The 57671-nt window shown below is 35.2% G+C and carries 62 protein-coding genes and 1 other annotated feature (1 of these 63 cut by a window edge); of the genes, 41 read left to right on the top strand and 21 right to left on the bottom strand.

Features of this window, described 5'->3' with window-relative positions; translation table 11 throughout:
- The 10 genes from trpE to JOC86_RS03330 form a co-directional block, all read left to right on the top strand.
- Positions 1-991, top strand: partial view of an anthranilate synthase component I gene (trpE, locus tag JOC86_RS03375; protein ID WP_205168353.1) — the 3' portion only. The gene continues 440 nt to the left of window position 1, outside the view; the window shows 991 of its 1431 coding nt (coding positions 441-1431); its start codon lies beyond the left edge, outside the window; its stop codon occupies positions 989-991.
- Positions 992-1603 (top strand): anthranilate synthase component II, encoded by a 612-nt coding sequence (locus tag JOC86_RS03370; RefSeq protein WP_205168352.1) that lies wholly within the window; start codon positions 992-994, stop codon positions 1601-1603. It begins immediately after the preceding gene.
- Positions 1575-2600, top strand: coding sequence for an anthranilate phosphoribosyltransferase (gene trpD / locus JOC86_RS03365; RefSeq protein WP_205168351.1), 1026 nt, complete (start codon positions 1575-1577; stop codon positions 2598-2600). The genes JOC86_RS03370 and trpD overlap by 29 nt, the downstream gene beginning before the upstream one ends.
- A 2-nt stretch (positions 2601-2602) precedes the next feature.
- Positions 2603-3382: an indole-3-glycerol phosphate synthase TrpC gene (trpC, locus tag JOC86_RS03360; RefSeq protein WP_205168350.1), complete on the top strand. Its 780-nt coding sequence runs from the start codon at positions 2603-2605 to the stop codon at positions 3380-3382.
- Positions 3383-3386: 4 nt separating this feature from the next.
- Positions 3387-3998 carry a phosphoribosylanthranilate isomerase gene (locus JOC86_RS03355; protein WP_205168349.1) on the top strand — a complete coding sequence of 204 codons (612 nt, stop codon included), beginning with the start codon at positions 3387-3389 and terminating at the stop codon, positions 3996-3998.
- Between the two features lie 16 nt (positions 3999-4014).
- Complete coding sequence (trpB, locus tag JOC86_RS03350) at positions 4015-5217, top strand: tryptophan synthase subunit beta (protein WP_205168348.1); 1203 nt, start codon at positions 4015-4017, stop codon at positions 5215-5217.
- A complete protein-coding gene (gene trpA / locus JOC86_RS03345; RefSeq protein WP_205168347.1) occupies positions 5210-6013 on the top strand; it encodes a tryptophan synthase subunit alpha in 804 nt (267 codons plus the stop codon). The genes trpB and trpA overlap by 8 nt, the downstream gene beginning before the upstream one ends.
- 222 nt (positions 6014-6235) lie before the next feature.
- Positions 6236-6439 (top strand): hypothetical protein, encoded by a 204-nt coding sequence (locus JOC86_RS03340; RefSeq protein ID WP_205168346.1) that lies wholly within the window; start codon positions 6236-6238, stop codon positions 6437-6439.
- A 503-nt stretch (positions 6440-6942) separates the two neighbouring features.
- Positions 6943-7209: a binding site (T-box leader), on the top strand.
- A 54-nt stretch (positions 7210-7263) separates the two neighbouring features.
- Positions 7264-8901, top strand: coding sequence for a methionine--tRNA ligase (gene metG, locus JOC86_RS03335; RefSeq protein ID WP_205168345.1), 1638 nt, complete (start codon positions 7264-7266; stop codon positions 8899-8901).
- Positions 8902-8980: 79 nt separating this feature from the next.
- Positions 8981-9469: a metallophosphoesterase family protein gene (locus JOC86_RS03330; protein ID WP_205170013.1), complete on the top strand. Its 489-nt coding sequence runs from the start codon at positions 8981-8983 to the stop codon at positions 9467-9469.
- Positions 9470-9593: 124 nt separating this feature from the next.
- Here JOC86_RS03330 and JOC86_RS03325 read toward each other — a convergent pair whose 3' ends face one another.
- Positions 9594-10421, bottom strand: coding sequence for a GNAT family N-acetyltransferase (locus tag JOC86_RS03325; protein ID WP_205168344.1), 828 nt, complete (start codon positions 10419-10421; stop codon positions 9594-9596).
- A 137-nt stretch (positions 10422-10558) separates the two neighbouring features.
- Between JOC86_RS03325 and JOC86_RS03320 the strand changes: the two genes are divergently transcribed.
- Positions 10559-11149, top strand: a complete 591-nt coding sequence (locus JOC86_RS03320; protein WP_205168343.1) for a histidine phosphatase family protein — start codon at positions 10559-10561, stop codon at positions 11147-11149.
- Positions 11150-11274: 125 nt separating this feature from the next.
- Here the strand turns inward: JOC86_RS03320 and JOC86_RS03315 are convergent, their stop codons facing one another.
- On the bottom strand, positions 11275-12333 hold the full coding sequence (locus JOC86_RS03315) for a DUF3900 domain-containing protein (RefSeq protein WP_205170011.1): 1059 nt from the start codon (positions 12331-12333) through the stop codon (positions 11275-11277).
- Between the two features lie 895 nt (positions 12334-13228).
- On the opposite strand from JOC86_RS03315, the gene JOC86_RS03310 reads away from it, so the two are divergent.
- Together JOC86_RS03310 and JOC86_RS03305 are read left to right on the top strand one after the other, a co-directional pair.
- The gene (locus JOC86_RS03310; protein ID WP_205168342.1) at positions 13229-13801 is read left to right on the top strand and encodes a histidine phosphatase family protein; all 573 of its coding nucleotides are present in this window, start codon (positions 13229-13231) and stop codon (positions 13799-13801) included.
- Between the two features lie 58 nt (positions 13802-13859).
- Positions 13860-14315, top strand: a complete 456-nt coding sequence (locus tag JOC86_RS03305; protein ID WP_205168341.1) for a hypothetical protein — start codon at positions 13860-13862, stop codon at positions 14313-14315.
- Between the two features lie 73 nt (positions 14316-14388).
- Here JOC86_RS03305 and JOC86_RS03300 read toward each other — a convergent pair whose 3' ends face one another.
- Positions 14389-14634, bottom strand: coding sequence for a DUF2164 domain-containing protein (locus JOC86_RS03300; protein WP_205168340.1), 246 nt, complete (start codon positions 14632-14634; stop codon positions 14389-14391).
- 276 nt (positions 14635-14910) lie between these two features.
- Here JOC86_RS03300 and JOC86_RS03295 point away from each other — a divergent pair, with 276 nt between their 5' ends.
- From JOC86_RS03295 to JOC86_RS03280, 4 genes are all read left to right on the top strand, one after another.
- Positions 14911-15447 (top strand): DinB family protein, encoded by a 537-nt coding sequence (locus JOC86_RS03295; protein WP_239587362.1) that lies wholly within the window; start codon positions 14911-14913, stop codon positions 15445-15447.
- A gap of 175 nt (positions 15448-15622) precedes the next feature.
- A complete protein-coding gene (locus JOC86_RS03290) occupies positions 15623-15958 on the top strand; it encodes a hypothetical protein (protein WP_205168339.1) in 336 nt (111 codons plus the stop codon).
- Between the two features lie 332 nt (positions 15959-16290).
- Positions 16291-17883 carry a ribosomal protection-like ABC-F family protein gene (gene abc-f / locus JOC86_RS03285; RefSeq protein ID WP_205168338.1) on the top strand — a complete coding sequence of 531 codons (1593 nt, stop codon included), beginning with the start codon at positions 16291-16293 and terminating at the stop codon, positions 17881-17883.
- Entirely contained in the window at positions 17876-18637 is a 762-nt protein-coding gene (locus JOC86_RS03280; protein ID WP_205168337.1) for an SDR family oxidoreductase, read from the top strand. Before abc-f ends, JOC86_RS03280 begins: the two co-directional genes overlap by 8 nt.
- A 179-nt stretch (positions 18638-18816) precedes the next feature.
- Here the strand turns inward: JOC86_RS03280 and JOC86_RS24915 are convergent, their stop codons facing one another.
- A complete protein-coding gene (locus JOC86_RS24915; protein ID WP_275583362.1) occupies positions 18817-18948 on the bottom strand; it encodes a hypothetical protein in 132 nt (43 codons plus the stop codon).
- A 187-nt stretch (positions 18949-19135) separates the two neighbouring features.
- Between JOC86_RS24915 and JOC86_RS03275 the strand changes: the two genes are divergently transcribed.
- Positions 19136-19402 (top strand): hypothetical protein, encoded by a 267-nt coding sequence (locus JOC86_RS03275; protein WP_205168336.1) that lies wholly within the window; start codon positions 19136-19138, stop codon positions 19400-19402.
- Positions 19403-19958: 556 nt separating this feature from the next.
- On the opposite strand, the gene JOC86_RS03270 is transcribed toward JOC86_RS03275, so the two are convergent.
- Positions 19959-21395, bottom strand: a complete 1437-nt coding sequence (locus JOC86_RS03270; protein WP_205168335.1) for a carbon starvation CstA family protein — start codon at positions 21393-21395, stop codon at positions 19959-19961.
- 1031 nt (positions 21396-22426) lie between these two features.
- On the opposite strand from JOC86_RS03270, the gene shc reads away from it, so the two are divergent.
- The 4 genes from shc to JOC86_RS03255 all read left to right on the top strand — a co-directional run bounded on the left by shc (position 22427) and on the right by JOC86_RS03255 (position 26855).
- Complete coding sequence (shc, locus tag JOC86_RS03265; RefSeq protein ID WP_239587447.1) at positions 22427-24298, top strand: squalene--hopene cyclase; 1872 nt, start codon at positions 22427-22429, stop codon at positions 24296-24298.
- Positions 24299-24606: 308 nt separating this feature from the next.
- The gene (locus tag JOC86_RS24910; RefSeq protein ID WP_275583384.1) at positions 24607-24735 is read left to right on the top strand and encodes a hypothetical protein; all 129 of its coding nucleotides are present in this window, start codon (positions 24607-24609) and stop codon (positions 24733-24735) included.
- 33 nt (positions 24736-24768) lie between these two features.
- Positions 24769-25449: a response regulator transcription factor gene (locus JOC86_RS03260; RefSeq protein WP_205168333.1), complete on the top strand. Its 681-nt coding sequence runs from the start codon at positions 24769-24771 to the stop codon at positions 25447-25449.
- Complete coding sequence (locus tag JOC86_RS03255) at positions 25446-26855, top strand: HAMP domain-containing sensor histidine kinase (protein ID WP_205168332.1); 1410 nt, start codon at positions 25446-25448, stop codon at positions 26853-26855. The genes JOC86_RS03260 and JOC86_RS03255 overlap by 4 nt, the downstream gene beginning before the upstream one ends.
- Positions 26856-26871: 16 nt before the next feature.
- Here JOC86_RS03255 and JOC86_RS03250 read toward each other — a convergent pair whose 3' ends face one another.
- Positions 26872-27384, bottom strand: coding sequence for an Hsp20/alpha crystallin family protein (locus JOC86_RS03250; RefSeq protein ID WP_205168331.1), 513 nt, complete (start codon positions 27382-27384; stop codon positions 26872-26874).
- 139 nt (positions 27385-27523) lie between these two features.
- Between JOC86_RS03250 and JOC86_RS03245 the strand changes: the two genes are divergently transcribed.
- Complete coding sequence (locus JOC86_RS03245; RefSeq protein ID WP_205168330.1) at positions 27524-27769, top strand: hypothetical protein; 246 nt, start codon at positions 27524-27526, stop codon at positions 27767-27769.
- Positions 27770-27783: 14 nt separating this feature from the next.
- Positions 27784-28008 (top strand): hypothetical protein, encoded by a 225-nt coding sequence (locus JOC86_RS03240; RefSeq protein WP_205168329.1) that lies wholly within the window; start codon positions 27784-27786, stop codon positions 28006-28008.
- On the opposite strand, the gene JOC86_RS03235 is transcribed toward JOC86_RS03240, so the two are convergent.
- The 4 genes from JOC86_RS03235 to JOC86_RS03220 are packed head-to-tail and all read right to left on the bottom strand — an operon-like array spanning position 28009 to position 29285.
- Entirely contained in the window at positions 28009-28308 is a 300-nt protein-coding gene (locus tag JOC86_RS03235; RefSeq protein WP_205168328.1) for a hypothetical protein, read from the bottom strand. It lies immediately after the preceding gene.
- Positions 28308-28643 (bottom strand): hypothetical protein, encoded by a 336-nt coding sequence (locus tag JOC86_RS03230; RefSeq protein ID WP_205168327.1) that lies wholly within the window; start codon positions 28641-28643, stop codon positions 28308-28310. The genes JOC86_RS03235 and JOC86_RS03230 overlap by 1 nt, the downstream gene beginning before the upstream one ends.
- A 5-nt stretch (positions 28644-28648) precedes the next feature.
- Complete coding sequence (locus JOC86_RS03225) at positions 28649-28855, bottom strand: hypothetical protein (RefSeq protein ID WP_205168326.1); 207 nt, start codon at positions 28853-28855, stop codon at positions 28649-28651.
- Positions 28856-28859: 4 nt separating this feature from the next.
- On the bottom strand, positions 28860-29285 hold the full coding sequence (locus JOC86_RS03220; protein ID WP_205168325.1) for an Hsp20/alpha crystallin family protein: 426 nt from the start codon (positions 29283-29285) through the stop codon (positions 28860-28862).
- A gap of 481 nt (positions 29286-29766) precedes the next feature.
- On the opposite strand from JOC86_RS03220, the gene JOC86_RS03215 reads away from it, so the two are divergent.
- The gene (locus tag JOC86_RS03215) at positions 29767-32601 is read left to right on the top strand and encodes a 2-oxoglutarate dehydrogenase E1 component (protein WP_205168324.1); all 2835 of its coding nucleotides are present in this window, start codon (positions 29767-29769) and stop codon (positions 32599-32601) included.
- 19 nt (positions 32602-32620) lie between these two features.
- Complete coding sequence (gene odhB / locus JOC86_RS03210) at positions 32621-33841, top strand: 2-oxoglutarate dehydrogenase complex dihydrolipoyllysine-residue succinyltransferase (protein ID WP_205168323.1); 1221 nt, start codon at positions 32621-32623, stop codon at positions 33839-33841.
- A 432-nt stretch (positions 33842-34273) separates the two neighbouring features.
- Here odhB and sda read toward each other — a convergent pair whose 3' ends face one another.
- On the bottom strand, positions 34274-34408 hold the full coding sequence (gene sda / locus JOC86_RS03205; protein WP_205168322.1) for a sporulation histidine kinase inhibitor Sda: 135 nt from the start codon (positions 34406-34408) through the stop codon (positions 34274-34276).
- A 254-nt stretch (positions 34409-34662) separates the two neighbouring features.
- On the bottom strand, positions 34663-35418 hold the full coding sequence (locus tag JOC86_RS03200) for a YpoC family protein (protein WP_205168321.1): 756 nt from the start codon (positions 35416-35418) through the stop codon (positions 34663-34665).
- Between the two features lie 218 nt (positions 35419-35636).
- Here JOC86_RS03200 and JOC86_RS03195 point away from each other — a divergent pair, with 218 nt between their 5' ends.
- From JOC86_RS03195 to JOC86_RS03175, 5 genes are all read left to right on the top strand, one after another.
- A complete protein-coding gene (locus JOC86_RS03195) occupies positions 35637-37280 on the top strand; it encodes an AMP-binding protein (protein ID WP_205168320.1) in 1644 nt (547 codons plus the stop codon).
- Between the two features lie 176 nt (positions 37281-37456).
- The gene (locus JOC86_RS03190; RefSeq protein ID WP_205168319.1) at positions 37457-38338 is read left to right on the top strand and encodes a gamma-glutamylcyclotransferase family protein; all 882 of its coding nucleotides are present in this window, start codon (positions 37457-37459) and stop codon (positions 38336-38338) included.
- A 167-nt stretch (positions 38339-38505) separates the two neighbouring features.
- On the top strand, positions 38506-41403 hold the full coding sequence (gene pulA / locus JOC86_RS03185) for a type I pullulanase (RefSeq protein WP_239587361.1): 2898 nt from the start codon (positions 38506-38508) through the stop codon (positions 41401-41403).
- 138 nt (positions 41404-41541) lie between these two features.
- Complete coding sequence (locus JOC86_RS03180; RefSeq protein WP_205168318.1) at positions 41542-42327, top strand: GNAT family N-acetyltransferase; 786 nt, start codon at positions 41542-41544, stop codon at positions 42325-42327.
- A gap of 30 nt (positions 42328-42357) precedes the next feature.
- On the top strand, positions 42358-42840 hold the full coding sequence (locus tag JOC86_RS03175) for a DedA family protein (protein ID WP_205168317.1): 483 nt from the start codon (positions 42358-42360) through the stop codon (positions 42838-42840).
- A gap of 159 nt (positions 42841-42999) precedes the next feature.
- Here JOC86_RS03175 and JOC86_RS03170 read toward each other — a convergent pair whose 3' ends face one another.
- On the bottom strand, positions 43000-43269 hold the full coding sequence (locus JOC86_RS03170) for a hypothetical protein (RefSeq protein WP_205168316.1): 270 nt from the start codon (positions 43267-43269) through the stop codon (positions 43000-43002).
- Between the two features lie 466 nt (positions 43270-43735).
- Here JOC86_RS03170 and JOC86_RS03165 point away from each other — a divergent pair, with 466 nt between their 5' ends.
- The 6 genes from JOC86_RS03165 (at position 43736) to JOC86_RS03140 (ending at position 48438) form a co-directional block, all read left to right on the top strand.
- Entirely contained in the window at positions 43736-43879 is a 144-nt protein-coding gene (locus JOC86_RS03165; RefSeq protein ID WP_205168315.1) for a hypothetical protein, read from the top strand.
- A gap of 93 nt (positions 43880-43972) precedes the next feature.
- A complete protein-coding gene (locus JOC86_RS03160) occupies positions 43973-44182 on the top strand; it encodes a DUF6501 family protein (RefSeq protein ID WP_205168314.1) in 210 nt (69 codons plus the stop codon).
- Between the two features lie 243 nt (positions 44183-44425).
- Positions 44426-44839, top strand: coding sequence for a Rok-like winged helix domain-containing protein (locus JOC86_RS03155; protein ID WP_205168313.1), 414 nt, complete (start codon positions 44426-44428; stop codon positions 44837-44839).
- Positions 44840-45326: 487 nt separating this feature from the next.
- Positions 45327-46202, top strand: a complete 876-nt coding sequence (locus JOC86_RS03150) for an ATP-binding protein (protein ID WP_205168312.1) — start codon at positions 45327-45329, stop codon at positions 46200-46202.
- Between the two features lie 9 nt (positions 46203-46211).
- Entirely contained in the window at positions 46212-48131 is a 1920-nt protein-coding gene (locus JOC86_RS03145) for a vWA domain-containing protein (protein ID WP_205168311.1), read from the top strand.
- 133 nt (positions 48132-48264) lie between these two features.
- Positions 48265-48438 (top strand): hypothetical protein, encoded by a 174-nt coding sequence (locus JOC86_RS03140; RefSeq protein ID WP_205168310.1) that lies wholly within the window; start codon positions 48265-48267, stop codon positions 48436-48438.
- 185 nt (positions 48439-48623) lie between these two features.
- Here the strand turns inward: JOC86_RS03140 and JOC86_RS03135 are convergent, their stop codons facing one another.
- Positions 48624-49772: a toxic anion resistance protein gene (locus JOC86_RS03135; RefSeq protein WP_205168309.1), complete on the bottom strand. Its 1149-nt coding sequence runs from the start codon at positions 49770-49772 to the stop codon at positions 48624-48626.
- A gap of 15 nt (positions 49773-49787) precedes the next feature.
- The gene (locus JOC86_RS03130) at positions 49788-50414 is read right to left on the bottom strand and encodes a 5-bromo-4-chloroindolyl phosphate hydrolysis family protein (protein ID WP_205168308.1); all 627 of its coding nucleotides are present in this window, start codon (positions 50412-50414) and stop codon (positions 49788-49790) included.
- A 235-nt stretch (positions 50415-50649) separates the two neighbouring features.
- Here JOC86_RS03130 and JOC86_RS03125 point away from each other — a divergent pair, with 235 nt between their 5' ends.
- Positions 50650-51822: a D-alanyl-D-alanine carboxypeptidase family protein gene (locus tag JOC86_RS03125; RefSeq protein WP_205168307.1), complete on the top strand. Its 1173-nt coding sequence runs from the start codon at positions 50650-50652 to the stop codon at positions 51820-51822.
- A gap of 39 nt (positions 51823-51861) precedes the next feature.
- Here the strand turns inward: JOC86_RS03125 and yidC are convergent, their stop codons facing one another.
- Entirely contained in the window at positions 51862-52638 is a 777-nt protein-coding gene (gene yidC, locus JOC86_RS03120; RefSeq protein WP_205168306.1) for a membrane protein insertase YidC, read from the bottom strand.
- 26 nt (positions 52639-52664) lie between these two features.
- Entirely contained in the window at positions 52665-52961 is a 297-nt protein-coding gene (locus JOC86_RS03115) for a hypothetical protein (RefSeq protein ID WP_205168305.1), read from the bottom strand.
- Positions 52962-53080: 119 nt separating this feature from the next.
- On the opposite strand from JOC86_RS03115, the gene crcB (JOC86_RS03110) reads away from it, so the two are divergent.
- Positions 53081-53467: a fluoride efflux transporter CrcB gene (gene crcB, locus JOC86_RS03110; RefSeq protein ID WP_205168304.1), complete on the top strand. Its 387-nt coding sequence runs from the start codon at positions 53081-53083 to the stop codon at positions 53465-53467.
- Complete coding sequence (gene crcB / locus JOC86_RS03105) at positions 53464-53820, top strand: fluoride efflux transporter CrcB (protein WP_205168303.1); 357 nt, start codon at positions 53464-53466, stop codon at positions 53818-53820. Before crcB (JOC86_RS03110) ends, crcB (JOC86_RS03105) begins: the two co-directional genes overlap by 4 nt.
- A gap of 239 nt (positions 53821-54059) precedes the next feature.
- Here crcB (JOC86_RS03105) and JOC86_RS03100 read toward each other — a convergent pair whose 3' ends face one another.
- The gene (locus JOC86_RS03100) at positions 54060-54512 is read right to left on the bottom strand and encodes a cupredoxin domain-containing protein (RefSeq protein WP_205168302.1); all 453 of its coding nucleotides are present in this window, start codon (positions 54510-54512) and stop codon (positions 54060-54062) included.
- 158 nt (positions 54513-54670) lie between these two features.
- Between JOC86_RS03100 and JOC86_RS03095 the strand changes: the two genes are divergently transcribed.
- On the top strand, positions 54671-55003 hold the full coding sequence (locus tag JOC86_RS03095; RefSeq protein ID WP_205168301.1) for a DUF1033 family protein: 333 nt from the start codon (positions 54671-54673) through the stop codon (positions 55001-55003).
- 129 nt (positions 55004-55132) lie between these two features.
- On the opposite strand, the gene modB is transcribed toward JOC86_RS03095, so the two are convergent.
- The 3 genes from modB to JOC86_RS03080 are packed head-to-tail and all read right to left on the bottom strand — an operon-like array spanning position 55133 to position 57649.
- Positions 55133-55798, bottom strand: coding sequence for a molybdate ABC transporter permease subunit (gene modB, locus JOC86_RS03090; protein WP_205168300.1), 666 nt, complete (start codon positions 55796-55798; stop codon positions 55133-55135).
- Positions 55799-56527: a molybdate ABC transporter substrate-binding protein gene (modA, locus tag JOC86_RS03085; RefSeq protein WP_205168299.1), complete on the bottom strand. Its 729-nt coding sequence runs from the start codon at positions 56525-56527 to the stop codon at positions 55799-55801.
- Between the two features lie 36 nt (positions 56528-56563).
- On the bottom strand, positions 56564-57649 hold the full coding sequence (locus JOC86_RS03080) for an AI-2E family transporter (RefSeq protein ID WP_205168298.1): 1086 nt from the start codon (positions 57647-57649) through the stop codon (positions 56564-56566).
- Between the last annotated feature and the right edge of the window lie 22 nt (positions 57650-57671).

Below are 57671 nucleotides of genomic sequence, written 5' to 3'. Positions count from 1 at the left end.
TATTCACCTTATGTTTTATGAAAAACTTATCGTTTATGATCATTTACTACAAAAAATTTATTGCATCGCTATTGACCGCTGGATTACAGGCGAAGAAGTCAACAGAAAGAAGTTATTGGACGATTTGGAACAAGAAATCACTAAGGGAATAGTAGAATTTGAGGAAGATTTTACTCTAAGTCATTTTCAATCTAGAACGGCCAAATCTTCATTTGAACAAAAAGTTAAAGAAGCAAAAGAGTATATCAATGAAGGAGAAATTTTTCAAGTTGTTTTATCTCAACGGTTACACGCAGATTTTACCGGTCAGCCTTTTCAATATTACCGGAAATTAAGAAGAAGTAACCCTTCTCCTTATATGTTTTTCCTAGACTTTGAAAATTACATTGTATTGGGAACTTCTCCTGAAAGCTTGATCAAAGTAACGGATCGAACGGTGACAACAAATCCAATCGCCGGAACCAGAAGAAGAGGGCATTCAGACGAAGAAGATAAAAAATTGGAAGAAGAGATGCTGCTAGATGAAAAGGAAGTGGCTGAACATCAAATGCTTGTAGATTTAGGGAGAAATGATCTTGGAAGAGTTTGCAAGCCAGGTAGTATAAAGCTCAGTAAATATATGATGGTTGAACGATATAAATATGTAATGCACATTGTATCTGAAGTAACTGGGACTCTAAAGGGTCATGAAACCTCTCTTAGTGCATTAAAAGCATGTCTACCTGCCGGTACTGTAAGTGGTGCACCGAAAATTAGGGCAATGCAAATAATTAGTGAATTAGAGAACCTGAAAAGAGGTGTTTACTCAGGGGCAGTAGGATACATCAGTGCAAATGGAAATCTTGATTTTGCCCTTGCAATCAGAACGATGATATTGAAGGATACCAAAGCATATGTCCAGGCAGGAGCTGGAGTGGTTTACGATTCCATCCCAGCTGGTGAATATGAAGAAACATTAAATAAAGCGAAAGCATTACTCGAGGTGAAATAAATGATTCTATTAATCGATAACTACGACTCGTTTACATTTAATTTATTTCAATATTTTGAAGAGTTAGGGAAAAAAGTGGTGGTTAAACGAAATGATGAGATCACGATTACAGATATTGAAGCGATTCAACCTGAAGCTATTGTCATTTCCCCAGGACCTGGAAAACCGTCAGCTGCAGGAAACTGCATTGCCATCATTCAATACTTTTATAAAAAAACCCCAATCTTGGGTGTTTGCTTAGGTCATCAAGCTATAGCTGAGGCATTTGGTGCAAACATAATCAGAGCAAAAGAGATTAAACATGGTAAGCAATCGTTTATAAAACATAAAGGAACAGGAATGTTTGAATATTTATCACAGCCATTAAAGGTGATGAGATACCATTCTTTAGTCATTGAAAAATCAACTCTTCCGCCATTCTTTGAAACGACTGCTATTAGTATGGATGATAGTGAAATTATGGCACTGAAACATTCTCAATATCCTGTATATGGTCTTCAATTTCATCCTGAGTCAATAGGGACTCATTCAGGGAAAACGATTCTAAATCAATTTTTTAAAGAAATCGAGAGGGGAAAGATCAATGAAAACGATACTAAAAAAGTTATCTAATGGTGATCAATTAAATCGCGAGGAAATGGTAGGGGCAGCAAGGTCTTTATTTTATGAAGAAACAACGGACAGTGAAATTGCCGCATTATTAATGGCATTAAAAATTCGTGGTGAATCAGTCGAGGAAATTACAGGAATTGTAGAAGTATTAAGGGAAAAAGCAATGCCGATTCAAAGTAAAATGGCTGGGATTATGGATAACTGTGGAACAGGGGGAGATGGCTCTCAAAGCTTCAATATTAGTACTACTTCTGCATTTGTTCTAGCTGGGGCAGGGGCAAAAGTCGCGAAACACGGGAATCGAAGTATCTCAAGTAAAACAGGAAGCGCAGATGTTTTAGAGCATCTGGGGATATCATTGGACTTTCATAGTGATGAAGTTGAAGAGTTATTAGATGAAAATGGAATTGCTTTTTTATTTGCTCCACATGTTCATTATCAACTTAAACGAATTATGAAAGTAAGAAAAGAATTAGGAGTACCGACCATTTTTAATTTAATTGGTCCATTAACAAATCCTATTGCGCTAGAAAATCAATTTGTAGGAGTATATCGACGAGATATGTTAATGAAAATGTCTTCTGTTTTGCATCAATTAGGTAGAAAACGTAGTGTGGTTATAAATGGGGCAGGGTTTATGGATGAAGCATCGTTATCAGGAGAGAATCATCTTGTTCTCCTTGATAAGGGAGAGACGATTCCCTTCACACTATACGGAGAAGAGGTCGGATTACCTCAATATCACAACTCAGATATTCTTGGTGGAGATGCCAAGCACAACGCAGAGATTCTAATGAATGTTCTAAGAGGAAAAAAAGGAGCATATTTAGACACTGTTTTACTAAATGCAGGGCTGGGACTATTTGCATCAGGTATAGCAGCTACTCCTAAAGAGGGAGTAGAAAAGGCGAAAGAAAGTATTGATTCTGGAGCAGCACTTCAAAAACTCCATTATTTAATAGAATATAGTCAAAAACGAGAAAAGCAGGTGATTTAAGAATGACTGAAACGATTTTAGACAGAATATTAGAAAAAAAGAAAGAGGAAGTAGCTGATTTTTATTTAAATGGATTTGATTTAAGCAATCTTCCAAAAAGAAAATATGCTTCATTATATAACACATTTATCAATTCAAATGAACTAAATGTCATTGCAGAGATAAAACGTGCATCACCATCAAAAGGAGATATCAATATTGGAGTTGAACCGAGGGAGCAAGCTCGACTATATGCAGATAATGGTGCAAATGCCATTTCTGTTCTCACTGATACACCTTTTTTTAAAGGGACGATGAACGATTTAATATCGGTTAGAAAAGAGGTCGATATACCGATTCTTTGTAAAGACTTTATTATTGATAAAATTCAAATTGATCGAGCAAAATCTGCGGGAGCAAATGTGATTTTATTAATTGCGGCAGCACTTTCTTATAGCAAGATCTCAGAATTATACTTATATGCAAAAGAACAAGAATTTGAGGTATTATTTGAGGTTCATAATGAAGAAGAATTGGATACAGCCCATAAGGTTGGTGCCAACATTATAGGAATCAATAATCGAAACTTAAATTCATTTGAGGTCGATCTTGCAAATACAGAATTACTGGCAAAGAAAATAGACAGATCAAATATAGTGATTATCAGTGAAAGTGGGATACGTAACAAGGAAGATGCCACACGTCTGGCAGCAGCAGGAGTACATGGCATCTTAGTGGGAGAAACCCTAATGAAGAGCTCAACATTAAATCAAACTCTTACTTCTCTAAAAGTTAGGAGATGATAAGATGACACATGTGAAGGTTTGTGGTATTAGAGAATATGAGCATGCAATCGCTGCTGCTGATGCAGGGGTAGATGCATTAGGATTTGTGTTTGCAGAAAGTAAAAGAAAAGTATCCCTTAAACAAGCTCAAAGCATTTCCAAACGACTACCTGATCATGTGAAAAAGATCGGTGTATTCGTAAATGCTTCTCGGGAAGAATTAGCAGAATCTTATGAATTTGCAGGCTTGGATTTTGTACAACTTCATGGAAACGAGAGCCCGCTATTTTGTGAACAGCTTAATCTTCCATTTATAAAAGCCTTTCGAATCAAAGGCGAAGACGATATTGATAGAATAAAAGAGTTTGAAAATGCTTCATATTATTTACTCGATAGTGCTTCCGGTCCTTATCAGGGAGGAAATGGGACACAGTTTAATTGGGAATTTTTAAATGAAAAAGAGGTTGACCATAATAAGCTTATTTTAGCGGGAGGGTTGAATCAAGATAACCTTCAAAAAGCTATAGAAATCGTACAACCAACAATGGTAGATGTTTCAAGTGGGGTGGAAACAAATGGTATAAAAGATATCCATAAAATAAAAAGATTTATCGGATTAGCTAAACAATTTTAAAAAAGGAGTGGGGACGATGAATTACGTACAACCTGATAGATTAGGACACTTTGGTCAATTCGGTGGAAGGTTTATCCCTGAAACGTTAATGGGAGCCGTAACAGAACTGGAAGAGGCATATGAAGAAGCAATGCAAGACCCTGACTTTATCATTAGAATGAATGATTATTTAAAGGATTATGTTGGTCGTGAAAATCCTTTATACTTTGCAAAGAATTTAACAGAGAAAATCGGGGGGGCTAAGATCTATCTAAAAAGGGAAGATTTAAACCACACAGGTGCTCATAAAATCAATAACACAATCGGGCAAGCATTACTTGCAGAGAGAATGGGGAAAAAGAAAGTGGTAGCAGAGACAGGTGCAGGACAGCATGGTGTTGCTACTGCAACGGTTTGTGCTCTATTAAATTTAGAATGTGTCATTTTCATGGGAGAAGAAGATATTAAAAGACAGAAGCTAAATGTCTTCCGAATGGAACTTCTTGGAGCAAAAGTATTTGGTGTGAGGCAAGGGAGTGCTACTTTAAAAGACGCAGTCAACGAAGCTTTGAGGTACTGGGTTACGAATGTGGAAGACACCCATTATATTATGGGATCGGTGCTAGGACCGCACCCATTCCCGAAAATGGTAAGAGATTTTCAAAGTGTAATAGGAATCGAGACGAAAAGACAGATTTTAGATAAGGAAGGTAGATTGCCAACTGCTGTGGTAGCTTGTGTTGGTGGCGGAAGTAATGCAATGGGAATGTTTTACCCATTTATTGAGGATGAAGAAGTTGCGTTATATGGTGTAGAAGCTGCCGGGGCAGGAGTGAAAACAGAACAACATGCCGCAACTCTAACGGAGGGCTCTGTCGGTATATTACATGGCTCACTGATGTATTTACTTCAGGATGAAAACGGACAAATTCAAGAAGCACATTCGATTTCAGCAGGTCTTGATTACCCGGGAGTTGGTCCAGAACATAGCTTTTTGAAAGATATAAAGAGAGTTGAGTATTCATCTGTGACAGATCAAGAAGCCCTTGAATCTTTTCAACAAATGTCACGAACAGAAGGAATTATCCCGGCGTTAGAAAGTTCACATGCGATTGCTTATGGAGTGAAATTAGCTAAAAATATGGCTGAAGAAGAGACATTGGTTATATGTTTATCAGGTCGTGGGGACAAAGATGTTGAAGCGGTAAAATCCGTATTAGGAGGTTCTCAACATGGGTAAAAAATTTTTAGAAAAGACTTTAATAGAGGAACTGGAACAAGGAGGCAAAAACTTTATTCCTTATGTGATGGCAGGGGATGGAGGCTTAGAGAAATTGATCCCAACTTTAAAATCACTTGCAGAGTCAGGGGCTTCTGCTATAGAGTTAGGGATTCCTTTCTCTGACCCAGTAGCAGATGGGCCGACGATTCAGGAAGCAGGTAAAAGGGCATTGGCCAATGGTACATCATTAAGAAATGTCATTCAAGTTTTAATAGAAAGTAGAAAAGAAGTTTCAGTTCCTTTGATTTTTATGACGTATATTAACCCAATCTATAAATATGGGGTAGAAGAATTTGTTCGAGATATTTCAGAAGCTGGTGTTGATGGAGTAATCATTCCAGATCTTCCACTTGAACAGTCAAGTATGGTTTCCCCTTATTTCGAAAAGGCAGATATAGCCCTTATTCAACTTGTTTCATTAACAAGCTCAGAAAAAAGAATGGAAGAAATCGCGAATGCATCACAAGGGTTTTTGTATGCAGTTACAGTAAATGGGATAACAGGTGCACGCAGTGAATTTACAGTAAACCTAGAAAAACATTTACAAAAACTGAAAGAGGTTAGTCAGGTGCCAGTACTCGCTGGATTTGGAATTTCTACACCAGCTCACGTCATTAGCATGTCCGCTTTGTGTGACGGAGTAATCGTTGGAAGTAAAATCATCGAACACCTTCAAGAAAATAATCACAAAGCAATCAAAGAACTTATACAAGCCAAAAACGTGGAACCAAGCTTTAATAAAGTACCCCGTTAAAGCACTCGGGGACGGTTCTCGAGAAATGCAATGTATTAACGTGAACGAGAACCGTCCCCAAAAGGGAACGAACTATAAATTACAAATGTTAAGATAATTTATTGGATTGTTAATCGGTTTTTAATTATTGTTAAAGAATGGTAAATGGTCTTCTATTATTCTGAATTTCGAGTAAGATAGAGTTGTAGTTCTCAAATGCAGCATATTAAGGAGGCCATTAACATGAAAAAAAGATTATTAATGTTATTAACTGCTTTATCCGTAGTAGGCTTTGCAACAGGTTGTGCTGAACAAAATGAAGAAGACACAGGTACTGAAACAGAAGAAAATGTGACGGAAGAAGAAGGTACAGAAGAGGGAACAACAACTGAAGAAGAAACAACTACTGAAGAAGAGGGAACTGAAGAAGAAAAATCAGAAGAATAAGGGTTACATAGCTGCTGTCCGAAATGGACGGCAGCTTTTATAGTTTTCTACTTTATTCTTCCCTTTCCGGACTCTCCAATGAACTGAAAAAAATAACTAGATTATAAGATAATGTTTAATAATTTAAATTATTTGATTTAATTGAAGGAACAGGAAATACATAATTAAAAAACCACAGCCTTAACGAATGGGGGACACAATCGGTACTTGTTCTCCTTATTCCTCTAAAAATAAATGGATTGGATGTTGGAAGGTTTCACGAAAAAGTAGGATTTACAGAAGGGCAATTAGAGGGAATTATTCAACGAGCGACACGCGGGTATGACTTTCCGATTTAGACTTTGGACAGACAGATCCAATGTTTATTTTACAGAACGGAATGAATGCAAAAATCAGAGTAACTCACAACAGTATCTTTCCTTTTCGTTTATCAGAGACCCCTGTTGAAATATAAAACATTCAAAATAAATGTTGCAATTTTTGTAAAGTTTGGCATAATATATTCAAATGCATGGAAGAGAAGAGTAAGTCGGTTAGTATCCTTTAACAGAGAGCTTCGGAAGCTGAAAAGAAGCAAGGAAAACCCCACTGAAGATGATCTCGGGAGCAGTTCATTCGAACCATTTATGGTGGTGTAGGGTGAAACGGGGAGGGGCATCCGTTACCAATGCCACAGTATAAGGAAAGTTTTTTCCCGTACTTGCAGAGTCTAGTTGTGTGAACAACTAGAAATTTAAGGTGGTAACGCGAGCTAACCCCTCGTCCTTATGAAAGGACGAGGGGTTTTTTGTGATTAAATTTATTATTAATAGGAGGTATTGACGATGGCAGTCTTTATAGGAGGAGCTTGGCCGTATGCAAATGGATCCCTACATTTAGGTCATCTAGCAGCTTTATTACCAGGTGATATTATTGCACGTTATTACAGATTAAAAGGAGAAGACGTATTGTATGTTTCAGGAAGTGATTGTAATGGAACACCCATTTCTATAAGGGCCAAACAGGAAAATAAATCAGTCAAAGAAATTGCTGATTTATATCATGAAGAGTTTCAAGAATGCTTTCATTCCCTAGGGTTCACATATGATCATTATACGAGAACCGATTCAACTTATCATCATCAAGTTGTAAGGGCTACCTTTCTTGAATTATTGAAAAACGATTGGCTATACAAAAGAATTGTCAAACAAGCGTTTTGTATATCTTGTGATCAATTTTTACCGGATCGGTTTGTGGTTGGGGTTTGTCCAAACTGTGAATCAAATTGTCGTGGTGATCAATGTGAGAACTGTTCCACTATTTTAGATCCGATTGACTTAAAGGAGAGAAGCTGCAAGTTTTGTCAGGAAGAACCAATTTTTAAAGAAACAGAACATTTTTATTTAGCACTATCAAAAATACAGACACAATTAGAAATATATATTCATCAAAATAAGAACTTTTGGAGGGGAAATGCTATACAGATGACGAACCGATACCTCACTGAAGGTCTTCTAGATAGGGCTGTAACTCGTGACATAGAAGTAGGTGTGACCGTACCTGTTGAGGGTTATGAAAATAAAAAAGTTTACGTCTGGATCGATGCTGTTAGTGGTTATTTATCAGCAGCACAGGAATGGGCACAGATTAATAAAAGAGAGTGGCACCCTTTTTGGCAAGAAAACACTGTATCGTATTATATTCATGGAAAGGATAATATTCCTTTTCACACGATCATTTGGCCTTCAATATTACTTGGTTCTGGTATCTTGAGTTTGCCCAAACATATTATTTCAAGTGAATATCTAACGATTGAAAAAAAGAAACTCTCTACTAGTGGTAATTGGGCCATTTGGATAAAGGATTTATTGAGTCGTTACAATCCCGATACGATTCGTTATTTTCTTACAATTAATGGTCCAGAAAAGCGCGATGCAGATTTCTCATGGAGGGAATTTATTTATCGTCATAATGGAGAATTATTGGGGTCACTTGGAAATCTCGTTCAAAGGACAATAAAGTTTTATCAAAAAGAATTTGGTCCTATATTTGAATTAACCAATATAAATCAAAATATAAAAGAGAAAATAGAAAGAATTTTTGATGAATCAGGTGCAATGCTTGAAAGAGGAGATTGTAAAAAAAGCTTAGATTCTATTTTTGAGTTTGTTCGTTGGGGGAATAAATATTTTGATGAACAGAAGCCATGGGCAGTATTGAAAGAAAATCGTGAGGAAGCTAGAGAGGTTTTACATGATTGTTTATACGTGATTATTAATTTAGGTGTACTCTTACAACCATTTCTACCATTTACAACTGAGAAAATTGTAAAAGGACTTAGCCTCGAACAATTAGAATTATTTTGGCAACCAGTGGAGACACCTGTTCAGTTGAAAATAACGTTGAATGAGCCATTATTTAAAAGAATAGATATTGAACAAATTGATAAGGAACGGGAAAAGCTAGGTAATACAACTTATTGATGGGGAATGTCTTTTGTCATAAAATGCATAAAGATTTATATTAGACAAATGCATAATGGAGAAAAGGAGTGGGTAAAAACTGAAAATTGTTTGCTTGGCAGATACACATTTAAAGAAATATAGTGGACTCCCTCAAATACTTGAACATCATTTGAATAGTGCAGATCTTATCCTTCATGCAGGAGATTGGCAGTCAATTGATGTATATGAAGCCTTATGTTCATTTGGAATTGTGGAAGGTGTTTATGGGAATGTAGATGGTGATGAAATCAAGAATCTAGTACCTAAGAAAAAAATCATTGAAAGTGAAGGGAAAAGGATTGGGCTTGTTCATGGGGATGGTAAAGGAAAAACGACAGAAAAAAGAGCTCAAGATTCTTTTATTGAAGGAGAAGTTGACCTAATCATTTTTGGACATTCACACATTCCTTATTCTCGTTATTCAAAAGGCACTCTTCTCTTTAATCCAGGGTCCCCAACGGCCAAACGAAAATTACCATATTACTCATTCGGGATCATCACCATACAAAACCACCGAATCGAAACCCAGCACATATATTTTAGCTGAATCGGAAATCGTACTTTAATACGTTAAATTAAGGAGGGACGGTTCTCGGTCACTTTAAAGCGACCAAGAACCGTCCCCGAATGCTTTAACGCGTTCTCTTAGTCAAGGACCTTCCCTCACTGCACTAAAGTGGTTTGTGAAGGTAGTAGTCTTGGGTTTGGTAGGTTTGGAATCCAATCGAGTGGTAGAGTCCAAGTGCATTCTCGTTTTTAGTTGCTACTTCTAGGAATATTTTTTGCTCTTTTTGTGCTTCATTGAGAACGATTTGAGCTAATGCATTTCGACCAATCCCTTTACCCTGAAATTCTGGAAAAACAGCAAAGCCATAGATATAGCTTGTCTTATCATCGGTGTGGACATTGATTTTCCCAACGGTTTCCGATTTATATTCAATCATATAATAGCGATGTCCTTCTTCGTTGTTTAATACTCTTTGAAATGAATGTGCATCTTTTTCAGAGACATTGAAGCATTTCACATCAAGATCGATGATCGTTCTTTTGTCATTAGTAGAAGCTCTACGTAACAGGATTTCTGAGTGATCAACCTCAACATTCATGCTTTTCCATTCCATCTGATATTCCGAAAAAGAATATTCCGCGTTAATGGAACGAATAAAGCCCTTGGCAGATTGTGATTTAGAAGGGGCATTAATCAGCAGTTTTTCACACTCTCTTACTTGAAGTGATTTATATGCTTTATTAAAAAGATCTGTGAAAATGCCCCTTTGGCGGTAATCTGGATGGACCATCCCGCATAGCTCATAGGACTCCCCAAACCCATACAAAGCTAGAAATCCAATTAAATGTTCACCCTCATAATAAAGGTAGTCATCTATGCTCGATTCTCTTGTTTTTAACATTTCCCAGTTTAATTTCAATGAAAAATCCTCTGCATTTTCACAGAGTTTTTGCAATTCTTGTATATCTAGTATATTTTTCTCCGTAAGCATTAAAATCCCCCTTTGTTTTCCTAACGAATATTATAAATGTTTTTTATCGCATTAGTATGAAATTTATGAAAAATACTCGTCCATTTTCATTTTCTTATGTAAAATAATGAAGCGTATGAAAAAAAGGGGTGAAAGATATGGAAATAATATTGATTAGACATGGTGAATCGGAAGCAGACATTTTGGGTGTACATGAAGGAAGAGCAGATTTCTCTTTAACCGAACTTGGGAAAAATCAAGTTAGGCTAATGGCTAAAAGGGTCAAACGTAATTTTTCACCCGATGAGATTTGGTGTAGTACGTTAAAAAGAGCGGTAGAAACAGCAGAAGAGTTATCAAAAATTACCGGAGTTCCCATACTATTCTCCGATGACTTAAGAGAGTTAAACAATGGAATACAAGCAGGAAAATCGTTTGCAGAGGCTGAAAACATCAAACTTCCAAAGCATCTACATGAACGAATTGAAGAAGGAGAATCAGCAATCGAGTTTAGGATGAGAATCGAGATGGTATTTTCAAAAATAATTCATGAAAGTAAGTCTCAAAGAGTAGCAATTGTAGCACATGGAGGTGTCATTACAGAATTAATTAGAGCATTTCTAAGGCTTCCAATCAGCCAAGATCATTGGTTCCATACTGGCGATACGGGGATTCATAAGTTAGAGGTGAAAGAAACGCAGCGAGTGATTCACTTCATGAATGATTTAAATCATTTAGAAGGTCTATAACAAAAAAGAAGCTGTCACAAAAGGCCCAGAACCGAGATGAAAGTTACGCTTTAAGGGTTTTCTTTCATCTATTGAACTTGTAGTTCCTGACATTTTATTTGTGACAGCCTCCCGAAAACTAAAAACTACTTATCCTCAATTTTATCAATAACATCCTTCAATTCTCCAGGCTTTAAAAATTCAAGTGGAGAAAAACCTTGCTCAAACGAGACAGAATCACCTTCAATTACAAGAACATATCGATCATTTACTTTAGCGAGATGTAGACTTTCACCAAAATCAGATAACATAGCTTTAATAGTCACATGGTCTAGTTTCAGTTTTAATTCAGCCTCCGGTGTATGCTCCGTAATTTGTGCAGTGGCTTCCATAATCTGCTCGTGTTCGAATCTCTCTTGCAGCTCACGTTTTGGTTTTATCGCCCACGTCTCAATCTCTTCTTCAAATTGGATCCGCTCATCACTGCCTTCTGCGTAGCTCTCTTCAATATGATTTTTAACCATCCCGACAACTTGAGTCTTAATAATTTCCGGCATCGATTTTTCATATTCCACCCATTTGAGGAAATCTTCAAAATAACGTGCATGAGAGGCTTGATGAATCTTTAATTCCGCATTATCCATCATTCCTTCCTCCGGCATGAAGGGGTATTGGATGGATTTCATATTTTTCGTAGTAATCGCCATTTCTACATGATGGATTAGGGACGATTCATCGGTTATTCTTGCTACTTTAGGTTCGAAGTCACATTTCAATAAGAATAAAAACGGATCATCAAAGAATTTCTGTAGCTTAGCAGAAGCAACGATGAATACACCACCTCTAATCGCACTTGTATCTACATAGGATTGGACAAATTGAAGGGAAGCTTCTTCAAAGGTGTCGGAATTATCCGCGAAGCGAGCTTTGTGAAAAAGATTATAATTTGGATTCGAATCTAATTCATGACCTGGCTCAACAACAAAACGGCCGATTTTCGTTGGCGCACCTTCAGACTTGGAATGACGATCTACTTTTCTCTTTGTGATTTTTGTAAATTCACCGTCTAAAAATTCCTTTAATGGATTCTCTTCATAAGACTCTTTATCTAAGGTTTGAAAGTGTTTAAATCTTCTATCAATATTTTCATCTTGACCTTCTACTTGAACAACATAAAAGGAAAGAAATTGAATATCAAAATCCACAAAATCACCTAGTTTCATAAAATTCTTCTCTCAGTATAGAAAAGCAAAAAGCAAGCGTCAATCAAAATCTCACCCCATGAACAATTCACCCCTTTAAAGCACAGCGGGACGGTTCTCGAGCGCACTAACGCTTTACTGCGATCGAGAACCGTCCCAACTAATCAGATGACTGGTTTGTGGATCTTGCTGTAATTTGTCGAATGGTCAATATATTGAGTGAAACGGACAAATAACTTTACATCTTGGAATGTATTACGGACATATAAAGGTAAAGTTCCGACAAAATATACGAGCAAAACAATAGTAACTTTCAATTATATTATTTTTCATAATTAGAAGTAAAAGTATAGGCTACCTTACAAAAACAAGTAATGTAAAAAGAAAAAGACACCAAACTTTATAGAAGGTGTCTTTTTCTTTAGCCGTACATGGAGGAGGAAAATATGGGTTGAGTGTAAACTCAGTATCAAAAGGAATTCAAGGGGATAAGATATACCGAGCGATAGGATAATGGTAAGGTGTTACAAGAACGCTTCATACTCATCGGCGGAAATGAGTAGGTGCGCTCTTGCCATCTTATCGCCTTCTTTTGATAGAGTTTATATATTCTATGATAGATTTTGAAAACGGTATGGTTATATGCTTGTTTCTAAAAAAATCTTTTACTGAACTGCGAATTGATAGACATACATCATAAATATTACATTGGAGTTGCCGATTACAAATAATGTTACTAACTATAGACCAATCTATGGGAGATCCCTATGAACACATAAGAAACCTGCAAAACAGTCAATAATCCTTCCAATTACCTAATCCTTTCAATAAGATAAGATTAAATAATAGTAAATTTAGAAAAACACAAATACGTAGATTCTGTGGGAGGAATACCGTTATGAAATTGATTTTAATAAAGCATTCAATGCCAGTACTCGATTCTGAATTACCATCTAACAAATGGATACTTTCAGATGCTGGAAAGAAAGATAGTCGGGAAATTGCGTCTTATTTAAAAACGTACGACTTCCAAACGGTTTATAGTAGTGATGAACCAAAAGCAATAGAGACTGCAGAAATTATAGCAAATGAATTAGGGAAGAAAGCGGCAATTACTGAAAATACATATGAACACAAAAGAAGGAGTAACCGCAAAATTTTACCTCGCAATGATTTCGAAGAGCTTATGAGAAAGTTCTTTGAGAAACCAACAGAATTCATTTTCGGAGAAGAAACGGCAGATATGGCTAGGAAAAGATTCACAGCAGCGGTTGAGGAAATCATTGATTCTAATGAAACAGAGAATGATATAATCCTCGTCACACATGGGACTGTTATTAGTTTATTTATTAATCAGTTTCAATCAATTGACGTATTTAATCTATGGAACGAGCTAGAATGCCCTTCATTTGTTGAATTAACACTCCCTACCTATCTAATCAACAAAATTGTTAAATTAGGAGAGAATTAATGAATTTCGGTGCTTCTTTGATACAATGGATAGAGAAATTACATGAGGAGGAAGCATCTTGAAAAAATGGAGGAATGTATGTTTAATCACCATTCTTTTACTTCTGTTATCTGCATGTGGAAACAATGAAATTAAATCAGTACAAAAAACGTACATAGAAATTGATAAAGGTGAAAAAGTAGAAGAGCTAATATTTCATGCTACCATATCAGACAAAAGTATGGAACCTGATACCCCTTTTACTGTTCGCTTCTATTTAAGTGATCCTACTCTCAGAAAAGCATTAGGGATTGATATGCTATTTGTTGAAAAAGAGTACAAAAGTGGATCAAAAGGTGACAAACACCAGACCTTTAAAACTACATATCAGGCAAAGTTAAAGGAAACTCTAAATACTAATAAATTGAAAAAAATAATCGAAAACAATGAAGAAGAGGCAGTAGAAGTTGAAGTGATTGGACCAGATAAAGTCTTATCAACGAAATCCATTCATGAAGTAAAAATTAAAGAATAAAGGTTTTATAGGACGCTAGGAGGAAAATTGCTCCTAGCGATTTTTGTATTTAAGACAGCTTACAGGTGATTTCTTAGCGGCTAATTGGTCTCTTTAAAGCATATAAATCCTCTTCTAACTGAAGCATTTTATCCATTAAAACATCCTTTGAATCCGTCACGGCTTGATTATAAAAATGAGGACCAAGTTCTTTAATAATAAAATCTAACCAGTTTTCTGCAGCCAAATCCCCGATTTCATCCCCTGTTTGTTCATAGTAATAGGTTTGAATCCGACCTTTAAGATCATCCTTCACTTCCTTTTGTAATCGTATGTACATGTAATCATCCCCTTTTAAGATCTTTACATCATAGTAACATATGGAGCCATCCCATGTGAGAAGGGTAAATCACAAAAATTAATCGAATTGGTTGCAGTTGATAATGTCCATCCGAAAAAAAGATTATTATTTACGGAAAATTACGATAATGATAAAGTAATAGATAAGAATGAGGAAAATAGTTCCTGTTTTTACAAGAAATCATTGATCTTTGGGATTAGCGTTTAAGCTTTTTTAGACGTCCTGAATCAATGATCTACTTTGGAGGGGGGAAATATGAAAACTTTATTTTTGATCAAAGAAAAAGAAGGACTAGAAAAGGATTATTCGATTCTATATTCTATGATGACTTATGCTAGAAAGACAACTCTTGATTTATTAGAGAATATATCAATAGATGAATTAGATTTTCAATACAACAAGGATGCTAATTCTATTGGAATGCTTCTTGAGCATATGATTGCTGTAGAAAAAATTTATCAAAAGCTTACTTTTGAAAGCGTAACGGAAGATGAACTAGAGGAGTTTGCTGAGACACTAGAGCCTGCATTAAGTTTAGGAGAAAAAGCTAATATCCTTAAAGGGAGAACAGCCGAAAGCTATATACAGGAGTTAGATCAAGTTAGACAAAAAACACTTGAATTTTTCTCTACACAAAGTACGAAATGGCTGTACGAGGAGACAGATTGGTGGTATGACGAAAAAGCAAACAATTTCTTCAAATGGTTTCACGTGTTCGAGGATGAGATCAACCACCGTGGGCAGATTCGTATAATAAAGAAAATGTATAAGAATACCCTTCAGAATACGTAATATGTCTTTTCAATCTTTAAATGGTAATAGAAATGTAATATAATTAATGGCATAGTAATATCATTAGAATAATAAAAAAAGATATATTAACGGATAAAACAGTTCATTTTCTTAAGTGAGGATGTAAGTGTTTCCTCTTATATTTTATTGAGTACGACTAGGAAGGAGAGGGAGTATGAATTTAAGTGGACTGTTGAGGGAATATATGATTAATCATTCGAATGAAGAGAAGCTTTTATATCATGTTTCTTCTTGTATCGAAAAGCAGTTAAAAGAATGGGAACCTGAAAGTGATATTGTTCTAATAAAAGGATCGGGTGAATATCTAGTTTTAATTTCATATAACCATGTTGTCTTTGAAGTGAAGATACCGAACTGGATTATTGAGGCAAAAAAGAAAAGGGACTTGTATTCATTAGATCGCTATATTTGGAGTGAGTTGATTCGAAAACGGATTGACATAAAAGAAAGAACAAGGTATATTGATTGGATTTTACAGTCGTATCAATAATAGTGGAAATAATCTATATTTTCACCAATGATGAGGTTGCAAAATTATGAGTGTATAAATATAATATAAGTACTATACATGAAAGGAATGAATTCTTGAGCAATGAAGTAAAATCCTATCCCACAAAACGAGAATCACGAAATTTAATGATGAAATGACTCGTTCCGGATAGGAGAAGTATGCCTTTTTTAGGGTACCATTGCAAAAGATACAAATTCATTTTATTACTTATACATTTTTGCCGTTTAGGACTGACATTGTATAAGTGTATTCTTTTGTGTATTCTAAATTTTGCCATCTAAACCTTCCGGAGCATTCTGGGAGGTTTTTTTATGTTATTAATGAATGTTAAAAATGTAAACTACTCAATTGGAACAAAACAGTTTTTTTCAATTGACGAGCTGTCCATCTATCGAGGGGATCGAATAGGATTAATTGGGAAAAACGGACAGGGAAAATCACTACTTCTCCAATATTTATTCAATTTAACTGATCAAAAGCCGTCTGTTGAATGGTTTGGAACAAAAGAGTATTTTAAACAGCTAAGGTCTGAAGAAATGGATTCATATTTAAGTGGGGGAGAAAAGACCATAAAAGGGTTAAATTCAATCTTTTCTAAAAAGCCGGATTTACTGTTTTTAGATGAACCTTCAAATAACTTGGACTGGAATCGAATTGAAGAGCTTGAGAAACGACTACAAAAATACAATGGAGCGTTTGTGCTTGTTTCACATGATCGAGCCTTATTGAACACAGTATGTAATAAAATCTGGGAGCTAGAAGAAGGTCAATTCTCACAGTATGAGGGGAATTACAATTCTTACCATGAACAAAAAGAACGAGAACTTCATGAACATGAAGAGAAATTTCAAGCCTATCAAAAAGAAAAGAAGCGGCTTCAGGAACGATATTATAAAAAACAGCAACAAGCTAAGAATATGGACCGTCCGCCTTCTAGAATGGGCAATTCTGAATGGCAATTATATAAAAATAAGGCTGCTGGGAAAAGGGGAAAGGTGGAAAGAGTATCAACGGTTCTAAAAGAACGGATTGAACGTCTTGAAAAAGTAGAAAAGCCTTTTGAATGGGATTCTGTAAAAATGGATTATGTCCTGCAAACGCCGATTCATAAAAAAACATTATTGCAATGCAAAGAATTAGAAAAAACTATCGAAGGTCAGATCCTCTACAAAACAAAAGGATTAAAATTAAAAACGGGAAGCAAAACAGCCTTAATTGGAAGTAATGGAAGTGGGAAAACCACTTTGATCAATCAATTATTTGCGGAGGGAGAAGAAATTGAAGTCGCTCAAAATGTAAAAGTTGGATATTTTCATCAAAGTATTGAAGCATTACCCCACGATGAAACGATTCTTCAGTTTGTAGAAAAAGGTAGTACATTACCTAAACACATCATAAGAATTATCCTTGCACGGTTACGATTCTTTGAGAATGATGTCAATAAATCGATTAACATCCTAAGTGGGGGTGAACGGGTAAAAGTAGCCATTGCTAAGCTGTTAGTAGGTGATTATAATCTCCTCATCCTAGACGAACCAACTAACCATATTGACCTTGATACCTTAAAAGCAATCGAAGGTCTTATAAATGATTATCCAGGTACAGTTCTAGTCGTTTCACATGATCGAGAGTTTGTTCAAAGAACGGCAGAGAAACTCTGGATTATAAAGGACCAAAAGGTTTCAATGTTCGATGGCAGTATAGAATTTTGGCAACGATCAAAACAGAAGCCGAAACGACTGGAAAAAAATGAAGCAGAGATTTTGACTCTAGAAACAAAGCTGTCCGAGCTCCTAAGTAGACTTAGCATACCCTCTCCTAAAGATGATTTTGAAGAACTAGATAAACAATATCAGGATGTACTAAGGAAATTACGTCAAATTAAGGAGGTGAAGGATGAGTAGGATTGCCATTGTAACTGGTTCAAGCAGGCTGGATGGTATCGGGGCAGCCATATGTCTTTCACTAGCCAAAAGTGGAATCGATATATTTTTCACTACATGGAGAAAATATGATAGTGAAATGCCTTGGAAATCTGATTTTAGGGATCCCGAAAAACTTAAACAGATAATAGAGGAAATGAATGTTCGATGTGAATGGATGGAAATAGACTTATCGATAAAGGATGCAGAGATAACCCTATTTTCAACTGTAAGGGAAACAATGGGAGAGCCAACCATTCTTATAAATAATGCGTCCTATTCAAAGATGAGTTCCATTGAAACGATAACATCTGAAGATTTAGATCATCACTATGCATTAAATATTAGGGCTACAACCTTACTGATTAAAGAATTTCTGGAAAATTATAATGGGAAGCAGGGAGGGAGGATTATCTCATTGACTTCAGGGCAGTCTCTGGGACCAATGCCAAATGAACTAGCGTATGCCATGACCAAGAGTGCTATAGAAACTCTAACAGCCTCATTAGTAGAGCAGTCAGCAGTAAAAGGAATTACCATTAATGCAGTGAATCCAGGTCCTACAGATACCGGTTGGATTACAAATGATCACAAAATAGATCTACTAAATAGATTTCCACAAAAACGAATCGGCCAGCCAAAGGATTTAGCTAACCTGATCCAATTTCTAGTTTCACCTGAAGCACAATGGATTACAGGGCAGGTACTCCATTCAGAAGGAGGGTTCAGAAGGTAAAAACCAAGATATGGTCAAAGTAGAAACTTAAGAGATAAAACATAGAATTATAATTGTGAATTAATCTAACTAAATAATTTTAATCCTATAGAAATCCTTCAAACTTAGTTTTCTTTCAAAAAAACAAGAGGCGCTCCAATTATAGGGAACGCCTCTTTTAAGTACTAAAGTTCTATATGTTATTGGTTATTTTGCTGTTTTTTAGCTTGCTTTTTTGCTTTTTCTGCTTGAGTTTCAGTAGCAAACTCAGTATCGTAGTTTTTTTGTTGTTGCTGATTAGCTTGTTGGTTACGATTTTGATTATTCGTCACTTTTATCACCTCCCTTATTATTACGATTCCCAATTGTTTCCTTAGAATGCATTTTTTAAAGATATTTTTTTAACAAAATTACATTTTATTGAAACCTCATATAAATTAAAACGTATGAGATAAAGAGATATCTTTATTTGATGTAACGAAATGTAAAAGTTTTATTCTTTAGTAGATAGGTGATGTAATGTCAAAATATATTTCTAGTTTAGCCATTGTGCTCTTATTTTGCTGTTTGATTTATATCGAAAAAGATTTATTTAAAATGGAATTTTATACAGAGCAGAATAATATGAGCGGACTCCAAAGCAAAAATAGCCAAGAAGTAAGAAGTGTTCATTTACAAGTGAAGACACAGCCGATTAGAATGAAAATTCATGTTAAAACCGATCTAAATGATAAGTTTCTTAAACCCATGTACTTTCTATATAAAATTGTTAAAAAGTATGAGTAGTATGATTTTATAGATTGTAATATTATTATGTAAACTTAAACAAATTATTTTTGGAGTGTAAAATTGATATTTCTATTGCAGCGTTTAAGTCTCTTGTAATAGCAAATTTATTTCAATTATTCATTTTTTAAAAGACTATATCCAGTTTTATGGATTGCTGTCCTAGTAATATACATTTTTTCTAGTTGTTTTTCAGCAGATTCAGTTCCAGTGCAAAGTCTTCTAGACATAAGTATGGCAAGACGCTTCCACTTTTCTAAACATAGCCAGTTGGTTTACTTTTAATTTAATAAGAAGGATATTACTTAACGTTAGCTAAATTGCGGAGGGTCATTTGTCTGTTATCTAGAGTTTTTTGTAGAAGAATTTTTGTATTTTATCCATTATGTTTCTAAATGAACAGGGGGGACTTCCATTAAATATTAAAAGCCCTACGTAAAGGCTGTCCGAAAATCAAGGAGTCCGAAACACATAAATATAGAAAGTTTCTTCTATATATCAACAAAAAACATTGTGTCAAGGACCCTTTCGGAACAGTCTCACATAGGGAATTTTTTTATGCTACATGAACAGGTGAATTTGATTGTTTAAGTTTCTTCTCTCTAACTATTTTTGCTATATACCAGATAAAGACAACAAATGTTAGGATAGATCCAATCCATAATGATATCCCATAAGGTAATGAGAGTCCTTCAGGAGCGTAAAAGATATACGTACAAACCACACCCGTCATAAACAATGCCGGGACACCACAAATCCAATGAAATTTTTGGTTCTTTAATAAATACATCGCACCAGTCCATAACATTACCGTCGCTACGAGTTGGTTTGTCCAACCAACATATCTCCATAGGAATGAGTAATCAATGGTTGCCAAAAGAAGAGTAGGTAAGGCAACAGGGATCGTAGCCAATAATACCTTCCACTTTCCATCTGTTTTAAAAACAGAATTCATTAGTTCTGATAACATCATTCTTGAAGATCTTAATGCTGTATCTCCAGTTGTGATTGGTAAAATAATAACCCCGAGAATTGCTAGAATACCACCTAATGTACCAAGTAAACTTGTTGAGATTTCATTAACGACTCCTGCTGGACCTCCGTTTGCAAGAGCGTCCTGTAAACCGCCTGTTCCACCAAAGAATGTCATTCCAGCTGCTGCCCATATCAGTGCGATAATTCCTTCTGCAATCATTGCTCCATAAAATACTTTTCGACCCTCAGATTCCTTTTTCATCGTTCTTGCAATAATCGGACTCTGGGTACTATGAAATCCAGAAATAGCTCCACATGATATCGTAACCATTAAAAGCGGCCAGATTGGAAGTTCTCCTGGGTGAAGATTTTCTACTGTAATATTGGGAATGGCTTGATTTGTAAAAATCAGTGCGCCTGCAATGGCCACTGCCATAAATATTAGAATTCCTCCGAAAATAGGATAAATTTTTCCGATAATTCGATTGATCGGTAAGACGGCAGCTAAAAGAAAATATACAAAAATTAGAATAAGTGCAACTGTAAAGTTTATAGGAGTTATACTCGCAATTAACTGTGCGGGTCCTGCAGTAAAAGCAGCCGCTACCAAAATCATTAAAACAAGAGATACAAGGTTAATGATCACTTTCATATTATTGCCTAAATATTTTCCGACAATTGTCGGATATTGTGCCCCGTTGTGACGAAGTGAAATCATCCCCGAGAAGTAATCATGAACTGCACCGGCAAATATACACCCAATAACAATCCAGATAAATGCGACAGGTCCATAAAGTGCACCCATAACTGCACCGAAGATTGGGCCGAGACCGGCAATGTTTAATAGTTGAATCAGACTGCCTTTCCACCAACTCATGGGTACATAATCTAGTTCATCACGTTTAGTATAGGCAGGTGTTGGTTTGGAGTCATCTATACCAAAAACAGTTTCAACGAACTTGGAATAGACCATATATCCTCCAATTAATAACAGTACTGCTGCAAAAAAAGTTACCATGCTAGCCCCTCCAAATATTAACTTTGTGACAATTCTAAAACAAACCTAAAGGAAAAGACAAGTGTTTTTCAGAAAAAAGTTTATATTCTAAAAATTAAATCGTTTTCATGAATCATCCTTCTTTGATAAATGATTAAAAAGCAAATAGATTGAAGTAAAGAATAAAACTTAATTAAATGGACGATATCTTGATCACAGATGAAGAAACAGAACAACAAAATAAAGATTTTGAAGCTATGGGGATAAAGGTTGTGGTAACAAACTAAAGCGTTAACGTACTGCGGGACGGTCCTCGGATATGGTCATGCGTTAATACGGTAGTGCGTTCGAGGACCGTCCCTCTCAAGAACCCCTCCTTCACTTCCGTTATATATAATATTTTTTTCCTCAAACTAATCTTGTTTTGTCATTTTGGTGACGATGAATTTTCTCATCAAATTTTAATCTATTTTTCATTCATTTTTTCGATTTGCTCAATATAATCAATATTGCTGGTGAACAGTGTTTATTTTATAGGTCCTATAGAAGGTCGTCTAATATCTACATTCCTATAAAATGAAGATTGTTTACACCCATTCTAATTTCTTTTTAAAGGGTTGGCCTAAAGTGGACAGGATTCATGCTTTTAGTTGGAGGCATGATTGCTTACACACTTATTTTGGTCAGCCCTTATTTTTTCATCTTTCCAAAGTTATAGATTCCAATATATATAACTTACAATACTCTTATAAATTAAGAAGCTGCATCTTTATTTAAATTAGAAACTGAAATGCATAAATTAAAAACTTTTACTAAAAAATAGCCCCCATATGCGGAGGGTTTAAAGAACCCTAAAGATCCACTTTTATCTGCTAACATATTCTATATTTCATAGAGCTGTTCAAGTGTATCCGGAATGGATTTTCTTTCTCCCTTCGAAATTTAAAATAGACAATCCCTGTATATTCTTCATCATGATAGCATTTGAATAATCTTATTCCCTTCTTAATAAGGTATGTAAAGACCCTTTTTAAGGAGGGAAAATTGTGAAAATGCTTGTAGAAGCAGAGATTAATAGAATGACAGATAAACTTATTCGTATTCAAAAGAAAGAAGGGACTTGGGGGTTTTGTTTTGAAAATAGCCCTTCAACGGATGCATACATGATCATATTATTAAAATCCTTAAAAATGAAAGAAGATTATTTGATCAACCAGCTAGCTAAGCGAATCCTGTCAAAGCAAGAGGTAAATGGTGCATGGAAACTTTATTATGATGAAGAACCTGGTAATGTGTCACTTACAGTAGAGTGTTATTTTGCTCTTTTGTATTCCGGTCTTGTGACCGAAAGTGATGCTAATATAATAAAAGCTCAGAAGTTTATCATTGATAATGGCGGAATAAATCAAACTCACAGTCTTACTAAAATTATGCTCGCCATTAATGGCCAATATCATTGGGACGATTTCTTTCCAATGCCAATAGAGCTTCTACTAATTCCTCGTCAATTTCCAATTAGTTTTTGGGACTTTAGCAGCTATGCACGTGTCCATTTAGCTCCATTGTTAATTTTGAAAAAATATAAATTTGTGATGACTAGAAACTCTACTCCAGACTTAAAAAGGCTTTTAGTGAAACCAACCAACAATATGCGACCAGTTGAATCAAGTGAAACAAGGTTTTTTCTAGAGTTATTAGATAAGGGAATCTCGTTAATACAAGAATACCCACAATATATTCAACAAAAAGCAATAAGAAAAGCAGAGCAATATATCCGACAACGTATTGAGGGAGATGGAACGTTGTATAGCTATGTCACCTCCACCTTCTTTATGATTTATTCTCTTTTAGCATTGGGTTATTCAAAGAAACATCCTATTATAATTAAAGCTATTCAAGGATTAAAGAACCATCGATATAATTTAAAAATAGGCGTTCATATCCAGAACTCTCCCTCAGATATATGGGATACCGCTCTAATAAGCCATGCACTTCAAAACGCTGGTATTGAAGCTCACTCCAAAACAATAATAAGAACCTCAAATTATCTACTTAACCATCAGCATACAAAACTTGGGGATTGGTCTTTAACCTCTAAAGAAACATTACCAGGTGGTTGGGGTTTTTCAGAAAGCAATACTATTCATCCTGATGTCGATGACACAACAGCATCTTTAAGGGCGATTTCAAGAATGATCGATCATAGTCCATTCGTTAGACAAGCATGGGATCGTGGAATTAACTGGACGAAAGCATTACAGAATAGCGATGGGGGATGGCCAGCATTTGAAAGAGGGAAAGGGAATACATTACTTACTTTAGTTCCAATGGATGGAGCAGAAGATGCAGCAATAGATCCTTCTACAGCTGATTTAACAGGAAGAACTCTAGAATTCTTAGGATCCCATACACAGATTTCAAAAGAAAATAAGATTATTAAAAAAGGGGTTCAGTGGCTATTCAATAATCAAGAAAATAATGGTTCGTGGTATGGACGGTGGGGGATTTCCTATATTTATGGAACATGGGCGGCTCTTACAGGGTTAAAAGCAGTTGGAGTAAAATCTTCTCACGATTCCTTAATTAAAGCAGAAAATTGGTTAATTAGTATTCAAAATAGAGATGGTGGATGGGGAGAGTCGTGTAAAAGTGACTCATTAAAACAATACACGGCTCTTGGTAGCAGCACACCATCCCAAACAGCTTGGGCAGTTGATGCTTTGATTGCAGTTAATGACACACCGATAGAGCCAATTAATAAAGGAATAGTAAATTTAATAGACTCTCTCCATAAAAACGATTGGACGACTGTATACCCAACTGGAGCAGGTCTTCCTAATAATTTCTACATTCACTATCATAGTTATATTTGGATTTGGCCATTATTGACCTTATGTCATTATAAGAATAAATACTTAAAGTAAGGGAGGGCTAATTAGGCTCTCTACTCTACATATAAATTATTCTCGCCATTTCGACTTGAGAGTCTCAAGGGAATATCTTCAGTCTAATCCCTTTACCGTAATGTTCCTACTCTCTTTTACCTTATTAACCTTCGCCATCATTATTCCGCATCTAATTTCATATAACATTATTATGTTAACTAATGTTTACTTAGTAATTATCTTTCAGGTGTTTCAAATACTTTTAACAAAAATTTATATCATTCTCATTTAATTCTAATCTAAATTTGACATAATTGTTTCATTCCAATATAAAGGTGGAGGAGACCATGATGTGGTTACGTTTTATTCCGATTGTATTTTTTAGTTTAACGGCATTATCATTGTTCACATTTCAATCTATAGAAATTTTTCAGGCTTTTTCTGATTTATTTTTTCATAAAGATAAACTAAAATAAAGGAAACTTTTTCACTAAAGCAGGTGGTTAGGGATGAAAAAAATACTTGTCATCGAAGACGAGAAAAATCTGTCAAGGTTTATAGAACTGGAACTCCAGTATGAAGGGTATGAAATTGGTGTTGCTTTTAATGGAAGAGAAGGTCTTGAACTTGCACTAGAAAAAGAATGGGACGTGATCCTATTAGATTTAATGCTTCCCGGTTTAAATGGCTTAGAGGTGTGTAGGAGAATTAGACAGTCAAAACAAACACCGATCTTAATGATAACAGCGAGGGATAGTGTGATGGACCGTGTATCTGGACTTGATAGCGGGGCGGATGATTATATTGTCAAACCATTTGCAATTGAAGAATTGCTTGCAAGACTAAGAGCGGTTTTTCGGCGTTCGAATCAAGAAATAGAAGGAAGTAAACTTACAACCTTTCATTTTCGTGATTTGATCGTTGAAAAAGAGTCTAGAATCGTAAAAAGCAAAGGGGTCTCAATTGATTTAACAAAGAGGGAATATGATTTACTTCTTACATTTTTAGAAAATCAAAATATTGTCTTAACTAGAGAAGCCTTACTAAATAAAGTTTGGGGCTATGAAACCGAAGTAGAGACAAATGTAGTCGATGTTTACGTACGATACTTACGGAATAAAATCGATGAGACACCTACAGATAGCTATATTGAGACAGTTAGAGGCACTGGCTATGTGATGAGGTCATGAATAAATGGAGGGAATATTTAAAACCAACCTCATTAAAAATAAAATGGGCCCTTGGAGCAGGGGCAACCATTTTTTTTGCCTTTTTTACATTTAGTTTTTTTCAATATCACGCCATTGATAAATGGATGTTACAAGAGGAAGAGAGTAGTTTTAATAGAGTTCTTGATGAATTAACGGTTTTCTATACCCAAAGGGGACCGAAGATTACTCTTGAAGAAATTTATGATAGTCGTGACTTATTAAATCAAATTATCGAAAAGGATCAAACGATTCGAGTATTAGATCGAACTGGAAAAGAAGTTTTGGTTTTAAGTAGTGATCATGTACCACGCTACTATGTTCCCTTTAACCCTGTAAAAGACAAGGTCGTCGCACTTCTTGAAACGAATGATAAACAAATATACGTTGGCAGAAGCCGGATTACTTCTGAACAGTTTACAGGCTATGTCGAATTAATCCAGCCTTTAACGAGATATGAGCATGTGATGAGTAATTTGTTTTGGATGATGACTTTTTCAGGAGTTGGCGCTTTAATTCTAAGTGCTCTTTTTGGATATTTACTTGCAAAGAATTTCGTTAAACCTTTAAATAAGCTATCTGGTACAATGAGGACCATTCAAAAAGAAGGGTTTCAGGAAAAAATGGAGCCGATCCATTCCCATGATGAGATTAGCGAACTTTCTACCATATTTAATGAATTAATGGAGAAGTTAGAGAAATCCTTTAATCAGCAGCAGCAGTTTGTTGAAGATGCTTCACATGAACTAAGAACTCCTGTACAAATTTTAGAAGGACATCTTTCCTTACTTAATCGTTGGGGGAAGAAAGACCCTAAAGTTTTGGAAGAGTCCCTTCATGCCTCATTACAGGAACTGCAAAGGGTAAAAAAATTAGTTGAAGAATTATTAGATCTAACTCGAACGGAAAGAGAGATTACTGATTTTTCAAATGAGTACAGCATAGTTGATGAAACTGTTGAAAAGATTGTGAAGGACTTTAAATTCCTCCATCAAAATGAACATTTTAAAATAATTCAAATGACTTCACATCCTACGAAAGCTATAATTCAAACTCGACATTTAGAGCAAGTACTGACGATATTACTTGATAACGCAGTAAAATACTCAGAAAAAAATAGTACTACATCGATAAAGATTGAAGAAGTAGATGGCTTTGCTAAAGTATCAGTCAAGGATCAGGGATTTGGTATTCCAATTGATGATATTCCAAAGGTGTTCAATCGTTTTTATCGAGTGGATAAGGCAAGAAGTAGGGAAGAAGGAGGCAATGGCTTGGGACTAGCCATTGCCAAGAAGATTGTTGAGATCTACGGAGGAGAGATCTCAGTCCAACAAAATAATGGGAAAGGGAGCACATTTCAATTTTTGATTCCAATAGTAAAATAAAACAAAAGTGGATGTCTTAATATTTTTCTGAGACATCCACTTCTGTATATTGCATATCAACACTTTTAGGGATTTTAATTTCAAGAATTCCGTCTTTATATTGTGCAGTAGATCCCTTCTTTTTTACTAAAGAAGGTAAGGTTATGACCTGTCTTTCTCCTAATTCTGGAATATTCTCTATTATCGCTTGATTTGAAGTATGAAATACTCTCATTTGGGTGGCAAGTTCTTCACTTGGAAGTTTAATTCTAATAAATACATCTTCGAAGGTTTCAAATACATTTGCCTGGATTTGTGCATGCTGTTTTTGATTTTCTCCATCGCTTGTTCCCCCGCTATTGTTCATATCACTCATGAATGAGCTACCGCTTTTCATCATTTCCTGGGGGTTCATAATCCCTTGCCATTCTTTAGGAATCATTTGTTTCATCATTCCTTGCACATATTGATCAATGTCTTTGGGATTCATTCCATTCATCATTCCAGACTGATCTTTCTTAAAAGGCGAAAACATATTCCATGGGAACATTTTCATTACCTCGCTTACCTGAACTATACAATATGTTATGCAGGATGGGCCGTTGTTGTTATGGATTTAAAAGTGCACAATTTTAATGCCCATGAATAGGTTAACAGTATAAACAATGGAAAAATGGAGTGGGTTTTGTATGCCGGTGTCGGTTGTTTTTAACCAAATCAATGTAAATAGTGTTCAAATTGGATCCTCTGTGGCTACCGGACAAAACAGTATAAATGATTGGAATACACAGGGAAAGAGTAATTTAGGAAATGGTATTGAGACAGGAATTATTTATAAAATTGGAATAAGCAATGTGATCATTGATACAGATGCCATTGATTCAACAATTAGTGAGCCAGAAATTATTAACCCTCAGCCAACTATTCTCTTCTAAAAGGGGTTTTTCCATTGCAACCAAATATGAACGTGCAATTCAAAGATCTATCAGTTACCAATATTTCGATGAGTTCCTCCATCTTAATCGGATTGAATGTACAGGTTAATGTGAAAACAATGCAAAAAAATAATATGGGCAATGGGATATCCTCAGGAAACCATTTAGTTTCCTTATACGGAACGTCAATCGTTTACGACCCTGATATGATTGATTCTGTATTCAGGTCAAAGTCTTGATTAAGAGGATTCGTTCTTCATCTCTTTAATATTTTCTTCAATTATTTTTTTTAACCATTGAGGGATTTCCTGTTCCTGATCAAAATGTAATGAATCAACGGCCTTCGAATCATAAAGAAGGCTTTTTATATTGTCTAATTGATGATTCTTACCAGTGATATTTCCGATTCCTTGGTTATGCTTTTTTCTACTTTGAAAATTAGTAGGATAATTATTACCTACATTAAAACAAGATGCACTCTCGATAATTCCAATTTGGATATTCCCTATAAAAAAATTAGGAGAAAACTTTGAAGACATCATTTTTCCTCCTTTGTGTTCTTACTCGTGTCATCAAACCTAAATGAAAAACCATTTTTATTTGGAGTGGGGTCTTTTGATTTCTTTTTTTGTGGGTTTTGACTGTCTAAAATGTCTACGCCGAAATTATTTCCTAGATTAAAAGCACCACTTAGTTCCTCAATGTCAATCTGGTCGAGCTCAAAGGATAATTTATCTGTCAGTGGTCCATCTACTGTTAATTGATGGATGTGGATTTCAATTTTCTCCTTATCTTTTGTAGATAATAGGAGTGATTCTAATCGTTTTAATCTTTCTTCCAATTCTTTTTCTTTTTTCGATTTAAACCACTTCAAGATCATCACTCGCGATTACCGTTTTTTTTAGCTTCCTCATCCCATACAACGGTTTTGTTATTGAATTGGTAATGGTGAGAACCAATCATTCTTCCTAGCCCCTCATTTACCATCGATAGATCCTTCTGATTGAAAGCGAAATTATCTCCATTTTTTACGAAAGAACTATTTTTAACCGTGTCGATATGAAGTTTTCGGTAATAAAAGTTCATTCGATCATTCCTCCATTTGAAACTTTATACTTCGATTCTGATTAATCTTTGTGAATCGAATGGTAAGTAAACCGTTTTTATAATGAGCACTGATTGATTTTTCTTCATATGAAAAAGGGAGAGTAATCATTCGTTTGAAATTCCCGAACATCCTTTCTTGAGTGTGTAATCTTTCTTTAGAAACAGGATAGGGGTATGGTAAATGGATATCTATATACAATTTACTTCCTTTAATATCTAATTGGACATCCTCCTGTTTTGATATCCCTGGAACCTCAATGACGACAAACCCTTCCGATTGTGTTTCAAATAAATCAATCAGTGGTATTCGTCGAGGGAGGACATTTTGCATATCTTTCCAAAATGAATCTCCTAAGGCTTTTTGCATATTTTCTTGTAGCTCTTCCCATTGTGGAGGATGATTGGTCATGCCCATCACCTACCTATTAGATTGATACTTATTATATGTTGGAAATATCAGTTTATTATAAAAGTAGCCCTATTTTTCAAAGCTCAAAAAAATATGTATTTTTCATTAAAAAGTATTTGGATTTTTAAGGTAAGAGTAGTAAGATGGTTTATGAAAAAGCTATCAAATGCACGTTAATAGAGGTGAAGTAGAAAGAGTACGGTTAATAAATTATTATTTCAGAATAGTCCAACTTACTGTAATCTTATTAAAACAGAGAAGGAAAAAATCGTTATTAAATAGGGTGGAACCTATGAAAACAAATTTTCAAGAAATTTGTCGTAAAACCTTTATCTTAGTGCTTTACAGTGATAAAATTATCTTGAAAGCGTTTTATTTCATTTTAAAATAGTATTCTTGCATAGTAATGCTAAAGAAACTGACATGAGAGTTGATAGAGCCCAATGATTTATGGGGCAAAAATAGTTGGAGGTTTTTCAAAATGAGAAAGCAATCATCAAATCAAGGGGAGCTTTGGCAAAGCTTTTACGGGCCAAACCTTGGATATGTGATGGAGGTTTATGAGCAGTTTTTACAGGATCCATCTTCTGTAGATCCTGAATTGAAAGAACTATTTGAACAATGGGGTCCACCGACGGCAGATGACATGACAGCAATGGTTTCTGCTCAACAATCGGATGCCTCTTTCCAACTACCTTCTAATCCTACAAATTTTAGTAAAGTAGTTGCGGCTGTAAAGTTAGCAGATAATATTCGAACATATGGTCACTTAGCTGCTGATATAAATCCTTTAAATGATCGTCAGAAAGATACTAGAAGGATCGAATTAGGGGAATTTGGATTAACGGATGAAGATTTAATAAAGGTGCCAGTTGAATTTATTTGTCCTGACGCGCCTTCTCATGTTCAGAATGGATTAGATGCTATTAATCATTTAAAAGAGGTTTATACTAAAAAATTAGCTTTTGAATACTCGCATGTACATGAATTGGAAGAGAAGAATTGGTTGCGTGAGAAAATTGAATCAAATGCTTTTATATTTGATCTCTCAAAAGAACAAAAGCTAAATTTATTGAAAAGACTTTCAGAAGTTGAAGGCTTTGAACATTTTATTCACCGTACATTTGTTGGTCAAAAGCGTTTTTCAATCGAAGGATTGGACACTATGATTCCATTATTAGATGAGCTTGTCCAACATTCAGTGGAAAATGGTGCCAAGACGATCAATATTGGGATGGCTCATCGTGGACGACTAAATGTATTATCACATGTTATTGGAAAGCCATATGAAATGATATTTGCAGAATTCCAGCATGCTCCAAGTAAAGATTTGATTCCATCAGAAGGATCAATTGGAATTACATATGGTTGGACAGGAGATGTTAAATATCATTTAGGAGCAGACCGGAAGATTCCAACGGGCAGGGCACGAGTAACACTAGCTAATAACCCGAGTCACCTTGAAGTCGTTAGTCCAATTGTTGCTGGATATACAAGAGCAGCCCAGGAGCAAAGAGAATCAAAAGGATATCCCGAGCAAAATCCTAAAACTTCATATGCTGTCATGATCCATGGCGATGCTGCATTCCCTGGTCAAGGTGTAGTAGCAGAAACGCTTAACCTAAGTGGGCTTCGAGGTTACCATACAGGTGGTTCCATCCATTTAATTGCCAATAACATGATCGGCTTTACTACTGAAAGTCATGATTCTCGTTCAACTAAGTATGCTTCTGATACAGCAAAAGGCTTTGAAGTACCGATTGTACATGTGAATGCAGATGATCCGGAAGCATGTATTTCGGCTGCAATTCTTGCCTACGAATACCGTAAAACATTTAAAAAAGATTTTGTTATTGATTTAATTGGGTATCGTCGTTTCGGTCATAATGAAATGGACGAACCAATGGTCACAAACCCGATGATGTATACTATTATTAGTAAACATCCAACGGCAAGAAAATTATATGCTGATAGATTACTTAAAGAAGGAATTATACCTGAAGAAGAAATCTCTAAAATGCAAAAAGAAATTGAGGATAAACTGAAAGCTGCCTATGAAAAGGTTCCAAAAAAAGACGAAGATCCAGATATCGTGTTAAATCCACCAGAGGATGTAACCAATGGTTTACCGAATATAGATACCTCCATTGATTTTGATCAATTACGATCTATTAATACGGAACTACTGAAGTGGCCTGAAGGTTTTAACGCTTTTAAAAAGTTAGCTAAAATCTTACAGCGTCGTGGGCAAGTGTTCGAAGGGAAAGGGAAAATTGATTGGGCACATGCAGAAACGTTGGCATTTGCATCAATTTTAAAAGATGGTACTCCAATTCGACTTACAGGGCAGGATTCAGAACGTGGAACTTTTGCACAAAGGCATCTCGTGCTGCATGATGAAAAAACTGGGGAAGAGTATATCCCTCTTCATCATTTAAAAGACGGAAATGCATCATTTGTGGTCTGTAACAGTCCACTTACCGAACAGGCTGTCGTTGGTTATGAGTACGGTTATAATGTATTTGCACCTGAAACGCTAGTATTATGGGAAGCACAATTTGGTGATTTCTCTAATATGGCACAAGTCATGTATGATCAATTTATTTCTGCTGGACGTGCGAAATGGGGTCAAAAATCAGGACTTGTCATGCTTCTTCCTCACGGATATGAAGGTCAAGGTCCAGAGCATTCGAGTGCAAGGCTTGAAAGGTTCCTACAATTGGGCGGAGAATACAACTGGACAGTTGCAAACTGTTCAACTGCTGGACAATACTTCCATATCTTAAGGCGTCAGGCAGCTATTCTTCAGAAAGAAGAAGTTCGGCCACTTGTTATCATGACACCTAAAAGTTTACTTAGAAACCAATTTGCTGCAGTAACAGCAGAAGAGCTGGCGAATGGACAATTCCAATCCGTTCTTGAACATCATGGATTAGGCGATAAACATGATCACGTAGAAAGAGTTGTGCTATGTAGCGGGAAAATGGCCATTGATCTGGAAGAAAGCTTGAAAAATCACGAGGATACAGACTGGTTACACATACTACGGGTTGAAGAACTATATCCTTTCCCTAAAAATGATATTTCTACTATTCTTGAAAGGTACAAAGGATTAAAAGAACTGGTTTGGGTACAAGAAGAGCCGAAAAATATGGGTGGCTGGACTTTTGCAGAATCAAGACTTAGAGAAATTGCGCCAGATGGAGTAGAAGTACAATATATCGGCAGACGTCGACGTTCAAGTCCGTCAGAAGGTGAACCGACCGTACACAAAAAAGAACAAGCACGTATTATTAATGAGGCTTTAACACGATAACAAAGAGGAGGACATCACAGTGGCAGAAATTAAAGTTCCTGAGTTGGCAGAATCAATTACAGAAGGTACAATTGCACAATGGTTAAAGCAACCAGGTGATTATGTAGAAAAAGGGGAATATATTGTCGAGTTAGAAACAGACAAGGTAAATGTTGAAGTGATTTCAGAGGAATCTGGGACTCTAAAAGAACTAAAAGCAGATGAAGGCGATACAGTTGAAGTAGGACAAGTCATTGCAGTTGTTACAGAAGGCGGAGAGTCCACTGCTCCAAGCGAAGAAAAGGCAGAAGAACCTGTTCAAGAAAAAGAGACGAAGAAACCAGAAGCCACGAAAGAAGAAGTGAAGGATGACAAGAAGAATCGCCCGATTGCTTCTCCTGCAGCACGCAAATTGGCTCGAGAAAAAGGAATCGATCTATCTTCAGTACCAACTACAGATCCATTAGGTCGAGTACGTAAACAGGATATTAACGCTTACACTAATCAACCAGCACCTTCAAAGCCAGCTGTTAAAGCTCCTGAGAAAAAGGATGATGGAAAACCTGTGGTTCGTGAAAAAATGTCTCGTCGCCGTCAAACAATTGCAAAACGTTTAGTGGATGTTCAGCAAACGGCAGCAATGCTTACGACTTTTAATGAGATTGATATGACTGCAGTAATGGAACTTCGTAAACGTAAAAAAGATAAATTCTTTGATGATCATGATGTTCGTCTAGGATTCATGTCTTTCTTTACGAAAGCAGTCGTTGCAGCATTGAAGAAATACCCTTATGTAAATGCCGAAATTGATGGGAACGAAGTAGTCCTTAAGAAATTTTATGATGTAGGTGTTGCTGTTTCTACGGATGATGGTCTTGTTGTTCCTGTGGTACGCGATTGTGACCGTAAAAACTTTGCAGAAATCGAAGGAGATATTATGGACCTAGCTCTTAAAGCACGTGATAATAAGCTTGCGTTAAGTGATCTCCAAGGCGGTTCATTTACCATTACAAACGGTGGAGTATTTGGCTCATTGCTATCAACGCCAATTTTAAATGGACCTCAAGTGGGAATTCTAGGAATGCATACGATTCAATTACGTCCAGTCGCAATTGATAAAGATACAATGGAAAATCGTCCAATGATGTATGTGGCTCTTTCCTATGACCATCGTATTATAGACGGAAAAGAAGCAGTTGGTTTCTTATCGATGGTAAAATCTCTTCTAGAAAACCCTGAAGATTTATTATTAGAAGGTTAAAATCTAGAGGTATATTTGCTCGTGTTATAAATCCTATTATGAATATTTGACTTCAAGGTGATCAATACAAAAGTTCAATTATCAAGCTATCTTTTACTGCGCTTAAGCTAGCTTGATGGACTTTGTTAATGGTCACCTCTTTTTTTGATACGACAAATTATTGCGCTAAGGAAACATTTGAACAAGTTTTGAATATAGTGGAAGTAAAGGAGTGGTCTTATGACGAAACGGAGCTGGAAAAAAATCGTTCAATATTCTTATATATTTCATCAAATGGGAATCCTAAATCAGGATGAGTTGGAGAAAATCAAAAACCATTATAAAGTGAGAATGTAAAAAGGACGAGGATGTCTCCTAACGTGTTAGTTAATCAAGAGACATTCTCGCCATACTTTCAAAAGGGAACTTATATCATTTTTTTACATTAAGTCATTATGCTTTCCTAAAAGGTTTCAACCCTCGACTACGAATTTCTTTCTTCAACATATGAATCCAGTCACGATCTTTACCGTGTTTTTCTGCGTCTCGATAGGCTGCCACCAACTGTTCATTACTCATTATTTTCATGACATACCTCCTAGGAAATATTTAAATATAGAATTTTCTATATTTTCTATTTATTCTACAACCATATCTTAAAAATGAAAAGGGGGAAATTTTAATTCCTACAAAAGTAGGAATTTTGTTATTTTTTGTAGAATGAAGAGGAAATGTGTTTCCTGACAATAGGTCATTGTAAGATTGACGGACAGAATCTTTAAAACGATATAGGTTCAGATTTATGAATCATTATAATAAAATTTGTCCGAATTTCCCCGTTTTTATTGATTTGTCAAAGACTTCACTTCAGTTATCAGATTGTCTAGCTCTCTTAGTCCTTGTTCTTGATAAGCATTCTTTAAAACATAAGTAAAACGCTCGTAGCAATCTTGTGGTTTGATCTCCATTTGATTTAGAGATTTTCTCAACCATTTAAATTTTGGATTCTGTACGTACATACCATTTAATGCAAATAATATTCGCATAAGTTTTTTTTCAACCTCTATAACGGAATCATAGAGTACTAAAAAGTCTTCTCTTTCTAATAATGCATACCGATGATTCCATCGACCAGAAAAAGTAAAGTTTTCTGTAATGATTTTTTTCTTTAATTCATCAGGGAATTTCTTTAGAGTGTTTTTCCAAGTACCTATTATTTCTCTTCCATAGATTGGGATGCCGTCGACTACTGAGGAAATAATACATTGTTTATCCTCATTATGATCATTGTGATGTAGTATCTCATGACACCAATTTTCTATTGTCGATACAAGAAAATGACTAATCTCAAATTTTACTTCTCCAACCTTGTATGATTCAGACCATTCTTCTTCTTCGTACGGGTGAAAGTCTATGACCTCACCTTTACACCTATTAATCATTCTTAGTCGATCGACATCCGATATTGGTTCATTCCAAAAAATATGTAATTCTATATCTGAGTGTTCGTCTGAGCTACCCCTTGACACAGAGCCCGCAATCATAATTGCGGCCATTTTCTTATTTTCCTTATATATATCAGCCTGTTTTTCCGCCATTTTCAAAAGTTTTTCGATTCTAACCACTACCTTTCTTCCCAATTATTGTACTAAAAACTTTATTCATTAGAAAGCTAGTATATTGGTGATCCACTTGTTGTATTTGAATATTACAAAAATTGTGATAATATAGAGAGGAGGGATGGTAACAACCGAGATATGAACATCTAGATAACCAGTTTCATACAAATGTGTTGTTGAACAAGGGGGATTTTAGGTTGTCAAATCTATTGGATGTAACTGTTGGAACTTTATTGGAAGAAAGAGCAACAGAACAAGGAGAGAGAGAAGCTGTTGTCTATGCGGATCGTGGCCTGCGCTGGACATATGATGAACTAAACCAGCACTGCCGAAAAGTTGCAAAGGGTCTTATGGCATTAGGATTGAAAAAAGGTGATCATATCGCCATTTGGGCAACAAATACCCCAGAATGGCTTGCAAGCCAATTTGCAACAGGGAAAATGGGAGCGGTTTTAGTAACAGTTAATACGAATTATCGTGCTGCAGAACTTGAATACCTTTTAAAACAATCAGATTCTACTACGATTATTTTAATGGAAAGCTATAGAGATGCATCTTATATTGAGATGCTATATGAAATTTGCCCAGAGCTCAAGAACAGTAAACCAGGAAAGTTAAAGAGTAGTCGTCTGCCATACTTAAAGAATGTTATAGTTTTAGGAGATAAAAAATTTCCAGGAACGTTTTCGTGGGATGATATACTTAAAATGTCTGATGATATTACAGATCATCTGCTTAATGAAAGATTAAATAGTCTAGAACCAGATGATGCAATAAATATGCAATATACCTCTGGAACCACTGGTTTTCCAAAAGGGGTTATGCTTTCGCATAGTAATATTGTAAACAATGCCTATAATATCGCAAATTGTATGCGTTTAACAAACAAAGATCGCCTTTGTATTCCTGTTCCTTTTTTCCATTGCTTTGGATGTGTGATTGGAACACTGGCTTGTGTGTCTGTAGGGGCAACTATGGTGCCTATTCAAGAATTTAGTCCTTTAGAGGTTTTACAAACTGTTCAGGATGAGAAATGTACTGCTTTACATGGTGTTCCTACTATGTTCATAGCTGAATTAAACCATCCTAAATTCTCTACATTTGATTTATCACATTTACGGACAGGGGTCATGGCTGGGAGCAATTGCCCAATTGAAGTAATGAAGGATGTAATCGAAAAAATGGGTGCTGACGAAATTACAATCGCCTATGGACAAACAGAATCATCCCCTGTCATTACCCAGACAAGGACTCACGATCCAATTGAATTGAGAGTAGAAACGGTGGGAAGGGCACTTCCAAGTGTCGAAGTGAAAATTGTAACTCCAGGGACAACAGATGAAGTGCCATTTGGTGAGCAGGGAGAACTGTGTACAAGGGGTTATCATGTCATGAAAGGCTATTACAAAAATGATGAAGCGACAAATTTTAGCATTGACTCAGATGGGTGGCTACATACTGGTGATTTAGCTGTTATGGATTCAAATGGGTATTGTCGGATAACTGGTCGTCTAAAAGATATGATTATCAGAGGTGGTGAGAATATCTATCCAAGAGAAATTGAAGAATTTTTGTATTCGCATCCGAAGATTTTAGATGTTCAAGTCTTAGGCGTTCCTGATGAAGTATTTGGTGAAGAAGTTGTGGCATGGATCATATTAAAAGAGGGTCAAAGCTTATCAACAGAAGAAATACGCGATTATTGTAAAGGGAAAATCTCTAGACATAAAATCCCAAGATATATAGAATTTACGGATAGCTATCCAATGACTGCCTCTGGAAAGATTCAAAAGTTTAAGCTTAGAGAAAAAACACAGGAATTAATTTCTCAAAAAATATAAAATGAGGAATATAATTGAGGTAGCGGGTGTGACCTTTCAGAGGGTCCGCCTTTTTTAATAGATCATTGAGCTTTCGGATAATTATAAAACGAACGACTAAATTCATTCTTAATAGACTATTTGATGCTGCTTAACTATGTTATATTGTTAGTATTCTATTACCTGAGGTGTTTAAGTTGAATGATGTTTTATTATTTGTATATGGTACATTAAGAAGGAACGAAAGAAATCACCATTGGCTAGGGAACTCAAAATTAGTATGCGAACAAGCTTGGATAAATGGCGAACTTTACGATACACATAATGGTTATCCAGCATTAAAAGAGGGGACCGAAAGGGTGTATGGTGAGATTTATCGTGTATCTCCTTCAATATTATCCCGTGTAGATGAGCTTGAGGAGTATAAAGAAGAACGTAATGATAATCTATATAAAAGGTATGAAATGGATATCCAAACAGACCAAGGGATAATTAGAAGTCTTTATTATACAGGTCAACAATCAACTCTATTTCAAGAAAAAATCCCTAGTGGTGATTGGAAAGTACATAATTATATAAAGACAAAACCATTAGAATCGTTATATTTTGCATACGGTTCTTGTATGGATCTTGAGAGATTTCAGTTAGCTGGGGTCGATCAGCATTTCCAATCTCCTCTTGGAAAAGGGACCCTACATGGATATTCAATGAAATATCAATTTGTTGTCCATGATGGAGGGAGAGGGGATATTGTAGAAGATGGAGGCACAACAGAAGGAGTCGTGTATCGTCTTCCATATGATGCAGTAGAATATTTGTTTCAAAGGGAAGGGGTATTGCCTGGTTGGTACCGTGCTGCACTCATTAATGTAGAAGTGGATAACACTGTTTATAAAGATGTCTTAACTTTTATTGTTAAAGATAAACAAAAAGAAACGAAACCACCTGCCCATTATGCTCGTGAAATTCTAAGGGGAGCACATCCCTATGTTAGTTCAGGTTATCATCAATCCTTAAAAAAACAATTGGTTGATCTAGGGTTTACATATGAAGAAGTAAGCAATCTACTAAAAAAATAGTTTCTACTTAAAGTTCAAAGTATTTTTCTTCTTGAATGATGCTTTGCCTTTTTTTGTGAAAATACTACTAGGAATAATTTGAAAATTAGGATAAAAGTATAACGCAAACGGTTTCATTATTTTAGTAAAGTAATATTGAAAGCAAATAAGTAAAATGAGGTGAGAAAATGCATCATAAACGAAAGTTGTTAAGAATGTTATTAGCTATTATTCTATTATTGCCGCTATTTTTGCAGCCAAATATGCAATCGATTGCATTATCGAAGAATGGTTCTACAAAGGTCATCATCCATTATCAGCCTTCAGAAGAAAACACAAAGGGTTGGAACCTTTGGGTATGGCCTGAAGGAGGTGAAGGAAAGGTTTATGAATTTACTGGAACTGACAAGTTTGGTCAAATTGCAGAAGTTGAAATTCCAGGTGTTCATAAAAAAGTTGGCTTTATTGTAAGAACAGACTCATGGGAGAAGGATGGAGGCGATCGCTGGATCGATACTACTTCTGGGATAGGAGAAGTTTGGGTCAAATCAAATGATGAGAGTACATACCCATCACCTCCGGATGGTGAATATCGAGATTTTCCTTCATTTCAGAATGTTAAAGTAAAGCTTCACTATTACCGTAATGATGAGAAATATGAAGATTGGAACCTTTGGATATGGAATCCTGGGAAAGAAGGAAGAAGGGTCAATTTCACAGGAGTAGATGAATTCGGAAAAGTAGCAGAATTTACACTTTCAGATCCTGATGGAATTCAAAAACTAGGATTTATTTTAAGGAAAAGTGTGAATGGAAATGATTGGGCAGAAAAAGAATTTAATGATAGGTTTATTATGAACTTTAACGAAGAAGGGGAGGCAGAAGTTTGGATTGCACAAGGACAAGAAAGGATCTACGTTGACCCTGAGTTTATCGAGCGTACACCTAAAATAATAAATGCAAAAATAGATGCATTTGATGAAATTACTCTAGAAACAAATGTACCTTTTTCAATAGAGGATGCCTTCCAAGATATAGAATTGAAAGGTGGGGAGATTAAAGAGATCATACCTTTAACGGGGACAGCTGACTCCACTAACAAAATATTAATAAAAACTGAATCAAAGATGGAACTCGCGAGCAATTATACAATTACTTTCCCTCCATTTGGAGAAAGTAGTTTGAAGATGGGGAAGGTAGTCAGATCAAAAGAGTTTGATGAAATGTTTTATTATGATGGTAAATTAGGAAATGAATACACAGAAAAGAAAACTAATTTTCGTGTTTGGGCACCAACGGCTCAAGAAGCAAAACTAGTACTCTATGATTCTTGGGAAGAAGAATTGGGAGAAGAGATTGAAATGGCCAAAGGAGAAAATGGGACCTGGACCCATACACTAACAGGAAATCAAGACGGCCAAATTTATACGTATAAAGTGAAAATCGGAGATGATTGGACTGAAGCAGTTGATCCGTATGTTCGAGCTGTAACTGTAAATGGCGATCGTGGAGTTGTAGTAGATTTGGACAGTACTGACCCTAAACAATGGAATAATCGCAAGCCAAAGCTGGAAAATCCTGAAGATAGTATTATCTACGAGCTTCACACCCGTGACCTCTCTATTCACCCGGAGAGTGGGATTAAACACAAAGGGAAGTTTTTAGGTGTAGCTGAGAAAAATACAAAGGGCCCAAATGAAGTAAACACCGGCTTAAGCTATATGAAAGATCTAGGTGTTACTCATGTCCAGTTCCTACCAATCTATGATTATCGCACTGTAGATGAAACAATGTTAGATGAGCCACAATTCAATTGGGGCTATGATCCAAAGAACTATAATGTACCAGAGGGTTCTTATTCAACAGATCCATATAATCCTAAGACGAGAATTACTGAATTAAAAACGATGATACAAGCTCTTCATGATCAAAACCTAAGAATGGTCATGGATGTAGTATATAATCATGTTTATAGTGTTAATGAACACAGTTTTCATAAATTAGTGCCTGGCTATTACTTCCGTTACAATGAGGATGGTTCTTTAGCCAATGGAACAGGCGTAGGGAATGATACAGCTTCTGAACGTAAAATGGTTCAAAAATTTATTATAGATTCGATCAAATTTTGGACTAAAGAATACCATATCGATGGCTATCGTTTTGATTTAATGGGAATTCATGATACACAAACAATGAATATGGTAAGGGAAGAACTGAATCAAATTGACCCTTCCATTATTGTTTTAGGAGAAGGATGGGATCTAAATACTCCATTAAATTCAGAAATGAAAGCAAATCAAAAAAATGCTGAAGACATGAAAGGTATTGCTCATTTTAATGACAATCTTCGTGACGGCCTTAAAGGTAGCGTTTTTAACGATCAAGATAAAGGCTTTGTCAACGGTAAAGCTGGAATGGGAGAAACCATTCAAAAAGGTATTGCAGCAGGGATGAATTATTCAGATGAGATAGCAACTTATCAAGATCCTGAGCAAGTCATAACCTATGTTGAAGCACATGATAATCTTACATTATGGGATAAGCTTGAGTTAACAAATCCAGAAGCTTCACTGAAAGACCGTAAGCAAATGCACAAGCTCGCTACATCTATCATATTAACTTCTCAAGGGGTTCCATTTCTCCATGCAGGTCAAGAGTTCATGAGAACAAAAGATGGGGATCATAACAGCTATCAATCACCAGACGCAATAAATCAATTAGATTGGCAGCGTCGCTATGAATACAATGATGAGGTTCAGTATGTGAAAGGGCTTATTGACATCCGGAAGAAATATCAATCCTTTCGATTAACAACCAAGAAACAAATTGAATCGACTTTGAATTTCCTTCATTCATCTGAAGGAGTAGTAGTTTATTCTTTGAATTTAAAAGCGCATCATGATAAAGGAAAAGAAATGGTCGTCATTCATAACGCAAATAAGGAAAGAGTAACAATTAATCTACCTTCAGAAGCAGTATGGCATGTTCTTGCAAATGAAAATGATGCTGGAACTAAAACATTAGAAATCATTAAAGGAGATAAAGTAATAGTTGAACCTTACAGTACTTTTATTTTAAAAAGATAAAAAAAGAGGTTGACCTCCATTCCTTTGTTCTTTACGTTATTCATTTTGCAAAGAATCTAGGAGAGGTTAACCTTTTTTAACTTATAAGATGTCGCATAATTTTGAAAATGATATAATTCTATCTAAGAGGTGTTATAAATGCAAGTAAAAGATATAGTAAAAGCAATTAGTTCACATCATTGGGATTACAAAAAGGAAGATATACCCCATTACATTGAAAATATAATGGAAGACAACTTAATTGCGATTAAGAATCACAAAGTTTTGAATCCTTTTAATAATAAAGTCGTACATCTTTATGCAAATTCAAAAGATGAAATACGAGTCATTTGGGGAAAGATTCATGGCCTTTACAATGAGCACCCATTCTCCCTATGGATTTCAGAATCACTTGGAGATGAGGTGAAAACGTTTATTCGTGAAAGGGGATTTTCAGTAGTTGAGCAATACGAAGGTCTCGCCTTAAAATTGGAAGATTGGAAAGGAGATTTCAAAGGGGACTTCTCAATAAGAGAAGTAAAAAATGATAACGAAATTAACCAGCTTGTGGAGGTTGCTTCGGAAATTTGGAGTTACCCGAAAGAAGAGAAGTCTATTCAATTTCAACAAAGAAAAAGGTACATAGAAAACAAATTAGGGGGGTACATGATCGCGTATCATGGTGAAAAGCCTGTTGGCTATGGGAATTATCGTTATAGCCTTAATGGCGATATTCTCTATCTTTGCGGTAGTGGGATTATCCCTTCCTATCGTAAAAAAGGTATATATCGGCAGTTAGTAACCACTAGACTTACACAAGCTCAAGAAGAGGGTGTTAAACTTGCAACTTGTCAAGCAAGGGTTGGCCACTCCTTACCCATACTGAAAAAAATCGGATTTGGTCAGTATACAACATTCGATTATTGGATAAAGAACAATGATTAAGGGATAGGTGGGATTGAACGGAGGAACGTCATGAATATCTTGTTAGAGTTAACCAATGATCTGGGGTATTTCGCCATGTTTGCTTTTAGTTGGTTAGTTTTTCTTGGCTTTCCTCTACCTAATGAAATAAGCACGGCGCTTGCTGGTGCAATAACAGAATGGAGGCAATACAATCCTTGGATTGCATTCTTCTCAACTTATAATGGGATTGTAACGTCCGGTATTTTTGGCTATAGGGTAGGAAGAATGGTAGGCACAAATGTTATTCTGAAACGAAATAAAATGAAATCCTCTGCATTACTGAATAAGAGTCAAGAATGGCTCCATCATTATGGGGCGATTTCTATTTCGTTTAGCTATTTTATTCCAGGTGTACGATTGTTTATGCCTTATATTGTTGGTGCTTCAGGGGTTTCCTTTGGTAGATTTACTGTCTTTGCCTTTCCGTCTGCTTTTATATGGTGTTTCCTCTTTTTTACTATGGCAGATATTTTCCTAGTACATTTAGTATGATCATTGGGAACCTTTCGTTCTTATGAGCGTCAGTCTAGTGACATTCGTTATGCTTATTATTCTTTTGATTTATAAGAAAAAGAAGAACAGAAGACAAAGACTGATAAAGGAAGATTAATAGGTTGTGACATACAGACATACTTCATTTTAGCTAGCGTTTTATGGTATTTTCATATCTTCGGTTATTGTAAAAAATGTCCCTAATATCCCGATAACTTTAATATTTGTTTGACGACCATCCTCACCCTCGAAGGTTTTTCCAATGGTATTAAAGATAAGATATTCTTCTTTAATTGAGGATCCAGTCTCAATCAGGGTGTAAGGGTTTTGATTATCTTGAAAAGTACATGTTAAATTCGTACATGAAACGCGATATTGATCTTGAAACCACTGATAAAATTTATCTTCAGTCGGTCGATGTAAGGACATATAAATGAAAAGTATTCCTATTACTAGAAATGATATTCTTTTAATAACACTAAGCAATCGAACCTCATACCTTTCTCACCGATTATTACCCCAATATATCATAAAATGTAAATGATCTTATAAAAAACTTGAATTTAATAAAATTCGGAAAGATGTGAGAAGTTTGAAAAATTAAATCACCGAAAAAAAGAAATAGCCAGTGAAATAGTAACTTACAAAAGGATGCCTATCAAATAGTAGGACAAATTTTAGATTATTCGAATTTGCCACCACTACTTGAATCACTTTCCGAACTACAAAGTACCACTGATTCTACGGCTATTTTCTAGAAAACCAACTAATTGGAGTAATATCTTTTGAAAAAAATCGATTATTATTGTATATGCGGATAATGGTTAATCCTAAACATTTTAAAAAAATGGAATTGCAAAATGTTTATTGATTTTTTTACACGAAAAAATAATGAGTGGTGGTTAGAACGGGAAAAGACAATCTATCAGCGATCTTCTTATATAAAAAATTCGGTTTCAATCTGATTCGATCATGGACATTACAGGATGGTTTATCGATTGTTGAACTTGAAAGAGATAGGAATAGTAAAACGGGATAAATGTTTCAAGATAAATAATAGTAGTTTATCTGTTGAAGTACAGATCAAGTATAGAATATACTAATCCTATACAGAAAGAAAGGGGCATTATCTATGTTACATCTAAATTGGACTGAACGTCCAGCCATCAAAACTGTAAAATGTGTTCATACTAAAGCGGCAAAATATTTGGTAGAAAATGTGTTAAAAGAAGGTAAGACCTATGAGGTGAAAAACGAAACAGAGGATTATTATTTTGTCATTGATGAAAGTGGTAAAATGGGCGGGTTTTATAAAAATTATTTTGAAGAAGTAAGTAATTAAATAAACCACGGGTTCAAAATGAAATCCAAATGGTCAGAACACTTCTAGATATCCTTGGGAGTCTAATGAAGTTAGGTTCTGACTTTTGTTTTTCGAGAGCCTTTATTTTTTTCAAATACAAGGTAGCTTTGTCCAAAAACTTCAATTTTAGATCGTGTTTTTTATTTTTGGTTTCACTTTCCCTTTTAATAAGATACGAATATAATATTCTTATATCTAGGCATATAGAGAGAGGGATTTTTCATGTTTAACGAAAGAATGGCGTTAAAAATTCGATTTGAACAGTTACATGATGCGGAAGAGAGAATCCTTAGAGAGTTTCGTGAAGAGAGGAATTCTATCCTAAAACGATTAAGAGAGCTAGATGAGGCACCAACCTTCCGAGAAATACATACAACGAGTGAACCCACGCCTATAACACATACCATTCATACTGGTAGAGGCCGTAAAAGTCCGCGTGCCCAAGAGATGAGAAAGGTAGCCGTAAACATTCTACAATCGTTAAATGAACCAATTAGGGGAACAGATTTGCAAAGACAAATCGAAGAAAGAACGGGTTACAAGATTGCCAATATGACTACTTTTATGAGGGCTCTAGAAAGACAGAATCATCATGTAATCAAAGCAAATAGAGGATTGTATACATATCAGTCATAATAGATTATAAAGAGCTGCCGATCTGGATAGCTCTTTTTTATTATAGGATGTTTTCTAAAAGATAGTTGTTATTTTAGAACATAAATATTTGTAATATGGTTGGTTGGAGCGGAATCCAATCACCCCCTTTCAAATAATAACAAGGTTTACGAAAATAGCCTTATCATAATAAATTTAAGGAAAAGGGAACTTGATTGAAATGAAAATTGACGCTAAAGCTGGTACACTCTTTTAGATTAGGCAATGTTTTGGATAATTTTTTCATCATTCATCTAATGTATGTAAATGATGAAATACAGAGGGAGGATTTGTAAGAAATAAATTTATCGTTTGTATAGCCAAGAAGATTCATTTAGCTTTTTCTAATCCAATAAAGAATCAATCTTTGCAGTGAAAACGTTTTATCATGTAGAATGTTTGCTAGTAAGTTTTTCACAAATTATAAAGTATTAGAAGCTAGTAATGGGATTAAGAAAGGAATGCGATCATGAATATAGATTATAAATTACCACAAGAAATTTCTACTACTGTAAAAACTCGGCAAAAGCTGTTCCAAGAGGATCGCCGATTAATCGGAAGTGGAGGTTATACAGCGAGTGATGTTTCTATCATTGAAGATGCGATCATAGCACTAGCAATGGGGAAAAATGTGTTGTTAAAAGGGCCAACAGGCTCTGGTAAAACAAAGCTTGCCGAAACATTATCAAATCTTTTTTCTCAGCCGATGCACAGTATTAATTGCTCTGTTGATCTGGATGCTGAAGCGTTACTAGGATATAAAACGATTGGTGAACAAAATGGTAAATCTAGTATCGAATTTGTAGAAGGACCTGTTATTCAAGCGATGAAAAAAGGGCATCTTCTTTATATCGATGAAATTAATATGGCGAAACCCGAAACATTGCCTATATTAAATGGCGTTCTAGATTACCGTAGAATGATTACGAATCCTTTCACAGGAGAAGTGGTTAAAGCAAATGAATCCTTTGGAGTCATCGCAGCCATCAATGAAGGCTACGTTGGTACTGTTCCACTTAATGAGGCATTAAAAAATCGTTTTGTGGTTATTGAAGTTCCTTATATCGAAGGAGACACATTAAAGACAGTAATTTCTCAGCAAAGTAAGTTAGTAGATGAAAAATTAATAAAGCTTTTTGTTTCTCTTTCAAAAGATCTACTAGTCCAGGTGCAAAATGGACAAATCTCTGAAGAGGCTGCATCTATTCGAGCATTACTCGATGCTTGTGATTTGGCGGTCTATTTACCCGCAAAGAGAGCCATCCAACGAGGGATAATTGACAAGTTAGAAGATGAAAGAGAAAGATCAGCAATCAAAAATATAGCGGAAACGCTTTTTGAATGAGGGTAAAGAATGCACCGATTTATTCAATTTAATGATGAGACCATTGATTCACTTCTTTATATGGAGCTAGTCGATTTAGCAAAAACGCTTTCGCAAAATGGAGAAATGGAAGTGAAATATGAGCCATATTCTTATTTAGATTTGAAAAATCATCATGTCTATGTGAGTCACTTTTGGGACCATCGTAAGCAGGAAGATAAAGTGAACGGTCTTAAATCTGATATTTATTTACGTTCAATTGGAAATTATTTTTACAGTGATACCGAAGAAATAGTTCGGTATCTAACAAAGGTTAAAAGCACAATGATTCCTAGTTTTGCTAAACAATTATTTGTTATAGGTGAGGATCTTAGGCTGGAAGAAATCTGTAAAAAATTACGTCCTGGAACAAAAAGGTCATTCGAGATAAGAAGGAGAATTTTTCGTCAATATTTCTCGACGCAATTAAATGTAAACCTTGTAAAAAGTGTTATACCTGACGCTCTCTTTAACTCTATGTTTATGCTTTTGAATGCACAAACTCCACTAGAAAAAGAACCTAATATTACTGGAGAAATTGATTCCGCTATGCCTTTTTTGAAATCGTCATTGATGCGATTCTATGATACAAAATCTTCAACGGATGTTAGCAAAATTTGTTTGGAAATGGTTGATGTATTAAACGAAATCCTATCAAGGGATATGCTTAATGAATATTTTCATTTACCTGAAGATGTTTATTTTGAGAATGAACCGGATATTACCTTTGAAGATCTCAAGAGAAAAGACCCTTTAAAGAATAATGATTTACTAGACGATGAACCCGATGGAAAAGAGGAATATATGGATGAGGAGTTTAAAACTTGGCATCGTGAAACAAGTGACTCTGGTGACTCTTTCTTACAGTTCGACTTAAACCAAGGATCACAATCAAACTTAATGGGGGAAGGTTTACGCGAGGGTGATGAGGGTGACCAGGCTCTTGGAATGGTGCAAGGCTCTTCACAGCAAACACCAAAAGAAGATTATTCTAATATGGAAGCTCGTCAACAAGAGAAAGAGGAAAAGAGAAAGGATGGGACTGAACAATACGGTAAAGAAAACCGATATGCTTCCCCTATTTTCTTAAAAACTGATCAACCCAGTCTAGGAGAAAAAAGACAATACCAACTACTGAAAGGGTTAATAAGCCCATACCAGAAGAAACTAAAAAAAATGATTGAAAAAACATTGGAACATAAAAAGGTTCAACCAAGAACGGACTTGCATTTTGGAAGGCTAAATAAAAACCTTCTTCGATTTATACTTGAAGAAAATCCAAGAATGTTTTATAAAAAACAGAATCCATCACATGAAATTGATGCAGTGTTTTCATTATTAGTTGATTGTTCAGCGTCTATGTATGACAAAATGGAACAAACTAAGAAGGGAATTACTCTTTTTCATGAATCACTTAAATCAGTCAGAGTTCCTCATGAAATTATCGGTTTCTGGGAAGATACTAATGAAGCAACAAAAACATATCATCCAAATTACTTTAAGCCAGTTATGGATTTTTCTAATAGTTTAAGACTTGATCATGGGGCAGAAATTATGCAACTACACCCAGAAGAAGATAATCGAGATGGGTTAGCCATTCGAATCATGACAGAACGCTTACTAAACCGTAGTGAAAATCAAAAATTTCTTCTGGTGTTTTCCGATGGAGAGCCTGCTGCGATGGGATACGAACAAAACGGAATAGTCGATACCCATGAAGCTGTATTAGATGCTAGGAAACAAGGAATAGAGGTTATTAATGTCTTTCTTGCAAACGGAGAGATTGAGGAGAGTCAAAGGAACATTATTCAAAACATTTATGGAAAGTTCAGTATTCTTGTTTCAGATATTGAGGAGTTACCAGATGTTTTGTTTCCTCTTTTAAGAAGATTATTGTATAAAAGTCTTTAAATTTATTGGCAAAAGTCGGAAGGGATTTTCAGCCGTAAGACGGAATAGAAATCAATCATCAAAATCATTCTTCCAAATGGTATAGAGAATACAATAAAAGGTGTAGGAAATACCATTTGGAAAGGAAGATCATATGTTTGATTATCTACAGGGAATAGCTATTATTGATGAATATCACCGTCTTAATGATAATGTAAATCTTACAGCTTTTAAGGATGAAGAGTGGAATTGTACGAATAAAAATTGGTACTGCCAGCTTCCAGGGTTTAATCGAAGAAAAGATTGCGATTGTATCAACCCTAGGTAAATTAAATACCTAGGGTTTTTCATATTGAGAAGATCTCGTCTTTAATTTGTAGGACATCAATATTTAATATAGATGTTTTATAAGGAGAAATCATCTCTTCTGTAACAGCGGAACAAGAAAAAAATTGATCAACTAGTTCATTTTGAAAACAGCAAGGGGGGGAATAATGTTCAGCCCCTTACAGATTATTTCAATTCCAATAGCTTTTGCTTTAACTCTTCTTCCATTGTAACAAGCTCTTTTTCAGCTTGAAGTCGTTTTTCTCTACCTTCTCGTTGAATATTAAGTGTTTCTTCAATAGTAGAGATTAAATTTTCTTGTGTTTTCTTCAATGTTTCAATATCAATAATACCTCTTTCATTCTCTTTTGCCGTTTCAATACTGTTAGTTTTAAGCATTTGAGAGTTCTTTAATAGAAGTTCATTTGTTGTCTGTGAAACTTGCTTTTGTGCCTCAACGGCTTTTTTCTGATGAAAAAGAGTAAGTGCGATCGCAATTTGATTTTTCCATAAAGGTATAGCTGTTAAAATCGACGATTGTATTTTTTCTGTTAATGCTTGATTGGTGTTCTGGATTAAACGAATCTGTGGAGCCGTTTGAATTGACATTTGACGACTTAATTTAAGATCGTGTATTCGCTTTTCAAGTCGGTCTAAAAATTGCATCGTGTCATTTACTTCTTGATAAGCCATATCATCAGATGTTTCTTCTGCTTTTTGTCTTAATTTCGGAAGGATACTTGTTTCGATTTCCTGCTGCTTTATTTCAGCGGCAGCAATATAGATATTTAATGCCTGAAAATAGGCTTTATTCTTATCATATAAACCGTCTAGTAGTTTAATATCTTCTAATAGGATTTTTTTAGAATGTTCAAGCTTTACCGCTATTCGATCAACCTGGGCACCTACTTTTTGATATTTAGAGAGGATTTCATTGATGGAACTTGAGACACGGCTAAATACTCTTTTGAAAAGTCCTTTCTTTTCTGTATTTAGTTCATCTGGATTCATTTGCTGTAATCTTTTCATTAAGTCATTTAAGATTTCCCCAACAGGTCCTACATCTTTTTTTTGAACATGATCTAACATGGAGTGAGAGAAGTTAGATAGTTGATTCTGTGCTGCTGATCCATACTTCAGGATGGATTCATAATCTTTATAATCAATTTGCTTCGAAAGTTCTCTTGCTTTTTCTTGTTGAACTGGGAGAAGGCGATCTACTAATAATGTCGATTCTCTAGACTTGATCGCCGTTTGCTTCCCTTCTGAAAATGGATCTAACAATAAATCATCTATTTCATTCAAATGGCCGTTTTTTGGTTCATATTCAGTCATAATCGTACTCCTTACCTATTTTGGAATGTTTAAGTTATTATTTCGTTTGGCAACATCAAGCTCAAAATTCAATGTGTCAATGTCCTCGGAAAGGACCTTTAATAAGTCGTCATTAAGTGATTGATTAAGATTTTGCAACGTTTTTTTCGTCTCAGTTAAAGATTCGACAACATGATCTTCTTTTAATGGCTGGGTTGATAAGAATGTGTACTTTTCCGATAGTTCAACAGCAGAATCAAGATGGTGAAAGAAGAATTGTTCACACTGATAGTACTTATTTGGTTGTTTAGTGACAATAGTGAAGATCCTCTTTGACAATCGGTTTAATTCGAAAATTTGTTTAAAAGCTCCTAATGAACGAACTTTAAACTGTGTTTTTTGAAGCCGTTTAATTTTTATCTTTGCTTCCTTTAAGTTTTTCTGTATATATATATATTCTTTGTAGTTTAATCCACATTTTTTTAGAAATAGTCTCAGTTGACACCACTTAATGACTAGGGAAGATAAAACTCCTCCTAATATCCCTATTAAAAGTGAAAACCAAAAATCGGTGGTCCCACTTATGATTAGTGATAAAAATAGGATCATTGTCACGCTAAACGCTAATAAAAATCTTATAATTGAGAAGGATAATTTTTTCATCGCTTATCTACTCCTAAACTTTATCGTATCTTATATTAATCATACGAATGAAAGGCTTATAAGGTTTCATTTAATCATTTTCTCTCGACAATTACTTTTCATAATATATTTACTAAAACGATATTACTTCGACAAAATATTTCAATTTGCTTACAAAAAAATTTTTATATGGTTGAATAGTCATACTTTTTGATAGAATGACAAAGGAGATTTTAAACTGTAGGTGAAAATTGATATGAAAAAAATCCTAAGTATACTTCTTATTTTGATGTTTATTTCGACGAATGTCAAAGCTGAAGAATTTAAAGTAAATAAACCAGAGATGCTATTTAGTCAAGCTGCTATCGTAATGGATACGGAAACGGGAAGCATCTTATATAGTAAAAATAAAGATAAAAAAATGAATCCAGCAAGCATTACAAAGGTTGCTACTGCCATATATGCATTAGAGCATGGAAATTTGGAGGATATCGTTACGATTAGTCAGAATGCAGCCAATACCGAGGGTTCATCAGTTTATTTATTACCTGGCGAAAAAATGTCTTTAAGGCAATTATTACAGGGAATGATGGTTAATTCGGGAAATGATGCCGCAGTGGCAATTGCTGAACATCTTGATGGTTCTGTTGGAAACTTTTCTAAAAATATAAACCAATTTTTAAATGAGAATATAGGAGTAGACAACACTCATTTTACCAACCCACATGGATTATATGATCAACATCATTATACAACAGCCTTTGATATGGGAAAAATCACAAATTATGCGATGAAAAATGAGGAGTTTAAAAAATTGTTCTCGATTGAAGAGCTCCCTTGGTCGGGTAAGGGCTGGGAGACGACTTTAATAAATCATCACCGTATGTTAATTGGTGAAATTCTTTACCCAGAAGTTACAGGTGGGAAAAATGGGTTTGTAGATGAAGCAAAACACACACTCATTACTACGGCCAAAAATAATCATCTTTCAATCACAATAGTAGTTATGAAGGCCCAGTCTAAAAAAGCAATTTATCGAGATACGAAATCTTTGCTAGATTATGGATTAAAAGGATTCACGCGGAGTATGATGTCGAAAGATACTCAGTTTACTTTTGGTGACAACATTTATAAACTAACAGACAATCTCGTTTATACCCATCCTAAAGATGGGGATGTCACTGAAAAATTGACACCAGAAGGTAATCTAACATTATTGAATTCTGCAAATGAAGAAATTTACTCCGTTGACCTTGAAAGTCAGCGGACGAATAAAAATAGAGAACCTTCAACTGTGTCGGCTACAACTGGACATGTAATACCTGGAAATCTCAACAAAGTTATTATTTTATATCCAATATTTTTATATTTAATTTTGTTGGTTATTGCTGGAATTTCGATGTTTCGTCAACGTGAACAGAATATTTAATATTTCAAGGGCTGTCTCTCATGGAGACAGCCCTTATCATTAGACATTGTGATTTTCAATTAATTCTTTACTCGTTTTTTTAAAGTAAAGCTTTCTAGCAAGCAATGTTTGTAAAATTAAAAATGCTCCCCCTGTTGCCCAATAAAGAGGTAAGGCAGCAGGTACATTGAAAGAGAAGATGAGAATCATAATCGGTGACATATAACTAAAGATTTTCATTTGTTTTTGTTGTTGAACAGGCATCCCAATAAGAGAAACTTTTGCCTGAATTAGATAAATGACACCTGCAACAATGGGCATGAGGATGTCTGGGTGACCTAAATTAAACCATAGGAACGAATGGCTGGCAATTTCTTCGGAAGTGCGGATAGCATAGTAAAGTCCAATTAGTACTGGCATTTGTAAAATCAAAGGTAAACAACCCATGTTTAATGGATTAACCCCATGTTTAGAGTAGAGCTGCATCATTTCCTGTTGAAGTTTTCTTTGTTCCTCAGGATTTTTTGTTTCCTTGATTTTTTGTTGAATAGAAGTTAGCTCAGGTTTAATCAGCTCCATTTTAACTTTCATATTTTGCTGATTCTTGTAATTTCTCATCATAAACGGAAGCATGATTAACCGTATTATCACGGTGATGGTAATAATGGAAAGTCCAAAGTTTCCATTATAGAACAGACCGATTTCGTGAATAGCTGTCACAAATGGTTGAACCAAATAATTATGAAATAATGTTCCTTTTTCGGATGCGTTCGAACACCCAGATAACGACACTACAGTGGATATAATAATCATTAGTGAAAAAATTTTCTTCTTCAAAAGTTTTCCTCCTCATTAATAAATGATTATAAAGCATTTAATGAGAGGGAAGGAAATTCTTCGTCATCACTGACATAGATAATAGATCTAATGTTCTTAGAAATCCATTGAATAATTGAAAACGGAAAATGGGTTCTTAATAACGGGATGAACTCTGTTTGTTGAACAAAATGGTTATACGTATTATCATGTCTATACCGGTCTTGGAAGGAATGAAGTTCAAACCAGCTCCAAGCAAATGAAATAAGCAGACTAAAAATAAAGCCTATATATATTGGATAAATAATGAAATCAGTACTAGCTTCAAATAACAATGTAATCAAATTGATTCACCTTTAATAATGAGTTTAATGAAGTATACCTTAATATATTTTAAGTATACTACTTATTTACGTAAAGAGATATAAAAAGGTTTCATTTTTAAAAAAGGGGAGACGTTCAAATGATTTATTTATTAGTTGGAGTCGGTGGGGCAATTGGAAGCCTTTTGCGCTATAGTATTAGTTTAATGACCATAAACCTGTTAACGACTTCATTTCCGATTGCAACATTAATAACCAATTTTTTAGGCTCATTTATTTTAGGTTGGCTTACCCATTCAATGATCAAAAAAAATAACTATTCTCCTCAACTAATGACGGCTTTGGGGACAGGTTTAATCGGCTCTTTTACAACTTTTTCTACCTTTAGCGTCGAAACGATACAATTATTTGAAGGTGGTCAATATCTTTTAGGAATATTATATATTCTATTAAGCATAATGGGAGGATTACTGCTGTCATTTATAGGATCCCTTATGAGCACCAAACGAAAGGAAGTAAATTCATGAATTACCTATTAATCAGTTTGGGAGGTTTTATAGGGGCAATCTTACGTTATGGAGTCGGTATTTTTATTAAGAAGAGAATTCATTCTACTTTTCCCATTGCTACATTTTTAGTTAATGTACTGGGTTCATTTCTATTGGGATACATGATTGGTTCTCGTATTGGAGGCAATACCTTAGCACTATTAGGTACAGGTTTTTTAGGAAGCTTTACGACTTTTTCAACTTTCAAACTGGAATCAATAAAGCTTATTAACCAAAAACAACTACGTACATTTTTCTGTTATTTATTCACTACATATATATTTGGTATCCTTTTGGCTTTTATTGGATATTACATTGGAACGCAATTTTAATTAAGAAATACCAGAATTAGGCGAGGTAAGGAAGTTACAAATTCTTCGCTTTATTTTGGTCCTTTGATCTTTTACTTTACTTTTCCCTCAGTTCAAGCGCTCCTGCATTTGGTTTCATCCAGATCCAGCGCTTAGCTCCTCGAGTTATAAGACAAGCCCCAAAGGAAGGGAAAAGGCATCCTTCCTTTGGGGCTCGGCTTATGCTTGTTGGGACTGTTCAATGCACTTCCGCTTTTGCTTTAATCAACAACTATATAGCCTACCATTGGTCCGTTGTTTTCAAGTGTTTGGTGGGTGTTGCATATGAGGCGGTAGGTACCTTCTTTGTCAAATCTAACGGTAACAACTGTTTCTTTTCCTTTTTGAACGGTTCCTTTCACATCTGTTCCTTCTATGTAGAATGGATGTTCATGACCATTTACTCCTAATATTCTTAATTCTACTTCTTCACCTTTTTCTACAAAAATAGTACTGGGGTCCCAGCGGTACACCTCAATTTCTTTACCATCGTCTGTCTCTGATTTGAACTCCCCTGTAACCAGCTGTATGACTTGTTTATTGGCTTTTTCATTCATAGAGACAGTAGGGTAGGAATTATCTGGGAGTAAAAACCAAACAGCTCCTAACGATAAAATGACAAACGCTACAATTAATAAAACCACAGACCCTTTTTTTAATACAATAAACTTCATCGAATTTCCCCCCTAATTATTTCTAATATCCTATGCTCTTTCATCAAAGAACTTGTCTACTTTTCAATATTTCATCTTGAGCAAATGCATATAGGTTTATTTTATTGCTGAACTTTTGTAAACTTTTTTAGAGATAGGATCTTTAGGGGGTGTGAATGGTGGGAAAGTGGAAAATCATTCAGACTAAAGGGGAATCGGAACCCTGGTGGTTTTTTGATGATTGGCGTAAAGATATAACAGCAATATTTGAGTACGAATCTAAAATCGACACAATAGATCAATATGTTAAAAAGATTGGTGAATTAAAAAAGGCTTTTCCTTATTTAAAGCAGAAAAATTACCATACCGTTGCTTTTTGGGATCCGAATGAAAGGGTGTTTTGTGAAGGATGTGATGATGATCTACAAATATATCACGGTTTGATTTTTATGTATAATGACAACCTAGTAGATCTTAAGAACGAAGTGAGTATTAGGAAGGTTTTACAATGAGCTAAAAGGGGCTGTCCAAATACCCAGGTGTCAGGAACCACAACTTAAATATGTAGAAGAAACCCTTAAGACATCTTCTATATATGGACAATCATAGTGGTTCTGGACCCCTTTTTGGATAGCCCCTTTTTAGTTTTCTTCTCTTTTCTCGAGAGGAAAAGAGAGGAGAATGATTGCTATACATATTCCACTAAGTGTTATTACCATTAGATTGGCCGTATTCCAATCGTTTGCTTGAACAGCGTCATAGATGGCAATGGACAGAGTTTGAGTTTTGCCTGGAATATTTCCAGCGACCATTAAAGTTGCGCCGAATTCACCTAAACTTCTAGCGAATCCTAAAATAATCCCAGCCAGTAGTCCTTTATATGATAAAGGGATAACGATTTGGATGAAAGTAATCCATGAATTGGCACCATCAACTTCTGCCGCTTCTCGAATTTCTTTACCAATAGATTCAAATGCGATTTGAAAGGGGCGAATCATTAAAGGTAAAGAAGCAATGCTTGCAGCAATCACAGCAGCCGTTTGTGTAAAGACAAGTGTACTTCCAAATAAATATATATACAATTTCCCGATAATACTCTCATTGCCGATTGATACTAGTAAATAATAGCCGAGTACTGTCGGTGGCAAAACAAGTGGTAAAGTGGTGATGCCTGATAAAAATTGAGTCAGATACGATTTTCGATATGCAAAAATCCAAGCTAACACAATTGCCACGAAAAAAGTAATAAAGGTAGATATGCAAGCAATTTTCATTGAGAGAATAAACGGTGTTTGAAATATAGGCATTTAAGATTCTTCCTTTAAAGCTAAACGATATTTTACAAGAATGTCTTGTGCTTGTTTACTATTAAGAAAATTTATCCACTCTCTAGCTTCCTCTTTGTTTGGAGATGATGAAATCACTCCAATAGATTGTTCGATCGGATTGTAGAACTTAGAATCAATTTTAGAATAATGATCCTTTCTAGTAATAAGGGAGCTTGCAACTATTCCAATAGAGGCATTCCCGGTTTTTACATATTGATAAGTTTGACGAATGTTTTCACCCCATACGACTTTTTCCTGTACTTGTTCATAAAGCTTAATCTCTTTAAGAAACTCAGTGGCTGCCTTACCGTATGGAGCAAATTCAGGGTTAGCAATCGCAATATGGTGAACATCATTGTCCAATAATACATTAAAATCATCAATTAAATTAGGATGATCGGGGTGATATAAGATCAATCTGCCTTTTCCAAAAGTCGAAATAGTATTTTGTTCAACAAAACCAGCCTTCGCGAGATCTTCCAAATAATAAATCTCTGCAGAGGCGAATACATCAAACGGTGCACCTTGTTTAATTTGTTGAGTAAGTTGGCCAGATGACGCATAGCTGAATTGAACGGATATATTTGATTTTTCCTCAAACACTTGTCCAAGCTCGTTAAATGCATTATTTAAACTGGATGCGGCTGCTACTGTCAAAGTTTTTGAAGGTTTTTCTGTTTGGCACGCTGTCAAAAAAATGATGCACATCAGAAGAACTGTTAGTCTGTTAATCATTTTCCTTATCTATTCCTTACTCATTCTTCGTATTTGGATGAATCTGTACACATTTACTACTATGACTTTTGAGACCGCATATGTTGGAACGGCTAAAATTAAGCCTAGAAGGCCAGCGAAGTTTCCGGCTGCAAGCAATAGTAGAATAATTGTTAATGGATGTACATCTAATTTTTTTCCCATCACTTGAGGAGATATTAAATTACTTTCAATTTGTTGAACAACAATGACTACAATAAGCACCCATAGAGCCATTATAGGCGAATCTAAAAATGCAACAACTAGACTTGGAATGGTGCCGATAAATGGTCCGACAAATGGGATCACATTTGTAAACATCGCTATTAAAGCGAGGACAAGAGAGTAATCAAGGTCTATAATTAGAAAGCCGATATAAATTAATACTCCTACACAAAGGCTTACAATAATTTGCCCTTGTATATATGAGCTAAGTGCATCATCCATATCTTTTAAAATTCTTTTTCCATCTTTCTCATGTTGTTTTGGCACTAGCTTTAATACATACTGTGGTAATCTATCGCCATCCTTTAGCATATAAAACAGAACAAATGGAATAATCACAATTAAAACTAGAATGCTTGTCACAGTAGAAATGATTTTTATAATATTTGAACCTAAAGTTGACAAGAAGGCATTTAGTTCATCGGTAAATCTACGAGCAATTTCTTCAAAAGAAAAATTTTGTCCCTCCTGGAATCTCTCTATTAAATCGTTTTGCTTTAAATTTAATAGTAAATGTTGAATATCTTCAACTAGCTGTGGAGTATTATTAATTAAACCATTAACCTGTCTTTGTAAAAGAGGGCCTAGATAGTATACTAATGCTGTTATAACCCCAATCCCCATTAAATAAATCAGGATGATAGACAGTGATCGTGGAATATACCGTGATAGAAATAGGACAAGTGGTCTCAAAAGATAGTATAGAACACCAGCAATGATAATGGGAGCAAATAAAGTTGTCACGATTACCCTTATAGGAGTAAAGATAAAATCAACTAAGCTCCCTAGGTATATAATTAATAAGAGTAATGCAATTCCATAACCTGTACGAAACCATTTTCCTTTTGGCATTTTTAATTCTCCTCTATGTAAG

It is taken from the genome of Rossellomorea pakistanensis (genome assembly GCF_016908495.1).
GTDB lineage: Bacteria > Bacillota > Bacilli > Bacillales > Bacillaceae_B > Rossellomorea > Rossellomorea pakistanensis.
This window is presented reverse-complemented; position numbering and strand designations above follow the sequence as displayed.

What these genes read in the sequence shown, in the direction of transcription:
- JOC86_RS03370 (WP_205168352.1), top strand. Translation starts at nt 992, where the DNA reads ATGATTCTATTAATCGATAACTACGACTCGTTTACATTTAATTTATTT.
- trpD (WP_205168351.1), top strand. Translation starts at nt 1,575, where the DNA reads ATGAAAACGATACTAAAAAAGTTATCTAATGGTGATCAATTAAATCGC.
- trpC (WP_205168350.1), top strand. Translation starts at nt 2,603, where the DNA reads ATGACTGAAACGATTTTAGACAGAATATTAGAAAAAAAGAAAGAGGAA.
- JOC86_RS03355 (WP_205168349.1), top strand. Translation starts at nt 3,387, where the DNA reads ATGACACATGTGAAGGTTTGTGGTATTAGAGAATATGAGCATGCAATC.
- trpB (WP_205168348.1), top strand. Translation starts at nt 4,015, where the DNA reads ATGAATTACGTACAACCTGATAGATTAGGACACTTTGGTCAATTCGGT.
- trpA (WP_205168347.1), top strand. Translation starts at nt 5,210, where the DNA reads ATGGGTAAAAAATTTTTAGAAAAGACTTTAATAGAGGAACTGGAACAA.
- JOC86_RS03340 (WP_205168346.1), top strand. Translation starts at nt 6,236, where the DNA reads ATGAAAAAAAGATTATTAATGTTATTAACTGCTTTATCCGTAGTAGGC.
- metG (WP_205168345.1), top strand. Translation starts at nt 7,264, where the DNA reads ATGGCAGTCTTTATAGGAGGAGCTTGGCCGTATGCAAATGGATCCCTA.
- JOC86_RS03325 (WP_205168344.1), bottom strand. Translation starts at nt 10,421, where the DNA reads ATGCTTACGGAGAAAAATATACTAGATATACAAGAATTGCAAAAACTC.
- JOC86_RS03320 (WP_205168343.1), top strand. Translation starts at nt 10,559, where the DNA reads ATGGAAATAATATTGATTAGACATGGTGAATCGGAAGCAGACATTTTG.
- JOC86_RS03310 (WP_205168342.1), top strand. Translation starts at nt 13,229, where the DNA reads ATGAAATTGATTTTAATAAAGCATTCAATGCCAGTACTCGATTCTGAA.
- JOC86_RS03300 (WP_205168340.1), bottom strand. Translation starts at nt 14,634, where the DNA reads ATGTACATACGATTACAAAAGGAAGTGAAGGATGATCTTAAAGGTCGG.
- JOC86_RS03295 (WP_239587362.1), top strand. Translation starts at nt 14,911, where the DNA reads ATGAAAACTTTATTTTTGATCAAAGAAAAAGAAGGACTAGAAAAGGAT.
- JOC86_RS03290 (WP_205168339.1), top strand. Translation starts at nt 15,623, where the DNA reads ATGAATTTAAGTGGACTGTTGAGGGAATATATGATTAATCATTCGAAT.
- abc-f (WP_205168338.1), top strand. Translation starts at nt 16,291, where the DNA reads ATGTTATTAATGAATGTTAAAAATGTAAACTACTCAATTGGAACAAAA.
- JOC86_RS03280 (WP_205168337.1), top strand. Translation starts at nt 17,876, where the DNA reads ATGAGTAGGATTGCCATTGTAACTGGTTCAAGCAGGCTGGATGGTATC.
- JOC86_RS03275 (WP_205168336.1), top strand. Translation starts at nt 19,136, where the DNA reads ATGTCAAAATATATTTCTAGTTTAGCCATTGTGCTCTTATTTTGCTGT.
- JOC86_RS03270 (WP_205168335.1), bottom strand. Translation starts at nt 21,395, where the DNA reads ATGGTAACTTTTTTTGCAGCAGTACTGTTATTAATTGGAGGATATATG.
- shc (WP_239587447.1), top strand. Translation starts at nt 22,427, where the DNA reads ATGCTTGTAGAAGCAGAGATTAATAGAATGACAGATAAACTTATTCGT.
- JOC86_RS24910 (WP_275583384.1), top strand. Translation starts at nt 24,607, where the DNA reads ATGATGTGGTTACGTTTTATTCCGATTGTATTTTTTAGTTTAACGGCA.
- JOC86_RS03260 (WP_205168333.1), top strand. Translation starts at nt 24,769, where the DNA reads ATGAAAAAAATACTTGTCATCGAAGACGAGAAAAATCTGTCAAGGTTT.
- JOC86_RS03255 (WP_205168332.1), top strand. Translation starts at nt 25,446, where the DNA reads ATGAATAAATGGAGGGAATATTTAAAACCAACCTCATTAAAAATAAAA.
- JOC86_RS03250 (WP_205168331.1), bottom strand. Translation starts at nt 27,384, where the DNA reads ATGTTCCCATGGAATATGTTTTCGCCTTTTAAGAAAGATCAGTCTGGA.
- JOC86_RS03245 (WP_205168330.1), top strand. Translation starts at nt 27,524, where the DNA reads ATGCCGGTGTCGGTTGTTTTTAACCAAATCAATGTAAATAGTGTTCAA.
- JOC86_RS03235 (WP_205168328.1), bottom strand. Translation starts at nt 28,308, where the DNA reads ATGTCTTCAAAGTTTTCTCCTAATTTTTTTATAGGGAATATCCAAATT.
- JOC86_RS03225 (WP_205168326.1), bottom strand. Translation starts at nt 28,855, where the DNA reads ATGAACTTTTATTACCGAAAACTTCATATCGACACGGTTAAAAATAGT.
- JOC86_RS03220 (WP_205168325.1), bottom strand. Translation starts at nt 29,285, where the DNA reads ATGACCAATCATCCTCCACAATGGGAAGAGCTACAAGAAAATATGCAA.
- JOC86_RS03215 (WP_205168324.1), top strand. Translation starts at nt 29,767, where the DNA reads ATGAGAAAGCAATCATCAAATCAAGGGGAGCTTTGGCAAAGCTTTTAC.
- sda (WP_205168322.1), bottom strand. Translation starts at nt 34,408, where the DNA reads ATGAAAATAATGAGTAATGAACAGTTGGTGGCAGCCTATCGAGACGCA.
- JOC86_RS03200 (WP_205168321.1), bottom strand. Translation starts at nt 35,418, where the DNA reads ATGGCGGAAAAACAGGCTGATATATATAAGGAAAATAAGAAAATGGCC.
- pulA (WP_239587361.1), top strand. Translation starts at nt 38,506, where the DNA reads ATGCATCATAAACGAAAGTTGTTAAGAATGTTATTAGCTATTATTCTA.
- JOC86_RS03180 (WP_205168318.1), top strand. Translation starts at nt 41,542, where the DNA reads ATGCAAGTAAAAGATATAGTAAAAGCAATTAGTTCACATCATTGGGAT.
- JOC86_RS03175 (WP_205168317.1), top strand. Translation starts at nt 42,358, where the DNA reads ATGAATATCTTGTTAGAGTTAACCAATGATCTGGGGTATTTCGCCATG.
- JOC86_RS03170 (WP_205168316.1), bottom strand. Translation starts at nt 43,269, where the DNA reads ATGTCCTTACATCGACCGACTGAAGATAAATTTTATCAGTGGTTTCAA.
- JOC86_RS03160 (WP_205168314.1), top strand. Translation starts at nt 43,973, where the DNA reads ATGTTACATCTAAATTGGACTGAACGTCCAGCCATCAAAACTGTAAAA.
- JOC86_RS03155 (WP_205168313.1), top strand. Translation starts at nt 44,426, where the DNA reads ATGTTTAACGAAAGAATGGCGTTAAAAATTCGATTTGAACAGTTACAT.
- JOC86_RS03150 (WP_205168312.1), top strand. Translation starts at nt 45,327, where the DNA reads ATGAATATAGATTATAAATTACCACAAGAAATTTCTACTACTGTAAAA.
- JOC86_RS03145 (WP_205168311.1), top strand. Translation starts at nt 46,212, where the DNA reads ATGCACCGATTTATTCAATTTAATGATGAGACCATTGATTCACTTCTT.
- JOC86_RS03140 (WP_205168310.1), top strand. Translation starts at nt 48,265, where the DNA reads ATGTTTGATTATCTACAGGGAATAGCTATTATTGATGAATATCACCGT.
- JOC86_RS03135 (WP_205168309.1), bottom strand. Translation starts at nt 49,772, where the DNA reads ATGACTGAATATGAACCAAAAAACGGCCATTTGAATGAAATAGATGAT.
- JOC86_RS03130 (WP_205168308.1), bottom strand. Translation starts at nt 50,414, where the DNA reads ATGAAAAAATTATCCTTCTCAATTATAAGATTTTTATTAGCGTTTAGC.
- JOC86_RS03125 (WP_205168307.1), top strand. Translation starts at nt 50,650, where the DNA reads ATGAAAAAAATCCTAAGTATACTTCTTATTTTGATGTTTATTTCGACG.
- crcB (WP_205168304.1), top strand. Translation starts at nt 53,081, where the DNA reads ATGATTTATTTATTAGTTGGAGTCGGTGGGGCAATTGGAAGCCTTTTG.
- crcB (WP_205168303.1), top strand. Translation starts at nt 53,464, where the DNA reads ATGAATTACCTATTAATCAGTTTGGGAGGTTTTATAGGGGCAATCTTA.
- JOC86_RS03100 (WP_205168302.1), bottom strand. Translation starts at nt 54,512, where the DNA reads ATGAAGTTTATTGTATTAAAAAAAGGGTCTGTGGTTTTATTAATTGTA.
- modB (WP_205168300.1), bottom strand. Translation starts at nt 55,798, where the DNA reads ATGCCTATATTTCAAACACCGTTTATTCTCTCAATGAAAATTGCTTGC.
- modA (WP_205168299.1), bottom strand. Translation starts at nt 56,527, where the DNA reads ATGTGCATCATTTTTTTGACAGCGTGCCAAACAGAAAAACCTTCAAAA.
- JOC86_RS03080 (WP_205168298.1), bottom strand. Translation starts at nt 57,649, where the DNA reads ATGCCAAAAGGAAAATGGTTTCGTACAGGTTATGGAATTGCATTACTC.